The sequence below is a fragment of the Pseudomonas grimontii genome, assembly GCF_007858185.1.
Classification (GTDB): domain Bacteria; phylum Pseudomonadota; class Gammaproteobacteria; order Pseudomonadales; family Pseudomonadaceae; genus Aquipseudomonas; species Aquipseudomonas grimontii.
The window spans coordinates 1-57671 of record NZ_VFES01000018.1 but is presented as its reverse complement, the minus strand read 5'-3'; the positions used below and the strand labels follow the sequence as shown (position 1 = coordinate 57671).

47 protein-coding genes and 3 pseudogenes (1 of these 50 running past the window's edge) are annotated in these 57671 nt (G+C 59.7%); 27 read left to right on the top strand and 23 right to left on the bottom strand.

Annotated elements, in window-relative coordinates:
* Window positions 1–669 carry the 5' portion of a carbon-nitrogen hydrolase family protein gene (locus FIV39_RS24730; RefSeq protein WP_090402221.1) on the bottom strand. It extends 81 nt beyond the left edge of the window, so only the first 669 of its 750 coding nucleotides appear in the window; its start codon is at window positions 667–669; the stop codon falls past the left edge of the window.
* Between the two features lie 624 nt (window positions 670–1293).
* On the opposite strand from FIV39_RS24730, the gene FIV39_RS24725 reads away from it, so the two are divergent.
* Both FIV39_RS24725 and dkgB read left to right on the top strand, forming a co-directional pair.
* Complete coding sequence (locus FIV39_RS24725; RefSeq protein WP_146371628.1) at window positions 1294–2370, top strand: 3-deoxy-7-phosphoheptulonate synthase; 1077 nt, start codon at window positions 1294–1296, stop codon at window positions 2368–2370.
* Between the two features lie 171 nt (window positions 2371–2541).
* Complete coding sequence (gene dkgB, locus FIV39_RS24720; RefSeq protein WP_090402219.1) at window positions 2542–3360, top strand: 2,5-didehydrogluconate reductase DkgB; 819 nt, start codon at window positions 2542–2544, stop codon at window positions 3358–3360.
* Here dkgB and FIV39_RS24715 read toward each other — a convergent pair.
* The 6 genes from FIV39_RS24715 to FIV39_RS24690 form a co-directional block, all read right to left on the bottom strand.
* The gene (locus tag FIV39_RS24715) at window positions 3357–3779 is read right to left on the bottom strand and encodes an ANTAR domain-containing protein (RefSeq protein ID WP_090402218.1); all 423 of its coding nucleotides are present in this window, start codon (window positions 3777–3779) and stop codon (window positions 3357–3359) included. The two genes, dkgB and FIV39_RS24715, sit on opposite strands and share 4 nt — an antisense overlap.
* Before the next feature lie 134 nt (window positions 3780–3913).
* Window positions 3914–7531, bottom strand: a complete 3618-nt coding sequence (locus FIV39_RS24710; RefSeq protein ID WP_090402216.1) for a transporter substrate-binding domain-containing protein — start codon at window positions 7529–7531, stop codon at window positions 3914–3916.
* Between the two features lies 1 nt (window position 7532).
* Window positions 7533–8162 carry a response regulator transcription factor gene (locus FIV39_RS24705; protein WP_090402214.1) on the bottom strand — a complete coding sequence of 210 codons (630 nt, stop codon included), beginning with the start codon at window positions 8160–8162 and terminating at the stop codon, window positions 7533–7535.
* A gap of 281 nt (window positions 8163–8443) precedes the next feature.
* Window positions 8444–9160 (bottom strand): MgtC/SapB family protein, encoded by a 717-nt coding sequence (locus FIV39_RS24700; protein WP_090402212.1) that lies wholly within the window; start codon window positions 9158–9160, stop codon window positions 8444–8446.
* Between the two features lie 16 nt (window positions 9161–9176).
* Window positions 9177–11882 (bottom strand): magnesium-translocating P-type ATPase, encoded by a 2706-nt coding sequence (mgtA, locus tag FIV39_RS24695; RefSeq protein ID WP_090402210.1) that lies wholly within the window; start codon window positions 11880–11882, stop codon window positions 9177–9179.
* Between the two features lie 604 nt (window positions 11883–12486).
* Window positions 12487–12831 (bottom strand): FKBP-type peptidyl-prolyl cis-trans isomerase, encoded by a 345-nt coding sequence (locus FIV39_RS24690; RefSeq protein WP_090402208.1) that lies wholly within the window; start codon window positions 12829–12831, stop codon window positions 12487–12489.
* Window positions 12832–13040: 209 nt separating this feature from the next.
* Here FIV39_RS24690 and FIV39_RS24685 point away from each other — a divergent pair, with 209 nt between their 5' ends.
* The 3 genes from FIV39_RS24685 to FIV39_RS24675 all read left to right on the top strand — a co-directional run bounded on the left by FIV39_RS24685 (window position 13041) and on the right by FIV39_RS24675 (window position 17183).
* Window positions 13041–14990 carry a flavin monoamine oxidase family protein gene (locus FIV39_RS24685; RefSeq protein ID WP_090402206.1) on the top strand — a complete coding sequence of 650 codons (1950 nt, stop codon included), beginning with the start codon at window positions 13041–13043 and terminating at the stop codon, window positions 14988–14990.
* A 121-nt stretch (window positions 14991–15111) separates the two neighbouring features.
* A complete protein-coding gene (locus FIV39_RS24680; protein ID WP_090402204.1) occupies window positions 15112–15999 on the top strand; it encodes a nitrilase family protein in 888 nt (295 codons plus the stop codon).
* Between the two features lie 152 nt (window positions 16000–16151).
* Window positions 16152–17183, top strand: a complete 1032-nt coding sequence (locus FIV39_RS24675) for a hypothetical protein (protein WP_090402202.1) — start codon at window positions 16152–16154, stop codon at window positions 17181–17183.
* 49 nt (window positions 17184–17232) lie between these two features.
* On the opposite strand, the pseudogene FIV39_RS24670 reads toward FIV39_RS24675, so the two are convergent.
* Window positions 17233–18201, bottom strand: a pseudogene (locus tag FIV39_RS24670) (hypothetical protein).
* Between the two features lie 174 nt (window positions 18202–18375).
* Between FIV39_RS24670 and FIV39_RS24665 the strand changes: the two are divergent.
* Window positions 18376–19872 carry a helix-turn-helix transcriptional regulator gene (locus FIV39_RS24665; protein WP_090402200.1) on the top strand — a complete coding sequence of 499 codons (1497 nt, stop codon included), beginning with the start codon at window positions 18376–18378 and terminating at the stop codon, window positions 19870–19872.
* Between the two features lie 128 nt (window positions 19873–20000).
* Window positions 20001–20273, top strand: coding sequence for a DUF1652 domain-containing protein (locus FIV39_RS24660; protein ID WP_090402197.1), 273 nt, complete (start codon window positions 20001–20003; stop codon window positions 20271–20273).
* Here the strand turns inward: FIV39_RS24660 and FIV39_RS24655 are convergent.
* Together FIV39_RS24655 and FIV39_RS24650 are read right to left on the bottom strand one after the other, a co-directional pair.
* A complete protein-coding gene (locus FIV39_RS24655; RefSeq protein ID WP_090402195.1) occupies window positions 20236–21429 on the bottom strand; it encodes an MFS transporter in 1194 nt (397 codons plus the stop codon). The genes FIV39_RS24660 and FIV39_RS24655 overlap by 38 nt on opposite strands.
* A gap of 76 nt (window positions 21430–21505) precedes the next feature.
* Entirely contained in the window at window positions 21506–21814 is a 309-nt protein-coding gene (locus tag FIV39_RS24650; RefSeq protein WP_090402194.1) for an RcnB family protein, read from the bottom strand.
* 326 nt (window positions 21815–22140) lie between these two features.
* Between FIV39_RS24650 and FIV39_RS24645 the strand changes: the two genes are divergently transcribed.
* The 3 genes from FIV39_RS24645 to FIV39_RS24635 are packed head-to-tail and all read left to right on the top strand — an operon-like array spanning window position 22141 to window position 25168.
* Complete coding sequence (locus FIV39_RS24645) at window positions 22141–22698, top strand: helix-turn-helix domain-containing protein (protein ID WP_090402192.1); 558 nt, start codon at window positions 22141–22143, stop codon at window positions 22696–22698.
* An 11-nt stretch (window positions 22699–22709) separates the two neighbouring features.
* A complete protein-coding gene (locus FIV39_RS24640; protein ID WP_090402190.1) occupies window positions 22710–24056 on the top strand; it encodes a glutamine synthetase family protein in 1347 nt (448 codons plus the stop codon).
* 14 nt (window positions 24057–24070) lie between these two features.
* Window positions 24071–25168: a DNA alkylation repair protein gene (locus FIV39_RS24635; protein WP_090402188.1), complete on the top strand. Its 1098-nt coding sequence runs from the start codon at window positions 24071–24073 to the stop codon at window positions 25166–25168.
* Between the two features lie 42 nt (window positions 25169–25210).
* On the opposite strand, the gene FIV39_RS24630 is transcribed toward FIV39_RS24635, so the two are convergent.
* The gene (locus FIV39_RS24630) at window positions 25211–26104 is read right to left on the bottom strand and encodes a LysR family transcriptional regulator (RefSeq protein ID WP_146371626.1); all 894 of its coding nucleotides are present in this window, start codon (window positions 26102–26104) and stop codon (window positions 25211–25213) included.
* A 130-nt stretch (window positions 26105–26234) separates the two neighbouring features.
* Here FIV39_RS24630 and FIV39_RS24625 point away from each other — a divergent pair, with 130 nt between their 5' ends.
* The 6 genes from FIV39_RS24625 (at window position 26235) to FIV39_RS24600 (ending at window position 33961) form a co-directional block, all read left to right on the top strand.
* Window positions 26235–27881, top strand: a complete 1647-nt coding sequence (locus tag FIV39_RS24625; protein WP_090402186.1) for a GMC family oxidoreductase — start codon at window positions 26235–26237, stop codon at window positions 27879–27881.
* 65 nt (window positions 27882–27946) lie between these two features.
* Complete coding sequence (locus tag FIV39_RS24620; protein WP_090402184.1) at window positions 27947–29569, top strand: MFS transporter; 1623 nt, start codon at window positions 27947–27949, stop codon at window positions 29567–29569.
* Window positions 29570–29737: 168 nt separating this feature from the next.
* Window positions 29738–31687, top strand: a complete 1950-nt coding sequence (locus FIV39_RS24615) for a DNA topoisomerase III (protein ID WP_090402182.1) — start codon at window positions 29738–29740, stop codon at window positions 31685–31687.
* Between the two features lie 132 nt (window positions 31688–31819).
* Complete coding sequence (locus FIV39_RS24610; protein WP_090402180.1) at window positions 31820–32260, top strand: CBS domain-containing protein; 441 nt, start codon at window positions 31820–31822, stop codon at window positions 32258–32260.
* 8 nt (window positions 32261–32268) lie between these two features.
* A complete protein-coding gene (locus tag FIV39_RS24605) occupies window positions 32269–33117 on the top strand; it encodes an NAD-dependent protein deacetylase (protein WP_090402178.1) in 849 nt (282 codons plus the stop codon).
* A 514-nt stretch (window positions 33118–33631) separates the two neighbouring features.
* A complete protein-coding gene (locus FIV39_RS24600) occupies window positions 33632–33961 on the top strand; it encodes a hypothetical protein (RefSeq protein WP_025854475.1) in 330 nt (109 codons plus the stop codon).
* A gap of 75 nt (window positions 33962–34036) precedes the next feature.
* On the opposite strand, the gene FIV39_RS24595 is transcribed toward FIV39_RS24600, so the two are convergent.
* Window positions 34037–34942 carry a LysR family transcriptional regulator gene (locus tag FIV39_RS24595; RefSeq protein ID WP_090402176.1) on the bottom strand — a complete coding sequence of 302 codons (906 nt, stop codon included), beginning with the start codon at window positions 34940–34942 and terminating at the stop codon, window positions 34037–34039.
* 187 nt (window positions 34943–35129) lie between these two features.
* Here FIV39_RS24595 and FIV39_RS24590 point away from each other — a divergent pair, with 187 nt between their 5' ends.
* Genes FIV39_RS24590 through FIV39_RS24580 form a run of 3 tightly spaced genes read left to right on the top strand, consistent with a single transcriptional unit; the run spans window position 35130 to window position 37715 of the window.
* On the top strand, window positions 35130–35828 hold the full coding sequence (locus FIV39_RS24590; RefSeq protein WP_090402174.1) for a CoA transferase subunit A: 699 nt from the start codon (window positions 35130–35132) through the stop codon (window positions 35826–35828).
* Window positions 35829–35862: 34 nt separating this feature from the next.
* Window positions 35863–36522, top strand: coding sequence for a CoA transferase subunit B (locus FIV39_RS24585; RefSeq protein WP_032886654.1), 660 nt, complete (start codon window positions 35863–35865; stop codon window positions 36520–36522).
* Window positions 36523–36533: 11 nt separating this feature from the next.
* Window positions 36534–37715 carry an acetyl-CoA C-acetyltransferase gene (locus FIV39_RS24580; protein ID WP_090402173.1) on the top strand — a complete coding sequence of 394 codons (1182 nt, stop codon included), beginning with the start codon at window positions 36534–36536 and terminating at the stop codon, window positions 37713–37715.
* A gap of 94 nt (window positions 37716–37809) precedes the next feature.
* Here the strand turns inward: FIV39_RS24580 and FIV39_RS24575 are convergent, their stop codons facing one another.
* A complete protein-coding gene (locus FIV39_RS24575; RefSeq protein WP_090402171.1) occupies window positions 37810–38232 on the bottom strand; it encodes a PaaI family thioesterase in 423 nt (140 codons plus the stop codon).
* A gap of 116 nt (window positions 38233–38348) precedes the next feature.
* Between FIV39_RS24575 and FIV39_RS33600 the strand changes: the two are divergent.
* A pseudogene (locus FIV39_RS33600) lies at window positions 38349–38474 on the top strand (DUF4349 domain-containing protein); the annotation flags it as partial.
* On the opposite strand, the gene FIV39_RS24570 reads toward FIV39_RS33600, so the two are convergent.
* Complete coding sequence (locus FIV39_RS24570; protein ID WP_090402169.1) at window positions 38475–39560, bottom strand: DUF1615 domain-containing protein; 1086 nt, start codon at window positions 39558–39560, stop codon at window positions 38475–38477.
* A gap of 63 nt (window positions 39561–39623) precedes the next feature.
* Between FIV39_RS24570 and FIV39_RS24565 the strand changes: the two are divergent.
* From FIV39_RS24565 to FIV39_RS24555, 3 genes and pseudogenes are all read left to right on the top strand, one after another.
* Window positions 39624–39731: pseudogene (locus tag FIV39_RS24565) on the top strand (LysE family translocator); the annotation flags it as partial.
* A 212-nt stretch (window positions 39732–39943) separates the two neighbouring features.
* A complete protein-coding gene (locus tag FIV39_RS24560) occupies window positions 39944–44737 on the top strand; it encodes an RHS repeat-associated core domain-containing protein (RefSeq protein ID WP_146371638.1) in 4794 nt (1597 codons plus the stop codon).
* Between the two features lies 1 nt (window position 44738).
* Window positions 44739–45098 carry a hypothetical protein gene (locus FIV39_RS24555; RefSeq protein WP_090402167.1) on the top strand — a complete coding sequence of 120 codons (360 nt, stop codon included), beginning with the start codon at window positions 44739–44741 and terminating at the stop codon, window positions 45096–45098.
* A gap of 214 nt (window positions 45099–45312) precedes the next feature.
* Here FIV39_RS24555 and hemB read toward each other — a convergent pair whose 3' ends face one another.
* The 3 genes from hemB to FIV39_RS24540 all read right to left on the bottom strand — a co-directional run bounded on the left by hemB (window position 45313) and on the right by FIV39_RS24540 (window position 47950).
* Entirely contained in the window at window positions 45313–46287 is a 975-nt protein-coding gene (gene hemB, locus FIV39_RS24550; protein WP_090402165.1) for a porphobilinogen synthase, read from the bottom strand.
* Window positions 46288–46405: 118 nt separating this feature from the next.
* Window positions 46406–47248 carry a PhzF family phenazine biosynthesis protein gene (locus FIV39_RS24545; protein ID WP_090402163.1) on the bottom strand — a complete coding sequence of 281 codons (843 nt, stop codon included), beginning with the start codon at window positions 47246–47248 and terminating at the stop codon, window positions 46406–46408.
* A gap of 3 nt (window positions 47249–47251) precedes the next feature.
* Complete coding sequence (locus FIV39_RS24540; RefSeq protein ID WP_090402161.1) at window positions 47252–47950, bottom strand: glutathione S-transferase N-terminal domain-containing protein; 699 nt, start codon at window positions 47948–47950, stop codon at window positions 47252–47254.
* 258 nt (window positions 47951–48208) lie between these two features.
* Between FIV39_RS24540 and FIV39_RS24535 the strand changes: the two genes are divergently transcribed.
* Together FIV39_RS24535 and FIV39_RS24530 are read left to right on the top strand one after the other, a co-directional pair.
* The gene (locus FIV39_RS24535) at window positions 48209–48910 is read left to right on the top strand and encodes a histidine phosphatase family protein (RefSeq protein WP_090402159.1); all 702 of its coding nucleotides are present in this window, start codon (window positions 48209–48211) and stop codon (window positions 48908–48910) included.
* A gap of 44 nt (window positions 48911–48954) precedes the next feature.
* Complete coding sequence (locus tag FIV39_RS24530; protein WP_090402157.1) at window positions 48955–50010, top strand: permease; 1056 nt, start codon at window positions 48955–48957, stop codon at window positions 50008–50010.
* Here FIV39_RS24530 and mnmH read toward each other — a convergent pair.
* The 4 genes from mnmH to FIV39_RS24510 form a co-directional block, all read right to left on the bottom strand.
* Window positions 50000–51100, bottom strand: a complete 1101-nt coding sequence (gene mnmH, locus FIV39_RS24525; RefSeq protein WP_090402155.1) for a tRNA 2-selenouridine(34) synthase MnmH — start codon at window positions 51098–51100, stop codon at window positions 50000–50002. The genes FIV39_RS24530 and mnmH overlap by 11 nt on opposite strands.
* Complete coding sequence (gene selD, locus FIV39_RS24520) at window positions 51100–52134, bottom strand: selenide, water dikinase SelD (RefSeq protein ID WP_090402153.1); 1035 nt, start codon at window positions 52132–52134, stop codon at window positions 51100–51102. The genes mnmH and selD overlap by 1 nt, the downstream gene beginning before the upstream one ends.
* A gap of 94 nt (window positions 52135–52228) precedes the next feature.
* Window positions 52229–52978, bottom strand: coding sequence for a TerC family protein (locus tag FIV39_RS24515; protein WP_065926954.1), 750 nt, complete (start codon window positions 52976–52978; stop codon window positions 52229–52231).
* A gap of 28 nt (window positions 52979–53006) precedes the next feature.
* Window positions 53007–53258, bottom strand: a complete 252-nt coding sequence (locus tag FIV39_RS24510; RefSeq protein ID WP_027603160.1) for a hypothetical protein — start codon at window positions 53256–53258, stop codon at window positions 53007–53009.
* 134 nt (window positions 53259–53392) lie between these two features.
* On the opposite strand from FIV39_RS24510, the gene nhaR reads away from it, so the two are divergent.
* The gene (gene nhaR, locus FIV39_RS24505) at window positions 53393–54295 is read left to right on the top strand and encodes a transcriptional activator NhaR (protein WP_090402152.1); all 903 of its coding nucleotides are present in this window, start codon (window positions 53393–53395) and stop codon (window positions 54293–54295) included.
* Between the two features lie 4 nt (window positions 54296–54299).
* On the opposite strand, the gene FIV39_RS24500 is transcribed toward nhaR, so the two are convergent.
* Window positions 54300–55457, bottom strand: a complete 1158-nt coding sequence (locus FIV39_RS24500; protein ID WP_090402150.1) for an MFS transporter — start codon at window positions 55455–55457, stop codon at window positions 54300–54302.
* A 232-nt stretch (window positions 55458–55689) separates the two neighbouring features.
* Between FIV39_RS24500 and sstT the strand changes: the two genes are divergently transcribed.
* Window positions 55690–56910, top strand: a complete 1221-nt coding sequence (sstT, locus tag FIV39_RS24495; RefSeq protein WP_090402148.1) for a serine/threonine transporter SstT — start codon at window positions 55690–55692, stop codon at window positions 56908–56910.
* A gap of 64 nt (window positions 56911–56974) precedes the next feature.
* Here sstT and FIV39_RS24490 read toward each other — a convergent pair whose 3' ends face one another.
* Window positions 56975–57484: a DUF1993 domain-containing protein gene (locus FIV39_RS24490; RefSeq protein WP_090402146.1), complete on the bottom strand. Its 510-nt coding sequence runs from the start codon at window positions 57482–57484 to the stop codon at window positions 56975–56977.
* Window positions 57485–57671: the final 187 nt, after the last annotated feature.

Here is a 57671-nt window from a genome sequence, read left to right as displayed (position 1 = left end):
AGCAAGCAAACTGCCATCGGCGGCCCAGATCGCACTGCGACCGGCGCAGGCCCAGCCACCTGAAGGACCACCATGATTGGCCATCAACACCAGCAGGCCATGTTCAGCGGCATAGTCTTGGAGCAGCGCACTGTCCGTGGCGTAGCCGCCCTCACTGATCAATACTCCTGCGGCATACACCGTAGCGCCCGCTCGCGCCGCTGCACGGGGATGACTGGCATGGGAAAAGTCTGCGCACACCGCCAGCGCAATCCGCTCATCCCCCCACTCAAGGGCTGCACCGCCGTGCCCTGCGACAAACACAGCCTCTTCGCCAGCATGCAGATGCTGCTTGGTGTAGACCGCCAGGGAGCCGTCCGCTCCCAGCACCAGCGCACCGATCAACACACCCGCCTCCGGCGTCACTCGGATCGGCATCCCCACCACCGCCGTCAGTCGCAGTTCCCGCGCCATCTCACGCAGGGGTGTCAGCACCTTGTCCTCTGGCGCAATCGCCAATTCAGCGGCCAGCGACGGCTCATACCCCGTCAACGACAACTCGGGGAATACCAGTAATTGCACACCCTGTTCCGCCGCGGTGCGCATAAATGCGAGGTGCCGTTCAATATTGGCTGGGACATCGCCCGCGATGGAAATGGATTGAGCAGCAGCAAGGGTGAAGGCAGTCATGGTCGCGTCCAAGCAATCAGTATCAAAGTGCAAACAGCATATCGGCACTCACCCCATAGCCGTAAGTACCCCACCGCAATAGAAATTACTGATTGAATCTCCCTGCGTGCCTCGAGTAAGCTCCCCTCATAAATTTGGAGACACACCATGTTGCAACTCACCCACACTCAGGTTTGCCCTGCTGCCAGCGCCCAGCGCTCGGTATCGGCTACCCGTGTGAACGGTTCGAGCGCACTGGTCAGCTTTTATTTTGGGTATTGGTTTAGCCACTGGCGCGCCTGATACCTGAAATCGGCGCCCACTACTCAAGGGGTCGCCTACCAGAGAAATCTAACCCCCGGTCGGCTCCCCGACCGGGGGTTTTGTTTTTTCAGGTCTCCACAAACTTTTCAGCTTGATCAAGAACACTTAAAGGAATCACGACATGAACTATGCCACTTATTACCGCTACGACACGTGCACTGCATGGCGATTTAGCAAGCTCCGCTCGGGACAGCCTGCCGCCTCCGATCGGTCACCTATTGGTGGCAAACCAACACACGTAGCCGATACGGCGAATTGTCGAACACCCCAGTAGGCCAAGCGCGCGGGAATAGCCCGCCGCTTGCCCAGGAAGCCTTGAATATGAACTCCTCCGTCGCCGCTCTGCCCCTCTCAGCCTTGAACAGTGCCCTGACCAGCGCCAATGAAGCCCTGACCCAGCGCCTGCCCAGCTCACTTGAGCTCAAGCACCAGTTGCCCCTCAGCCCGTTCCTCAACGAACAGATCCACGCCCATCGCCAAGCCGTGCGCGCCATCCTCAATGGCGAAGATTCACGCTTGCTGGTCATTGTGGGGCCGTGCTCGATCCATGACCCGGAATCGGCCATGGAATACGCCCGCAACCTGAAGAAGCTGGCCCTCGAAGTCAGCGACCAGATGCTGCTGGTCATCCGCGCCTACGTCGAAAAACCACGCACGACTGTCGGCTGGAAAGGCCTGGCCTATGATCCCCGCCTGGATGGCAGCGATGACATGGCCGCCGGCCTGACTCTGTCCCGCGAGTTGATGCGCGAAATGCTGCGCCTGGGCCTCCCGGTTGCCACTGAGCTGCTGCAACCCATGGCCGCCGGCTACTTCGATGACCTGCTCAGTTGGGTAGCGATTGGCGCGCGTACCACGGAGTCGCAGATCCACCGTGAGATGGCCAGCGGCCTGGGCATGCCCGTGGGCTTCAAGAACGGCACCGATGGCGGCGTCGCGATTGCCTGTGACGCCATGCGCTCGGCGTCCCACCCGCACCGCCACTTCGGCGTCGACAGCCAAGGCCACCCGGCAATCATCCAGACTCCTGGCAACCTCGACACCCATCTGGTACTGCGTGGCGGTCACCGCGGGCCGAACTACGATGCGCAGAGCGTGGCGCGGGTAAAACACGACCTGGTCAAGTCCAAGGTCACCCCCCGGATCATGGTCGACTGCAGCCACGCCAACAGCGGCAAGGACCCGCTGCGCCAACCGGCCGTGTTCAACGACGTGCTGGAGCAACGCTTGCAGGGTGACACCTCGCTGATCGGCATGATGCTCGAAAGCCATCTGTTCGAAGGCTGTCAGCCGTTGAGTCCGTCGATGAAATACGGGGTGTCAGTGACCGACGGCTGCCTGGGCTGGACCGCCACCGAGCAGTTGTTGCGTGCGGCGGCCGAGCGCCTGCGCGCTTAAGACTGATTGATCAAGGCGCTGCTACCGCAGGTACAGCGCCTCATGACAGCGTCAAGCACACTGGCCATTCGTGACGTGCAGGCAAGAGTCCTTTTCGGGTTCGACGGTGTTTCCGAAGGAACGACGAGGGGATACTCAACTCCATTGCCTACAGCCCTATTGGAGTTACTGATGTCTACCCTCACGCCAAAAGTCCCCGCCTTCGGCCTCGGCACCTTTCGCCTGCAAGGCCAGGTGGTGATCGATTCCGTCAGCACCGGCCTGGAACTGGGCTACCGTGTCATCGACACCGCGCAGATCTACGAGAATGAAGCGGACGTCGGCCGGGCCATCGCCGACAGCGGCATCCCGCGGGATGAACTGTTTATCACCAGCAAGATCTGGATCGCCAACTTTGCTGAAGGCCAGCTGATCCCAAGCCTCAAGGAAAGCCTGCGCAAGCTCAAGACCGATTACCTGGACCTGACCCTGATCCACTGGCCATCACCTGAAGACCAGGTGCCCGTCGCCGAATTCATGGGGCAGTTGCTGGAAGCCAAACGCCTGGGCCTGACGCGCCAGATCGGTATTTCCAACTTCACCATCGCCCTGATGAAGCAGGCCATCGCAGCCGTGGGTGCCGAGCACATCGCCACCAACCAGATCGAATTGCACCCTTATCTGCAAAACCAGCAGGTTGTGGATTTCGCAACCGCCAACGGCATCCAGATCACCTCGTACATGACCCTGGCCTACGGTGAAGCACTCAAGGACCCGGTGATCCAGCAGATCGCCGAGCGCCATCAGGCTACCCCGGCGCAAGTGACCTTGGCCTGGGCCATGCAATTGGGTTATGCGGTCATCCCATCCTCAACCAAGCGTGCCAACCTGCAAAGCAACCTCAAGGCCCTGCAACTGACCTTGAGCGCTGCTGACATGGCACAAATTGCCGGGCTGGAACGGGGCCAGCGCTTGACCAGCCCCAAGGGCATTGCGCCGAAGTGGGACTAAGCCCCGCCCACCGATGCGCGGGATAACTCGCGCAGCCACGGCAATACCCGCAGGCCGGCAGTGGCCGCGGGTGGGTCGATAATGTCCATGAAGTGTTCGAGATTGACGTTGTCCGGCACACCGGGCAGCCGCACCAGCACCGCCGGGGTTACGCCGGGGGGTGCACCCAGATCCAGGTGATCGTAGACCAGAATATGGTTCACCTGGGGCTGGGGCCCACAGACGTGGGCCGTCAGCCCCGCATTGATGATCAGCACGTCGAAGGGGTCGGCGGGGATGGCGGTGAGTATCTGGACTTCCTCGAAGGTTTGTACCGGCACGATCCGGTGGTACCCCAACTGATTGAGCATTTTTTCGATGTACAACCGTTGCAGGTGTTGTTCATCAGCAATCAGGATGGTCAGTGCTTTGTTCGGCATGGCAAACCCCTGGGCAGGCAGCGCTCGTCAGTGAGCGAGGCCCATTTTCCAGACATATCCCGAAGACAAAATCAGGCATGTTCCCCCTTCATGTAGGAGTTCTCCCAAATCAACCGAATGGCCATCTCCGGCCGTCAAGCCTGATTGCCGTAACGCCTAATGCTGTGATGCAACTGTTCGATGGCCACGTCTATCGCCTCTACCGCAGCGCCCAATGCAACGCCGTCATGCTGTTCACACACGCTTTCCAATGTCTCGCAGCAAGTGATCAACACCTGAGCCTTGACCATGCGCGCGCCCCCTTTGACGCGATGAGCCAGGTCATGAAGCTTGGCGAAATCAGCCTGCGATTTCAGGCACGGCAACAGCCCACGGTCTTCTTCGAGGCTACTGAGTAACGGCGTCAACAGCCCGTTGAGGGCATCGTTATCTCCCTGCGTCAGCGTGATCAGTGAACTTAAATCAAACCCCACTTCCACTTCATCCACTAGCACGCCGGCGGTCCGTGATGCCAAAGCCAGGCGCAAGTCCTCAAGCCCGGTAGGCTTGAACAGGCAACCGTCCATGCCTGCTTGGCGGCAGCGTTCGGCTTCTTGCGGCAAGGCATTGGCGGTGAACCCGAGTAACAGGCACGGCGTCAGCCCCAACTGGCGCTCCTGTGCGCGAATATCACGCGCCAACGTGTAACCGTCCTTGAAAGGCATGTTGCAATCGGTGATCACGCCATCAAAATCTCCAGCCTGCCACAATGCAAATCCTTGGGCGCCATCCTCGGCCGAGGTGATGCGATGTCCCAGAAAACTCAGTTGTCGCGCCAGCAACAAACGGTTGGCCGGGTAGTCATCCACCACCAGAATGTTCAACCCGCGTACTGGCGGAATGTGCGGCACCGGGACACTGAGCGGCACGGCTGTGGTCAGTGCCAGCGCCAACGTCACATCCACCCGCGTGCCCTTGCCCAGCACACTGCTCAAATGCAATTGCCCACCCATCATCTCGCACAGGTTATGGCTGATCACCAACCCCAGGCCCGATCCGCTTCGCGCTGACTGCTCGTTATTGCTGCCTTGGATAAAGGGGTTGAACAAGCGCTGCTGATCTTCGGCGCTGATGCCAATCCCCGTGTCCTCCACCCACAACCGCAGGTTCAGTTGGTCGTTGACCAAGGCCGGCGCAGCCTGGGCGCCCAGAAGCACCTGGCCGGTGGCGGTGAACTTGATCGCGTTACCCAACACATTCGACACCACCTGCTTGAAGCGCAACGGGTCGACTAACACCGGCCGGTCGATCAATGGGTCGAGCTCCACCTGCAACACCAAGCCCTTGTCCCGCGCCAGCCCCTCGAACACACGTGCCACCGAGGCCAGCAGTTCGTGCAGATTGGCCGGCTCCAGGCTCAGGGACAGGTGGCCGGATTCGATCCGCGCAATGTCGAGAATATCGCCGATCAACTCCAGCATGCCCCGGGACGCCACTGATGCGACTTCCAGCGCATCGCGATCGGCCACGCCCTGTTCGGCGTTTTCCAGGGCCAGTTCGATCATGCCGATCACCGCGTTCATGGGGGTGCGGATCTCATGGCTCATGGTCGCCAGAAACGTGGTCTTGGCACGGTTAGCGGCGTCGGCCTCCTCCTTGGCTTCCTGCAACTGGCCCAACAAACGCTGGCGCTCGCTGACATCCACCCAGCCGGCAATCATGCCGACGACGCTGCCATTGCTATCGCGGTACGGGAGCATCCACTGGTAGATGGTCAACGCATCGCCACCGGGCACCTTGAGCACGCGGTCATGGATCTGCGGATCACCCATCTCCATCAAACGCAAATAATCGGCATGAAACGACTTGGCCTGGGGCGGGTTACCCGTGTCGGTTTCCACCACAGTCTTGCCGATCACGTCTTCCAACTTGAAGCCGAACACATCGAGATAGGCGTTATTGCAGGCCATCAGGCGACCCAGGCGATCGCGCACATAGATCGGGTGTGGCGTGCCATCGATCAGCACGCTCATGAAACGCATCTGGTCGCTCAAGGCCCGCTCGGCCTGGGCGCGTTTGCGAATCAGGTTACGCAGATAGAACACCCAGCCCAGGGTGACCAGCAGCAGCAGCGCAGCCAGGCCAAAGCCCTGGATGATCATATTGCGATGACGTTTCCAGTAGCTGTCTTCAATGATGATCTCGCTGCGCCAATGGTTGGTCAGCTCGTCCATTTCTTCAGGGGTTATGCTCAACAGCGCCTTGTCGAGGATCGAGTACAACTCCAGTTCGCTGCGGTTGACCCCAAAGGTAATGCGTGCGGGCTCACTCCCGACGGTGCTGGTGATGTGCAGGCGCTTACGGTAATTGCGCGCGATCATGTAGCGCGCGCTGATCAGCGAAACCGCAGTCGCATCGACAATGCCGTTGGCCACCAATTCCATGGCCTGCTCGGGGTTCTCCACGTCGACAAACCCGATGTTTGGATAGTCGTGGCTGATTTGCGCGGCCAGGCTGCTGCCGCGAATAATCGCCAGGCGTTTACCGGGCATATCTTCCAGGGTCACCAGATGCTCGTCGCTGGCGCGTACCACCAAGACATAGGGGTTGGATAGGTAAGGCCGGGTAAAACGGATCTTTTCGGACCGCTCGACACTCGGGGTGACGACCGCCAGCATGTCCACACGACCGGCACTGGCCTGCTCAATTTGCAGAGGCAGCGAACTGCCCCGCTCTACATCAAACTTCAAGCCTGTGCGCAAGCTGATGCGCGACAGTACCTCGGCACTCAAGCCTTCGAATTGCTCCTGTTCGTTGAAAAACGACAACGGCACGAATTTGTCGAGCACCGCCACCTTCACCCGTGGGTGCTTCTCCAGCCAGCGCTGCTCACTTTGACTCAAGCGCAGTTGATCCGCCTCGAGGAATCCGCTGCCGCCGGCACTCCAGCGGCGCAGGATTTCCAGCTGCTGGTTAGCCGGAATGGCGGCCAGCGCAGCGTTGATGATGCCCAACAGGCGCGTATTGCCCTGAGTGAATGCGAACCCGAAAGGGTTGACCTCCAAGGCGGAAAAATCCGCCATACGCACGTTATTCAGGTGGTTCTTGTTGATCAGATAGCGGGTGCTGATGGTGTCGCCCAAGTACACATCCGCCTGGCCGAACGCAACGGCACCAATGGCTTCGAAGGTCGAGGCAAACAAGAGCAACTGCGCATCGGGGTAAAAGGCCTGGACAGCATCGGGCTGCATGTAGTGGTAGAGCATCGCCAGGCGCTTGCCCGCAAGGTCGGCCTTCAGCGCCTGGCTCTCACCCGCGCGTGTTACCAGCACGGGCTGGTCATTGGCGTAGGAACGGGACAGTACCAACTCCGGGTCGGCTGCCTCAAACCCATTGGCCGACCCCACGAAATCCACTGCGCCGGCCTTGAGGGCATTGATCACCTCATCGCGGCTGCCATAACGCCTCACGTCAATCGTGATATTCAGCGCCCGGGCGACCAGCGCCGCATAATCGGCCGTAATGCCTTCAAGCTCGTCGTTGTTGCTGCTCAGGTCAAAGGGCGCGTAATCGGGGGCAGACACACCCATCGACAGCGTGCGCCGCTCGCGCAGCCAACGCCAGTCGGCTTCGTCCAGCACCACCGAAGGGTTTGCAAGGGTGGAGTGGCCCAGCAGTCTCAAAACGTGAGGTTCCTCCAAGGCCATCGCCGCCCAGGGCAACAGCCCCATCAGCAAGATGGCCGCGCGTTTCAACAGCCGGGAGGTGATCATTTCAGATCAGATGATTGCGCTGGGCAAACTTGGACAGATGCACCACCGACGACATGCGCAACTTCTCCTTGAGCCGCGTCTTGTAGGTACTGATGGTCTTGTGGCTTAACAGCATATCCTCGGCAATATCCTTGTTGCCCAGGCCCAGGGCCAGCTTTTGCAGCACGGTCAATTCGCGGTCAGACAGCGCCTCCACCAACTCCTGCTCGGTGGACTGCAGATCGTCGCGACGCACCGAACTGGTGGGTAGGCTGGGGAAGCAACTGTAGCCGGACCTGATCGCCCTGATCGCCTTTTGCAGCTCATCGAGTTCACCTGTCTTGGCGACAAACCCCATCGCTCCCGCGCGCATGCAGCGAGTGGAAAAGAACACCGCCAGATACGAGGTCAGCACCAGGATCCGGCAGGGCAGCTCCAGCGCCTTGATCCGGCTGATCACCTCCAACCCACCGAGCTTGGGCATCGCCAGGTCGAGAATGACCAGGTCCGGACGTTCTTCGCGAGCAATCTGCATGGCGTCGGCGCCGTTACCCGCTTCGTAGATGGTATCGAAACCTTCCTTCCTCAACAGGTACCTGACGGTGGCGCGTATAAAAGGGTGATCATCCACGATTAAAGCTTTGTTGCTCATAAGACTCCCCTGGGAAGATCAGTACGCTTACATATCACGCGAGACCCCACTACCTGTGAAAAGTAACAGTTCCGACAAGCGGTACTGATTACTCCGTACGACACCTTAGGCAGTACAGGCCCCTCCTTTTGAAAAACACAGTAAACATGTGAAGCCACGCCTTGATTCCTGGACAGGCGCAAGCGCGCAACCTTAGCAACCGGGTGTTTTTTCCAATGAAGGGATAATCTCGACTAAATGTAGGACTTTTCCTCGGAGCGGCAAGGCCAGGCCTCCAGGATCTATTCGGTGGTGCTGGGACTCCAGAAGGCCTGCACTATCAGGGTCGAGTTGGAAATTCGCGCCACCAGGGCGTCCAACTCGTCACCGTCTACCGAGGTCGCCGCCAGTGTGGCTTCGATTTCAACTTCCTCGGTGCCGAACGGTCGCACATCGACATCGCTGGCCGGATAGTTACAACGCGCCAGTTCGGCTTCCAGCAACGCCAATACAGCGGTTTGCTGGGTGCGCCGGGCAATCACATACAGGACGTTGGTGACCTCCGCCGACACCACATCCAGCGGCTGGCGATTGATGTTATTGACGATTGGCCGCAGCAGGGTATTGGCCGCCAGCACAAACAGCGTGCCCAGCAACGCTTCGAGGACCAGGTCGGCACCGGCGCATGCCCCCACCGCCGCCGACGCCCAGAGCGTGGCGGCGGTGTTGAGACCGCGGACGTTGCCTTCTTCACGCATGATCACGCCGGCTCCCAGAAAGCCGATGCCCGACACCACATACGCCACCACCCGGACGGCGCCTTCCGCACCGCCGAGGCGGTTGGCCATGTCGACGAAAATCGCCGCTCCCACCGCCACCAGTACGTTGGTGCGCAGGCCGGCCGTGCGTTGGCGGTACTGGCGCTCGAAGCCGATCAGGCCACCGAGGATAAACGCGGCGGTCAGGCTGACCAGGGTGTCGATCAGGGAGTTGAGGTTGATGTTGTTGATTGCTTGCATGGGTCATCGTCCCTGTTCATTGCCAGCCAAACTTACGGATGTAGTAGCCCTTCACCGCCTGGGTCAGTGCCATATACGCCAGCAAAATCAGCGGCAGGAACACAAAGTACAGCGACGGCAGCGCCTGCAATTTGAAGTAATGCGCCAGCGGCCCCATCGGCAGGAAAATCCCCACGGCCATGATCACGCCGGTCATCACCATCAACGGCATCGCCGCGCGGCTTTGCAGGAACGGGATTTTCGGGGTGCGGATCATGTGCACGATCAGCGTCTGGGTCAGCAGCCCCACCACGAACCAGCCGGACTGGAACAGCGTCTGGTGGTCAGGGGTGTTGGCGTCGAAGACATACCACATGAGTGCGAACGTGGTGATGTCAAAGATCGAACTGATCGGCCCGAAAAACAACATGAAACGGCCCACATCTCCTGGCTGCCAACGTTGTGGTTTGGCAAGCATTTCCTCGTCGACGTGATCGAACGGAATCGCGATCTGCGAAATGTCATACAGCAGGTTTTGCACCAGCAGGTGCATCGGCAGCATCGGCAGGAACGGGATAAACGCACTGGCCACCAACACCGAGAACACGTTGCCGAAGTTGGAGCTGGCCGTCATCTTGATGTACTTGAGCATGTTGGCGAAGGTGCGCCGGCCTTCCAGCACGCCCTCTTCCAGGATCATCAGGCTCTTCTCCAAGAGGATGATGTCGGCGGCTTCCTTGGCGATGTCCACCGCGCTGTCCACCGAGATACCAATGTCTGCCGTGCGCAGCGCCGGCGCGTCGTTGATGCCGTCGCCCATAAAGCCCACCACATGTCCGTTGGCCTTGAGCAGGCGCACGATGCGTTCCTTGTGGCTTGGCGTCAGGCGGGCGAACACATTGGTGGTTTCCACGGCCTTGGCCAGCTCGGCGTCGGTCATGTCCTCGATGTCGTTGCCCATCAACAGGCCCTGTTGCTCCAGGCCCACTTCGCGGCAGATTTTGGCGGTGACCAGTTCGTTGTCGCCGGTCAGCACTTTGACCGCCACACCATGGGCTTTCAGTGCCTTGAGGGCCGGCGCGGTGCTTTCCTTGGGCGGGTCGAGGAACGCGACGTAGCCGATCAGCGTGAGGTTGTTTTCATCCGCCAGGCTGTAAGTGTCACGCCCCGGCGCCATCGGTTGCGCGGCCACGGCCACTACCCGCAGGCCTTCTTCGTTGAACGCGGCAGTGACCTGGCGAATGCGCGCCAGCAGGTCTTCGGTCAGCGCTTCATTAACATCGCCATGGCGCACGCTGTTGCACACCGAGAGGATCTCCTCCACCGCGCCTTTGCAGATCAGCAGATGCGGTTGGCCCTGCTCGGCCACCACCACCGACATGCGGCGGCGGTTGAAGTCGAACGGAATTTCATCCACCTTTTGGAACGCGGTGCCGACCTTCAGCTCGCGATGCACCTCCACATGCTCCAGCACCGCCACGTCCAGCAGGTTTTTCAGGCCGGTCTGGTAGTAGCTGTTGAGGTAGGCCATCTCCAGCACATCGTCGGACTCCTCGCCCCACACATCCACATGGCGCGCCAGGAAAATCTTGTCCTGGGTCAGGGTGCCGGTCTTGTCGGTGCACAGCACATCCATCGCGCCAAAGTTCTGGATCGCATCCAGGCGCTTGACGATGACCTTTTTACGCGACAGGAACACCGCGCCCTTGGCCAGCGTGGACGTGACAATCATCGGCAGCATTTCCGGGGTCAGGCCCACGGCAATCGACAGCGCGAACAGCAGTGCTTCGGTCCAGTCGCCCTTGGTGAACCCGTTGATGAACAGCACCAGCGGCGCCATCACGAACATAAAGCGGATCAACAACCAGCTGACCTTGTTGACGCCATGCTGGAACGACGTGGTCGCGCGGTCGGTGGCGGTTACGCGTTGGGCCAGCGCACCGAAATAGGTGCTGTTGCCGGTGGCCAGAATCACCGCCGTCGCCGCACCGGACACCACGTTGGTGCCCATGAACAGGATGTTTTCCAGGTCCAACGGGTTGCGGGTGTTGGCGTCCTGCTGCAGCGCAAACTTCTCCACCGGCATCGATTCACCGGTCATCGCCGCCTGGCTGACGAACAGATCCTTGGCGCCGAGCACGCGGCAGTCGGCGGGAATCATGTCCCCGGCCGACAACACGATCAGGTCGCCGGGCACCAACTGTTTGATCGGCAACTCGATGCGTTTGGCATCATCCCGACGCAGCACAGTGGCGGTGTTGCTCACCATGGCTTTCAAGGCATCGGCAGCCTTGTTGGACTTGGCCTCCTGCCAAAAACGCAACAAGGTCGAGAGCACCACCATGGAGAAAATCACCGTGGCGGCCTTCATGTCTTCGGTCAGCCAGGAGATCACCGCCAGCAACGTCAACAGCAGGTTGAACGGGTTTTTGTAGCAGTGCCATAAGTGCACCCACCACGGCAGCGGCTGCTCGTGCTCGACTTCATTGAGGCCGTATTGCACGCGCAGCGCATCGGCTTCCTGGGTGTTCAAGCCTTCGGCATGGCTGCCCAGCGTACCCAGCAATTGCACGCCACTGCTGTTGGCCGCGGCCACCAGGGTCTGCGCCAGGGTGGGCGGTACTTCGCGGCTGACGCTGGCGTCGGTGACGGTTTCGAGCATCGCCAGACGGCGGAAATGCCGGGCGATATGCCGGGTCCGCAAGAAGCCGGCGAAGAACTCTTTCAACAGAGTGAGGTTCATGGTGTGTTACTCCTGCGCGAGGAAAAAACCGTCGTGCAGGTACTGCCTGTCTCACCGCGCCCGTTTCAAAGGCACAGTCAGCTCGGCCCGCCCGCCGTAAAAGGCAGGCGCGTCCGTAGCATCCCGAGTTAAACCGGGTGCTGGTCAGCGTCGATGAGAGGGATCGGACAGGCGCCAGGACTGGCCGCTGCCGGGATGCCGCTTCTCGCTAGGTGGCGAGACAACGGCATCGAAAAAAATGCGCGTTATCTTGCCAAGTCTGTGCCGGTTACCGAGACCGGCCGACAACTGTCACTCGAACAAGTACCCACTGAGGGTCTCCGCTATTGATGAAAACGCGCGAAGCTTACGCCCCGGTGTAAGGAGAGTAAACCGTAGGAAAGTTTCCGCATGGTGAATAAGAAGATTCTTCAGGGAGGGTTCAGGAACCCCATTCTTGGAGCCGCCGAAGCTCGAATGTGAGGTGGCAGGTTCGCCAAATCCCGTAGCAGCTGCCGAGCGCAAGCGAGGCTGCGTCAGCGGTTCGTCTGACACACCGCGAACGCAGCCTCGCTTGCGCTCGGCAGCTGCTACGTACGAGGTGGTGGGCCAGGTTTTTGCGAAATTAATCATCCCGCGTCAGCACTTCCAGCAACTCAATCTCAAAGCACAGATTGCTGTTGGGCTTGATATGCGCGCCCATCGACCGTTCGCCATACGCCAGGTGCGCCGGCACAAACAACGTGCGCACCCCACCGACCTGCATGCCCATCAAACCCTGGTCCCAGCCCTTGATCACCCGCCCGGTGCCGATCACACACTGGAACGGCTTGCCGCGCGCCCATGATGAGTCGAAGACCGTGCCGTCTTCCAGGGTGCCGGTGTATTGGGTGGTGATCAGTGCGCCCTTGACCACGGCTTTGCCGGTGCCTGGGCGGGTGTCGGTGATTTGGAGTTCGTTGTTGTTCATGGGACGCTCGTGGAAGGCTTACTAAAGGGTGGGTTTTCTCAGAACTGTGTGGGATTGGCAAGTTTCGCGACAGCCGAGCCCGTGACTTCCCCTCCACCTACAAAAAAACACGACATGCCCTAGCCCGAATTCACACCCTGCTTATTTTCGCACTCAATGGCTACGTTGAATCTATTAAGGGACAACTACCCCAAGCAGGAAACATAAGAATGACCATCGGCTCCAACTTCAACTACCCCGCAGACATCGGCCAGCAGCATCGCCGAGAAAAACGCTCTACGAGTAACAAATGGAGAGCTAGATTCCCTAATCCTCCAGATCTGTGCTTTGACTATCGTGCTTTGGTAGAACAAGACGGTGGTATCGCCCAAGCGACTGACACTGAACATAAAATCTGCATTATTGGTGCCGGTATTACAGGGTTAACCACTGCACGTGAATTGCATAGATGCGGCTTCACAAATATTACATTAATTGAAAAATCAAAACGCATTGGTGGAAGGCACCTGACAGCTCTTGGGAGCAATAATACCAGCACTATCGGCCGCCCCCCTTTTGAAATGGGTGCAATGAGAATGCCTTTCTTCAACCTATCAGGCGAGCAACCAAAAGATGGCCACTCATTGATGGCTTATTACGCGAGCACATTTTCACTGACCCACTCAGACTTCCCCAACCCCGGCAGCCCCGCTGTTCATTCAACTGGAATATACCTACGAGAAGGAAGCATAGACAGTGGTAATGAACCAACCATGCTTATCTGGAAAAATGCCGATGAAAAAACAGCGCCACCCGGTAAAACATTAGCCTCCGTCTTCGCGAAGTGGAAAGTATTCTCCGAACGCATGACACTGCACGTCTCCGAGCACTACGGCTCGGAAAGCTGGGAGGCTATGTGGGCTTCTATAGTAAAACAATACGAAGGAACTTCATTTCGAGACTTGGTGAAGATGCCTGCTATAGATCGATGGCACCAAAATGACCCTGGCAATTTCGGTGGAATGGGAATGACCTCACAGGAGTCCGCTATTTTCTACTCCATCGGGATTGGTGATGGTAGCTGGGGAGCATTTTATGATATCTGCTCGATTTACCCGATACGCACAGCGATATTTGGTTTCAGTAGCCATTTGCAATTAATCCACGGACGCTTAGATTCCGAGGGCGTCCCCTTGGCATCACCTTATTTGAATTCTACAGACCCTATTGATTCGAGAGGACTACGCTTCAATAAACCAAACTACATCGGGCTTGGTGCTCTTGCCGAGTCCCTACTTTTCATAAAGCCAGACGAGACCCAGGAGTCGTTATACGAACATTTAATCAAACGCGCCTCAGGTTTACTGACCAACAGCTCAGTCACAAAACTGAGAAAACTTGAAAATGGAAAAATAAGAGTTTTCTACGATTGGAACGCCGCACCTCCAGAAATGACAGAAAAGAATTTTATTGACGCTGACTCCGTTGTAATGACGCTCCCCTCCTGGTTGATAGAAACACAAGTCCTACTTGAGGACTTCAGTCAAGAAATACTTCCACATGAAACGATTGCGGCCTACAAAACAGCCCATTGGGAAACCAGTTGCAAAGTATATGCACCGCTCAAGAAGTCCTTCCTATCACAGAACAAAATAATACCTCAAGCCATCGTAACCGACAGCTTCATACATGACGTTTACACCTATAGCTACAACAACAACCACACCTACGACTGCATACTATTAAGTTATACATGGGAAGACGACGCAACAAAGCTCTCCATATTCAGCGACAAAGAGCTTGTCGATAAATGCATAACAGAGTTAGACAGAATCCTTTTAAAGTCAACGAACATCAATAAGCGTATTTCTCCTTACATAGGGCGCGAGCAAGCAATCGTTCAACGCTGGATGAATGACAAACATTCCCTTGGCTGCGCAAAGCTTTATCGCCCAGGCACGTACTACGAATCTGTCGGTTTGATGAAGTACAACAGGGACTTCTCTCACAAATCTGGACTATATCTTTGTGGTGAGTCGTTCTCTGTAGACGCCGGCTGGACGGAGCCTTGCTTCAGAGGAGCTATCGACACAGCGATTAACATCTGCCACAAAACCCACGCGAACTTCAATGGTGGCTTTAGCCTGCGGGACTATCCAGAGTACAAATTGGAAGATTAATTTAGCTTTGGAGAAATCAACTACAGCACAATAGGAATCATCTGACTTTTATTTAAACACTCTATCGCCTCTTATAAACATCCAACCAACCCTGGTTGCATAACAATAAGAGGTCACCCCCATGAGCGAACCAACCAGCCCTGCCCGCGTCGCCGTCATTCAGTTCAATCCACAGGTCGGTATAGCCAACCGAAGCGACAACCTGCATCAAAGCCTGGTACTGGCGACTGAAGCAGCAAAGGGTGGCGCCAACCTGATCGTGCTGCCGGAGCTTTCCAACTGCGGCTATTTCTTCAGCAGCCGCCAGGATGCGTTTGATCATGCAGAGGCGGTGCCGAGCGGACCGAGTGTGCGGGAATGGATTGATTTTGCCTGCAAGCACCAGGTGTATCTGGTGGCTGGCCTTAGCGAAATCGACGGTATGCAGCTGTTCAACACAGCCGTGTTGCTGGGCCCCAACGGGTTCATAGGCAAATACCGCAAAGCCCATTTATGGAACCTGGAAAAGCTCTGGTTTACCCCGGGGGATACTGGCTTTCCAGTGTTTGAAACGCCGATCGGTCGTATCGGCATGCTGATCTGCTGGGACATCTGGTTCCCGGAGGTGCCGCGCATTTTGAGCCAGCAAGGCGCCGATATCATTTGCAGCGTGAACAATTGGGTGTGGACACCCCCACCGTTGTTCGATGAGGCAGGAAAGTGCATGGCGTCTTACCTGACGATGACAGCTGCACATGTGAACAACGTATTTATCGCGGCCGCAAGCCGCATTGGTGAAGAGCGAGACGCCCGCTATCTCGGATGCTCCCTAATTGCAGGGACAAATGGCTGGCCAATCGGCGCCGTGGCTTCGGCCAATCGCCAGGAGATCCTGTTCGCCGACATTGACATCACCAGCGCCCGCAGTGCGCCGATCTGGAACAGCCTCAATGATCTGCAGCGGGACCGTCGCAATGATCTTTATGATCAGATGCTCGGGTATTCCCAACACCCTGCCCTGCCTCGCTGAGAGGAGGGCAAATTATGGAAAGGTTATTTACCAAGAAAACACCAATCTGCTCACGGGTGGATATCACAGTGGTTGCACTGGGACTGGTCGCAACCTTGCTCGCGGTCTGGGTTGTATCCAGTCATCGTGGTTCGTGGCCAGGATACAGTGAGATGGTGACGGCCCTACCCCACCCCGCCGCCTGGTTGCGGTGGGTAGTGGGAGATATCAGCGAAGTTGCCTTCTACAAGCATGAACTCGCGTCACTGGGCCTATTGAGTGGTGCCTATCTGGCTTGGTGGGCGAGCAAGCGCGGCAAAGCCTGGCAGGGCTTTTCCATTTGCTATGGCACCGGATTGTGGCCTTGGGTGGTGACCAGTTCGTTGATCGGGCTGTTGCTGAGCAACCTGCTGTGGGGTTGGAGCGTTACCGCCGAAACCTGGCAGCCTACGTTTGCGGCGTTTGTTTCATTACCAGCAGCGATAGTGCTCATGTTTGGCAGCGGTTGGAAGGTCGCCCTCAATGGTGCAGTGCTGGGGGCTTTGCTGGTGACTCCACTGTGCTTGTTGATCGTCAATCTGGTGTGTGTTCCGCTGGGTTTACCCGCCGTGATCGGTAACGTGCTGGGCATGGCTATCGGAAGTGTCATCGCATTTGCACTGTGCCGTCGGGTGCCCTCGCTGGTGCGTTCGGACGCTATCGCTCCAGCTCGGCCAATACCTGTTACCCCGCCCCGTTACGGCGTGTTCTGGAGCCTGCGCCGAGTGCTGGCGGACTTTTCCGAAGCGCCGTTTTTCGGCAATGAGCTGGCCAGTCTCGGGCTGTTGGCAGGCGTGTTGCTCGCCTATGCCCTCAACCCCATGAGCCCGGCTTATGGCTCCGGCCTACTCTTGCACATGGTGGGAGCGCAGGCGCTGACGTCGGCTTTTGGCGTAGTGATCTGGCGTCATCAATGGATAAAACGGGGTTGGTATCCTACCTATGTACCGTTGGTATCGGTGGTACCGGCAGCGGTGTTGACCCACGGTGGCAGTTGGATGGTGATGACTTCAAGTGCATTGCTGGGTGCACTGATCGCACCGCCGTTGGCCTGTGCAATTGCGGCGAAACTGCCCGCTCATTTTCATCCCTACATTGGCAATGTAGTTTCAATGGCCTTGAGTACGTTGATGATTGTGCCAATCGTAGGTTGGCTGGCGAATTAAAAGGTGTGGTTAGGGGGAGCCCCTAACCACCTTTGAACACAACCATCGATCAAGCCAACGGCACCCGACGCGTCGTCAGTGCCATACGGCCCACAAAGAAGCTCAACGCCGCCCCCAGCAGCAACATCGCCAACGTACTCCACGCCGCACGCGACAGCTGCTTAGCCGCCACTTCACCCGCTTCACGGGCTTTCTGCTCGGCCTGTTGCTTCAGCTCATCGACCTTCTGCATCGCCTGCTGATAAGCCTGGGCGTAGTTGTCGACGATCTGGGTCGCTTCCTCTTTGCTCTTGCCGGTACGGGCGGCAACGATGTTGACCAGCGCGTCTTTATCCGTCGCGTTCAACGCAGGTTCACCGGAGGCTTTCACACGGTCGAACCATTGTTTCAGCGCGTCGCCCGCTTGAGCAGGGTTGGTCGCTGCGTCAGTCGCCGATTGCTTGCCGTCGGCAGCGGCCTGGTCGGTTTTCTGCTCGACGTTGGACGGGTCCAGTTCAGGCTTGCCGCTTTGCTTGAGCAAGGTATCGAGTTGGCCTTGCAGGCTGTTCCAATCCAGGTGGATGCCCTACTCGTCGAGTTGCTGCTTGACGCTATCGCTGATCCCGGGTGCCACAGCGGCGATACCGCTACCGGCAGCCGACAGGCCTTTGCCTACCACATTGCCCGCCGTGCCGACGACACTGGAAGCCAACGCCGCCAGCAGCCAGGTGGTGAACAGCGTGGTGAGGGTCCAGGTCAGTACACCGTGCAGGCCACCGCGATCCGGTGCGGTGCGCCCGGCGACGAAGGCACCGACGGCGATCGCCAGCAGCGTGGAGACAAACAGCCAGATACCGGCGCCCGTGCCAAAGCCGCGCAACGGGTTGCCTGACTCCATGGGGTTGACGGCGCTGGCGCCGATGGCGGTGCCGAGCACGCTGAGCACCAGGTAAGTCACCAGGGCAATTGCACTGCCAGCCAGCACAGAGCTACGGGACACGCGAAACGGCGAACGGTTAGTTTCGTAGACAGTGGTCATGAGCGATCCTTTTACAGTGATTGACCGTCTCAGTCTGGCGAGCCAAACACCCGCTCGTTCTCGCGCAAATGCACCAGGCCATCTGGTGCATTCGCACCCCATGCCGCGCAACTGCTCTGCACTATCCTGACACCGGGGTGTCGTACTTTCATGCGTCTAAAACCCGGAGAAATCATGACCCAGGATGTCCTAGCCAAAGAAACCAACCGCCGCCAGCTGCAGCAGATCATCTCCGGGCTGTCCGACGGGATCATCCTCGCAGAGGTCGACCAGACTATCCTCTGGGCCAATGAAGCCGCGCTGAACATGCACGGTGTGGACGACGTTGCGGCACTGGGCGCCAACACCCAGGAGTACGCCGAACGCTTTGCGCTGCGTTATCGCAACAACCATCCCGTATTGCTGGAGAGCTACCCCCTGGCCCGCGCTGCGGCGGGCGATGAGTTCAGCGACGTGGTGGTCGAAGTCAGCCCCACCGCAGACGAAGAAAAGACTTGGGTCCATCGCCTGCGCAGCCTGGTGATCAACGACTCACACGGCGAACCGGAGTTGCTGGTGCTGATCCTCAGCGACGCTACCGAATGGGCCAGCGCCGAACAGCGCTTCGAAAAAACCTTCAACGCCAACCCGGCGCCGGCGGTGATCTGCCGCCTGAGCGACCTGCGCTATATCAAGGTGAACCAGGGCTTCCTGGAAATGACCGGCTACAACCGTGACCAGGTGATCGGCCGCTCAGTGTATGAGCTGGACGTGCTGGAACATGCCGAGCGCAGGGACCTGGCCGTTCAGCGCCTGGGGGAAGGCGCGACCATCCCACAGATGCAAGCCGAGCTGAAACTGCCCGGAGGCGGCAGCAAACTGGTGATCGTCGCCGGCCAGCCGCTGGACATGAACGAAGAAGACTGCATGCTGTTTTCCTTCACCGACCTGGAGCCACGCCGCAAAGCCGAAATCGCCTTGCGCCAGAGTGAAGAGCGCTTCGCCAAGTCGTTTAGACTGACGCCGGTACCGACATTGGTGTGCAGCGCCAGCAACCGGCAGGTGGTGGATATCAACGAAGCGTTCATGAGCATTACCGGGTACACCAGTGAAGAGCTGATCGGTAAGTCCATCGAAGACATCAACTTCATCGACAGCCAGCAGGCGGCCGCCCAGTTGTTCGCTACATTGGAGAAAGCCGGCAACCTCGATGGCCAGGACCTCAAGGTGCGCAAGAAAGGCAATGAGGTGATCGACTGCGTGGTCTCGGCCGATACGGTGATCATTCAGGATGTGCCCTGCTACCTGCTGGTGATGATGAACATCACCGAACGCAAGCGCTCGGAACTGGAGCTGGTGGCGGCCATCGAGGAAGTGATGCAGGACGCGTCCTGGTTCAGCCAGACCCTGATCGAGAAACTGGCCAACGCCAAGAGCGTCAACAGCCCCAACCTGCCGAACGTGGCCTTCACCGACCTGACCGCCCGTGAGCGCGATGTGCTCGGCTTGATCTGCGAAGGCCTGGCCGACAAGGAGATCGCCTCGCGCCTGGAACTGGCACCCAACACCGTGCGTAACCATGTGGCTACGGTGTATTCCAAGCTGGGGGTGCACAGCCGCAGCGCGGCAATCGTCTGGGCCCGTGAACGCGGGCTGTTTGCCGGGGAATTACGGGTCAAGAGCAAAAAATAAAGTGCAAATGCACTAGTGAAGCTAGTGCGAATTCGCCTTATTGCGCAGCAGGGTAATCCCTAACCTTTCAGGGTGGGCACAGGACTTGAATCTGTGCCGTCGCGAAACGACACCCTGAAGGAACCCACATGTTTACCCTCTCTCAACTGCGAAATTGCATCGAAGAAGGCCTGGCGCCACTGACCTGCGAATTCACACTGTGCCGCGACGCATCACTGACCCTCAAGGTCTACGACGCCGAAACCGGCCGGGTCGACCTGGTCGTCACCGGGATCAGCACCAACCGGTTGCAGACCGCGCAAGACGTGGAAAAAATGGTCGAAGAACTGCGCTACGAGCTGCAGAGCAACAACATGGGCAAGCTCACGCTGGACGAGTTGCCTTCAACGACGAACCAATGAAATAGAACACGCCACCCGCGACGATGAACGCCCCCAGCATAAAGAACATGTAGTGGGCCGGCAGGCTGGCCAGTACCAACCCGCACAACACCGGCCCCAACGCAGCCCCCAGGTTGGACAGGTTCTGCGCCCCGTAGTACATGCCTCGCAGGTGGTCCGGGGCGATCCGGTCGATAAACATGTACTCGGCCGGGAACACGATGATTTCCCCCACGGTAAACACCGCCATCGCCAGCACCCACCACAACACGTTGGTGGACAGTGCAAAACCGATCAAGCCCAGCATGAACATGCCTAAGCCTGCGATCAGCCATTGGCTGAGGTAACGGTGGGAAATACGTCGACCAATCACGTACTGCAAGGCGATCACCAGCACGGCATTGGTGGTGAGCACGGCACTGATGACGGTGTAGGTGTATTCAGCGCTGGTGGTGGTCACCAGGTACTGCGACAGGTAGGCAGTGAACTGGCCAAACACCACAGCGCTGAGCACACCACCGAGGGTGAAGCACACCAGGCGATGGTCACGCAGCAGCACGCGGCCGACAGCCAGGAACGGCACCGGCTTTTGCGTGACATCGATTGTTGCCAGGGTGCGATCGCCCCAACGCCAGTACAGCAGGAAAAACCCCACCCCCAACAGCGCCGACAAGATGAACGGCAGGCTGATGTCCAGCTTGGCTACCATCGCCCCAAAGAACGGCCCCACGGCATAGCCGATGTTGGTCAGCGTGTACTTGATGGAAAACACTTCGCTGCGTGCTTCTTCCGGCAGCAAGCTGGCGAAACCGGCCTTTACCGCAATATCGATGACCGCGTAGGCCAGGTTGATCAGGATCAGGCAGCTGTAGAACGCCCAGATATTCTGCGCCAGCACTGTGCCGATAAACCCCAACACAAACAGCACGCTCAACCCCAGCAACAGCCGATAACTGTTGATGCGGTCGACCAGGAAACCGCCATACACGCTGAGCAGCGAGCCGACGATCAACGAGCTGCCGATCACCAGCCCAACCTGGGTGATGTCGAGGGCAAAGTGGTGGGTGAGGTAGATCACCAGGTAAGGAAAGGTGATCGCCTTGGCCAACGTCAGCAGCAACGTGGCGGACAACAACAGGTTCACGGCGCGGGGGTAGTTTCTTATTGTGGCAAGCATCCTGCTCTCTTTCGTCTAAGGTAACGCGGTCTTTATGGCCGGTTACCTTAACGCAAGAACCAGGAAAAAAGTTGCATCATTTCTTGACGGGCGTGATCTCGAGAATGGTGCCATTAGTGGTTTTGAGCAGCACGAACTTGTCGCCCACCCGTGACCATTGGCTGTCGGCTTCAGGCTGCTTGAGACCGCGTTTCTTCCAGTCGCTGACCGCCGACTCCTTACGCATCAGGATGTCGGGGGCGCGGTCGCCTTCTTTCAAATCACGGGTATTGATGTTCGAAGGCTGCACGGTTTCCTGCGGGGTATCGCCGGCCTGCACGACAACGCTGGCGGTGGACAGGCTGGCGGCGACCAGAACACAGGCGGCTAGGGTTTTGGACTTCATGGGTGCTCCTTCAATGAATGATGCGTACCCAGCTTCGGACCGCAGGCGCACAAAATCATTCAGACTGCTGAACCTTGCCCCCTGTGATGAGGGAGGCCCCACTACCTCTGTGGCGAGCGGGCTTGTCCCGCGTTGGGGTGCGAAGCAGCCCCAAAACCAGCCGCTACAAAGTGTCTGATACACCGCGTTCTTCTTTAATAGGGCTGCTGCGCAGCCCAACGCGGGACAAGCCCGCTCGCTACAGGACATTCACTGGCTTACACGCGCCCATTGCCCTCGTGAAATTAATCCTGTAATTTTTCATGAAATTATTAGATATAAATTTCATGAACCAGCAAGAAGAACTCGACGCCCTGGCGATCCTGATCCACGACCTGCGCAAGTACAAGAAGCTTACCCTCGCCCAACTCGCACAGAAGATCGAGCGTTCGGTGGGCTTCCTGTCCCAGGTCGAACGCAGCTTGTCGCGTCCGACCGTGGCGGATCTCACCGCCATCAGCCATGCCCTCGACGTGCCCACCACCTATTTCTACAGCTTGTCCAAACCCAAGGCCGTGAGTTGGGTCACTCGCCCTAACGAACGCCGCACGGTGTATTACGCCAACGGCATCACCGACATCCTGGTCTCCCCCAGCATGAAGGGTGCCTTCTCGATGCTCGACAGCCTGCTGGCCCCCGGCGCCAACAGCGGCGAACAGACCATGAGCGACCGCGCCGAGCAGGCCGGATTTGTACTGGAAGGAGAATTGACGCTGTGGGTAGAGGGCGAGGCCGATTCGGTCACCCTCGGCCCCGGTGACAGCTTCCACTTGGCCAGTTTCGCCCACTGCCGCTACGCCAACCTGACCGACCTGCCCGCCCGCGTGCTGTGGGTTTACAACTAGGAGCAACACCCGTGAAAAGCCAAGCCTCCACGTTACTGGCCGAAGTACGGACCTTTCGCCAGAACCATCCCGACGTGCGTTATGTCGACCTGATCGCCCTGGACATCCCCGGGCATTTCTACGGCAAGCGCTACCCCATCGAGATGCTGGAAAAGGTCGCCGCCGGCAGCCCTTTGAAGCTGCCGCAAAACGCCGTGCTGCTGGGGGTTCAGGGCGGGCTGTTCAAGATCGGCGACTACTGCTTCCACGATGGTGACCCGGATGCCAACCGCCGCCTGGTGCCCGGCACACTCAAGCCGGTGAGCTGGGAGTCGCAGCCGTTGGGGCAGATGTTGATCACCTCGGACGGCACCGAAGCGCCGATCGAATTCGAACCTCGCGAAGTCTTGGCCAACGTGCTGGAGCGCCTGCACCACAAAGGCATTCACCCGGTGGTGGCCTTCGAGCTGGAGTTCTACCTGTTCGACAAAAAACTCGACAACGGCCTGCCGCAATTCGCTCGCGACCCGCTGAGCGATGACACCGACGACCAGCCCAACCTGCATATCGAACGGCTGTCGCGCTTCAGCGAGGTGCTGGACGATATGGCGCAGACCGCCAAGGACCAAGGCATCGACATCACGGTGATCACCGCCGAACTCGGTCCCGGCCAGTTCGAGATCAATTTCGGTCACCTCGACGACGGCCTGCGCGCCGCCGACTGGGCGGCCTTGTTCTGCCGTAGCACCCGTGCCGTGGCCCTGAAACACGGCTACCGCGCCAGCTTCATGGCCAAGCCTTACCTGCAATTCCCCGGCAGCGGCATGCACGTGCATGTCAGCCTGTATGACGGCGCGGGCAACAATGTGCTCGCGGCGCACCAGCAGCAACCGCTGCGCCATGCCGTGGCCGGTTGCCTGGAGTTGCTGCCCCACTGCATGCCGATCTTCTCGCCCAACCACAACGCCTTCCGCCGCCTGGGCGGTACGGTTAACGCGGCGACCCGCGCCAGTTGGGGGTTTGAAGACCGCGACGCATGCGTGCGCATCCCCGACTCCGACCCGCGCAACCTGCGCATCGAACATCGCCTGGCGAGTGCCGACGCCAACCCGTATCTGGTGCTGGCGGCGATCCTGGTCGGCCTTGAGCATGGCCTTGAAGCCAAGCGCGAACCCATCGCGCCACTGAACGAGGACCGCGGCAGCGGCACCGACTTCCCCGTGGAAATGCTCGATGCCGTGCGCGCCATGCAGCATCAGCCGGTATTGCGCGATAAGCTCGGTGCTGAATTTATCGACGTGTACTGCGAGAACAAACGCCAGGATCACCTGGCCTTTCAACAAGAGATCAACGCGCGGGAATACCGCTGGTTTCTTTAACCCTGGAATAACCGATGACCGACCAAAGCGCCCCGGCCCTCAAGGAAATTTTCAACCTCGAACGCCTGCAACACATCGCCAGCGAAATGACGGCGGTGTACCCGGCGTTCGACGCCAAGGGCTTTCTCAGGCATGCCAAGGCCGGGCTGGCCGAGTTGTCGGTGATGCAGCGGATGGCGCGGGTCAGCGAAAGCCTGCACGCGGTGATCCCGCTGGACTATGCACAGAGCCTCAAACTGCTTTACGCCCTGGCCCCGCGCCTGAACAGCGGATTTGTCTGCCTGTTCCTACCGCACTACGTGGCAAGTTATGGCCTGGGCGACTTCAAGCGCTCCATGGCCGCGCTCAAATACTTCACCACCTTTGGTTCGGCTGAGTTCGCCATAAGACACTTCTTGCTCCACGACTTCGAACGCACCTTGGCGATCATGCAAACGTGGTCGCTGGATGACAACGAACACGTGCGCCGCCTCGCCAGCGAAGGCTCGCGCCCCCGGCTGCCGTGGTCGTTTCGCCTGGCCGCGGTGCAGGCCAACCCTGAGCTGTGCGCATCGATCCTCGACAACCTCAAGGCCGACAGCAGCCTCTACGTACGCAAATCCGTGGCCAACCACCTCAACGACATCACCAAGGACCACCCGGATTGGGTACTCAGCCTGATCGAAGGCTGGGACCTGGACAACCCGCACACTGCCTGGATCGCCCGCCATGCGCTGCGCAGCCTGATCAAGCAGGGCAACACCCGCGCGCTGACGATCATGGGCGCAGGCGCCAAGGCCGAGGTGAAGCTCCATCACCTGAGCGTGACACCGGCGGTGATCACCCTGGGCGAGCGGATCAACCTGTCGTTCAGCCTGGAATCCACCGCCGCCACTGCGCAAAAACTGGTGGTGGACTACGCCATCGACTACGTCAAAAGCGCCGGGCACAGCGCGGCCAAGGTGTTCAAGCTCAAGGCGTTTACGCTGGGCGCGGGTGAACAGCACAGCCTGCGCCGCGAGCAGCATATTCGCGAGTTGACGACGCGCAAGCACTATCCCGGCAGGCATGCGGTGCATGTCTTGGTGAATGGAGAGCGATTGGGCAGTGCTGAATTCGAATTGCGCGATTAACCCGCTGTCACCCACACCACAGATCACTGTGGGAGGGTTTCATCAGCTGGATTCGCCGAGCAGCAGTGGCTGCTCACGCGCGCACAACTCCACCACGTAATCCCACAACACCCGCAACCGCACCGACTTGTGCAACTCCCGGCGCGAGCTGATCCAGTAGCTGCGCTGGATCCCCTCACCCGGCAGCAACGGCACCAGCTCCGGGTCGCCCGACGCCATGAAGCACGGCAACACCGCAATCCCCAAACCGGAGCGTGCGGCCTGGTGCTGGGCGATGACGCTGGTGCTATGGAACACCACCTTGGGGTTGCGGCAGAAGCTGTTGAGAAATTTCAGTTCCTGGCTGAACAGCAGATCGTCGACGTAATCGATCCATGAATGGGCAGCGAGGTCTTCGCGCCTTTCAATCGGTGGGGTGCGCGCCAGGTAGGCGCGGCTGGCGTAGAGCGCCAGGCGGTAATCGGTGAGCTTGCGCGTGACCAGTTGATCGACGCTGGGGCGTTCGAGGTGGATGCTGATCTCCGCTTCGCGGTTGAGGATGCTGACGAAGCGCGGCACGGCGAGCAGTTCCACTTCCAGGCCGGGATAACGTTCGAACAGCCCGCCCATGCGGCCGGCGAGGAACATCACCCCCAAGCCTTCGGCCACCCCGAGGCGGATCTTGCCCAGGGGCGCAGCGGAGTGGGTCAGTTCGTCCTCGGCCAGCAACGCGACGTTTTCCATGGCTTCGGCGTGTTTGAGCAGGGCTTCGCCAGCGGGGGTCAGCTCGTAGCCCTGGGCGTGCTGCACGAACAGCGCGGTGCCGAGGCTCTTCTCGATGGCTTCGATATGCCGGGCCACGGTGGCGTGCGTGGTTTTCAGGCGCTGCGCGGCGGTGAGCAGGCGGCCGCTGCGCTGCAACTCCAGAAAATACCGCAGGTCATTCCAGTCGAACATGTCGCCTCCATTGCATGCGCCCCAGGCAGCGCTGTTTAAAAACGCACAGCAGCTGGGTAAAAACTAACATTTTTAAGACGAAAACTAACAACTAGGATGGAGCCAATAAGAAAAACAAGCGAGACCTCAGATGCCCATTGCAACTGCTGAATACGATTATGTGGTGGTAGGCGCCGGCCCCGCAGGCTGCCTGCTCGCCAATCGACTGTCCGCCAACCCCGCCCACCGCGTGCTGCTGCTCGAAGCCGGCGGCCGCGACAACTACCCCTGGATCCATATCCCTGTCGGCTACCTGTTCTGCATCGGTAACCCACGCACCGACTGGTGCTTCAAGACCGAAGCCCAGGAAGGCCTGCAAGGCCGTGCGCTGAGTTACCCACGGGGCAAGGTGCTCGGTGGCTGCTCCTCAATCAACGGCATGATCTACATGCGCGGCCAGGCCCAGGACTACGATGGCTGGGCGGCCGCAGGCAACCCGGGCTGGGCCTGGAAGGACGTGCTGCCACTGTTCAAGCAGAGCGAAAACCACTTTGCGGGCGGCTCGGAATTCCACAGCGACGGCGGCGAATGGCGGGTTGAGCAGCAGCGGCTGTCGTGGCCGATCCTCGATGCGTTTCGTGAGGCGGCGGCGCAAAGCGGCATCGCAAACATCAGCGACTTCAACCAGGGCGATAACGAGGGGTGCGGCTACTTCCAGGTCAACCAGAAGGCCGGGGTGCGCTGGAACGCGGCCAAGGCGTTTCTCAAGCCGATCCGCCAGCGGCCCAATCTGACGGTGCTGACCGAAGTCGAGGTGGACCGCGTGGTGCTGGAAAACGGCCGCGCTTCGGCCGTGCTCGGGCGTCAAAACGGCCAGCAAATGAGCTGGAAGGCCCGCAAGGAAATCGTGCTGTGCGCCGGCTCCGTGGGCTCGCCGGGGATCCTGCAACGCTCGGGGATCGGCCCGTCCAGCGTGCTCAAGCCACTGGGCATTGATGTACTGCATGAACTGCCGGGTGTCGGCGGCAACTTGCAGGATCATCTGCAACTGCGGCTGATCTACAAGCTGGAAAACGCCCGCACCCTGAACCAGATCGCGGGCACCGTATGGGGCAAGATGGGCATGGGCCTGCGCTACCTGTATGACCGCAGCGGCCCGCTGTCGATGGCGCCCAGCCAACTCGGCGCATTTGCCCGCTCGGGCCCGGAACAGACCTCGGCCAACCTTGAATACCACGTGCAGCCGCTGTCCCTGGAGCGCTTTGGCGAACCGCTGCACGGGTTCCCGGCGTTTACCGCCTCGGTCTGCGACCTGCGCCCGCAAAGCCGTGGCCGCATCGATATCCGCTCGGCCAGCCCGGCGGATGCGCCGCTGATCCGGCCCAACTACCTCAGCCATCCGGAAGACTTGCGGGTGGCCGCCGACGCGATTCGCCTGACCCGACGTATCGTCGCCGCACCAGCCCTCAGCCAGTTCAAACCGGTGGAATACCTGCCCGGCGACGCACTGCAAACCGAAGAGCAACTGCATGAAGCCGCCGCGCGTATCGGCACGACGATCTTCCATCCGGTCGGCACCTGCCGCATGGGCAGCGATAAAGACGCGGTGGTCGACGCCCAACTGCGCGTGCATGGCGTGCCCGGCCTGCGCATCGCCGATGCGTCAATCATGCCGCGCATTACGTCCGGCAATACCTGTTCACCCACACTGATGATCGCGGAAAAAGCCGCGCAGTTGATCCTTTCGCCGAACACAAGGAGTCTCGCCCCGGAGAAAGAACTGGTTCATGCAATCTGAATAGCGGCGCCAAACCTGGCGCCGACAGTGGAACAACAATAAATAATCACTGTGAGGACTTCCCAATGTCAGAACATGCTCAACCCCTGGGCTCGGCGACCAACGCGAGCATCGGTAGCGAATCAAGAAAAGTCATCTTCGCCTCGTCCCTGGGGACGGTGTTCGAGTGGTATGACTTTTTCCTCTACGGCGCCCTGGCGGCGGTGATCAGCAAGCAGTTCTTTGCCGGGGTCAACGACACCACGGCGTTTATCTTTGCCTTGATGGCCTTTGCGGCCGGTTTTGTGGTGCGCCCGTTCGGTGCGCTGGTGTTCGGCCGCCTGGGCGACATGATCGGGCGCAAGTACACCTTTCTGGTAACCATCATTTTGATGGGTGTGGCGACTTTCTGCGTCGGGCTGCTGCCGACCTACGCCAGCATCGGCATCGCCGCGCCGATCATCCTGATCGTGCTGCGCATGCTGCAAGGCCTGGCCTTGGGCGGTGAATACGGCGGCGCAGCCACTTATGTGGCCGAGCATGCGCCGGCCGGCAAACGCGGCCTCAACACCAGCTGGATACAATCCACCGCGACCCTTGGTTTGCTGCTGTCGTTGCTGGTGGTGCTGGCGTGCCGGTACTTTACCGGCGATCAGTTCGAAGTCTGGGGCTGGCGTATTCCGTTCCTGTTTTCCATTGTGCTGCTGGGTATTTCGACCTGGATCCGCATGAGCCTGCATGAGTCGCCGGCATTCCTGAAAATGAAAGAGGAAGGCAAGGCCAGCAAGGCGCCGATCCGTGAGTCCTTCGGTAAATGGGAAAACCTCAAGGTGGTGCTGATCGCGCTGTTCAGCATCAACGGCGGGCAAGCGGTGACGTTCTATGCGTCGCAGTTCTATGTGCTGTTTTTCCTCACGCAGTTCCTGAAGATGGACCCGGCCCTGGCCAATATGCTGCTGATCATCAGCGTGGTGATTGGCGCGCCGTTCTTTGTCTTCTTTGGCTGGCTGTCGGACAAGGTCGGGCGCAAGCCGGTGCTGATGCTCGGCCTGCTGCTGGCGACCGCGCTGTACTTCCCGATCTTCAAGGGCCTGGCGCACTACACCAACCCGGCGATGGACCAGGCCAGCCGCCAGGCACCGATCACCGTGCTGGCCGACCCGGCCACCTGTACCTTCCAGTTCGATCCGGTAGGCAAGGCGAAATTTGACAGCCCGTGCGACAAGGTCAAGACCTTCCTGGTCAAGCAAGGCCTGCCCTACAGCAGCGCCGCCGCCCCGGCGGGCAGCCCGGTGCAGGTCAGCGTGGGTGAAGTGCGTATCGATGGCTTCGACGAGGCAGCGCTGCGCGGTGCGGTGACCCTGGCCGGCTATCCGACTTCGGCGGATGTGGCCCAGGTCAACAAAGTCATGGTGGTAGTGCTGATCGTGGTGCTGATCCTGATCGCCGCCATGTGCTATGGCCCGCTTGCGGCGCTGATGGTGGAGCTGTTTCCGACACGTATTCGCTACACCTCGATGTCCCTGCCCTACCACATCGGTAACGGCTGGTTTGGCGGGTTCCTGCCGACCGTGTCGTTTGCGCTGGTGGTGTACACCGGCGACATCTTCTATGGCTTGTGGTACCCGGTGGCGGTGACGGGGGTGAGCCTGATCGTGGGGATGTTCTGCCTCAAGGAAACGCGGCATGTGGACATCGATAACAACTGAATAAGCTTCAAGGGGCAAGCTGCAAGCGCCAAGTAAAAGCCAATCGGCTCTTTCTTGAAGCTTGCAGCTTGAAACTTTCAGCTGTACATCCATACAGATAATGGTTGCTCAATTTCCTTCTTTTGCCCATCCTGCTCCCCATTCAACTGTGTAACGAATGGGCTGACCATGCGGCTGTACCTCTGTGAAAAACCCTCCCAGGCCAAGGATATTGCGGCCGTGCTCGGTGCCAGTCGCCGCGGCGACGGTTGCTGGGTGGGCAATGGGGTCACCGTCACCTGGTGCATCGGTCACCTGCTGGAAACCGCCCCGCCCGACGCCTATGACGCCAAATACAAACGCTGGGTACTGGCCGACCTGCCGATCGTCCCGGAAAAATGGAAGATGCTGGTCAAGCCCAAGACCGCCAGCCAGTTCAAGGCCGTCAAGCGTTTGCTGGGGGAAGCCCAGGAACTGGTGATCGCCACCGACGCCGACCGTGAAGGCGAGATGATCGCCCGCGAACTGGTCGAGCATTGCCGCTATCGCGGGCCGATCCAGCGGCTATGGCTGTCGGCGCTGGACGATGCCTCCATCCGCAAGGCCCTGGCGGCGCTCAAGCCAGGCGCCGAAACGTTCAGCCTGTATCACTCGGCCCTGGGCCGCTCCCGCGCCGACTGGCTGATCGGCATGAACATGAGTCGCCTGTTTACCCTGCTGGGGCGCCAGTCCGGCTATCAGGGCGTGCTGCCAGTGGGCCGGGTGCAAACGCCGACCCTGCGCCTGGTGGTGGACCGCGACCGCAGCATCGCCGACTTCGTGCCCGTGGCTTACTGGGCCATTGATGTGGACCTGCGCCACGAATCCATGACCTTTACCGCCCAATGGCGTGCCGCCGAAGATGCCTGTGACGACCAGGGCCGCTGCCTTAATCCGCAATTGGCCCGCGACGCTGCCGACGCCATGACCAACGCCGCCAGCGCCCGGCTGATCAAGCTGCGTACCGAACGCATGCGCGAAGTGGCGCCCCTGCCCTTCGACCTCGGCACCCTGCAGGAAATCTGCTCGAAGAAGCTCGGCCTCGGCGCCCAGGAAACCCTGGATATCGCCCAATCCCTGTACGAAACCCACAAGGTCATCACCTACCCGCGCAGTGACTGCGGCTACCTTCCATTGAGCCAGCACAGCGAGGCGCCGAAGATCCTCGCCGCACTGGGCCGTGCGGATGCGGCAGTGAATGAGTTGATGCCGCATATCGATCCCCAGCGCCGATCGCGGGCCTGGAACGATGCCAAGGTCAGCGCGCACCACGGCATCATTCCCACCGGCGCCGGCAAGGACGTTGGCCAACTCACCGGCAAGCACCGTGCGGTCTACACCCTGATTCGCGCGCGCTACCTGGCGCAGTTCCTGCCCAACCATGAATACGATCGCACCCAGGCGGATTTCGACTGTGCGGGCCAGGCATTGCGCGCAGTGGGCAAAGTGGTAATCGAGCCGGGCTGGAAACGCGCCTTGCCCGAAGCCCTCGCACCGGCAAAGGGGCGCGAAGCACCGGCACCGCAGGCCTTGCCGACATTGGTGCAAGGCCAGGATTACGCGGTGACCAAGGTCAACCTCAAGGACCTGTGGACCCAACCGCCCAAGCCCTTTACCGAAGGAGACCTGATCAAGGCGATGAAAAACGTCGCCAAGCTGGTGGAAGACCCACTGCTCAAGCAAAAACTCAAGGACACCACCGGCATCGGCACTGAAGCCACCCGCGCGGGCATTATCCAAGGGTTGCTCGACCGGGGTTATCTGGTGAAGAACGGCAAGGCACTGTCGGCGACCCCGGCAGCCTTCAGCCTGATCGACGCGGTGCCCCGTGCCATCGCCGACCCCGGCACCACAGCAATCTGGGAGCAGGCGCTGGACATGGTGCAAAGCGGCGAGATGAGCCTGGAAGAATTCGTCGCCAAGCAGGCGGCATGGATGAGCAAGCAAGTGGCGCGTTGCAACAGCATGCGCATGACCATCACGGGGCCCGCCAGCCCGGCGGGCCAAAGTGCTGCACCGTGGAAAAAGAAGCGCAAGGCGGCACTCCGCAAGGCAGCCGGCACGACCAAACGCGCCAAAAAGCCGGCGAATGCGGGATGAAAGGTGAAAAAAACCGGCGAATGACGTTTTTCGACGGGTTTAACGCCGCTTTGGTCCTTGCAGCGACGTAGCCCGTCTAGGATTCTGTAGGGAACTCGCTGACTTCCTAACAACAACACCGGAGTGGCCGCCATGAAGACCGTTGCACAATTGCTGAAAGCCAAGGACCAGAAAAACCAGGACGTTCACACCATCCAATGGGATCACACCGTGTTTGAAGCGCTGGTCCGGATGTCGGAGAAAAACGTCGGGGCCTTGCCCGTGGTCAAGGAAGGCGCGGTCGTGGGGATCATCAGCGAGCGCGATTACGCACGCAAAATCATGCTCAAGGGGCTGTCGTCGGTCACCACAAAGGTCCACGAGGTGATGAGTTCCCCAGTTATCACCGTCGATACCCATAAACGTGTCGAAGAGTGCATGAACATCATGACCGACAGCCACCTGCGCCACCTGCCCGTGGTCGAAGACGGCAAGCTGCTGGGCCTGCTTTCCATCGGTGACCTGGTCAAGGAAGCCATTGCCGAACAGGCTGACCTGATCAAGCAGTTGGAGCAATACATCCGCGGCGAATAGGAGACCCCATGCTCGACACGCTGGAACATCAGGAAGACCACCTCGACACCCTGCACCGCGCCATGGCCGAACGGCGCTTCCTGGTGTTGACCGGTGCAGGCATCAGCACGTCGTCGGGGATCCCCGACTACCGCGACAGCGAAGGCGTGCGCCGGGGCAAAGCGCCGATGATGTACCAGGAGTTCCTCGCTACCGCGCAGGCGCGACGCCGCTACTGGGCGCGGGCGATGCTGGGCTGGCCGAGGGTACGTATCGCCCAGCCGAACAACGCTCACCGGGCATTGGCGGCCCTGCAACAGCGCCAGCACATCACCGGCCTGATCACGCAGAACGTCGACACCTTGCATGACCAGGCCGGCAGCCATGACGTGACCGAATTGCACGGCAGCCTGCACCGGGTACTGTGCCTGGATTGCCAACTGCACAGCACACGCGACGTGATCCAGCGACAGATGGAGGTCGATAACCCATACCTGGCGCAGGTCCATGCGGTACAGGCGCCTGATGGCGACACCTTGCTCGACCCCGCGTTTGAAGAGCACTTCCAGGTCCCCCGCTGCCCCCATTGCGAGGGTGAGCGACTCAAGCCGGACGTGGTGTTTTTTGGCGAGAACGTCGCGCCGGCGACGGCGGCCAGGGCGATGGCGGCGGTAACGCATGCCGAGGGGTTGCTGGTGGTAGGTTCGTCGCTGATGGCTTACTCCGCATTTCGCCTGTGCAAGGCGATGGTCGAACAGGGCAAGCCGGTGATCGCCATCAACTTGGGCAAGACCCGAGGGGATGAGCTGTTGCAGGTGAAGATCGAAGCCTCTTGCGAGCGGTTGTTGCCGTTGCTGGCCGAGCGGCTGGGGCCATAAAAAACCGCCCCTCCCACAATGCTTAAGCGCGGAATCGACCACTGGCGCCTGCGACTAATCAGCACAAAAAATGACGCCCAAGTCACCTTCTCCCGCATCCCCCCGTCCCCACGACGATTTATGTAGTGAATAAAAATAATCACTACATAACCGTTGACGTAACCTTTTTGTCCTTGCATGATCTAGACGTCTCCCGGATCGGGAGCGTTGGTAACAAGCGTTTTGAACAAGCTCGTCTGACCGCCGAGCTGTTTTTTCCGGATGTGCACTGCTCACAAGGCAGATTGATGAAGCTGACCGACCCGTAAGGATCGGTACAAGGAGCTCAAACGCTGCTTGTCTTCGTTATGAAACCATTGCGTAGCAGTTCATCAGCAAGACTACATGCATCAGGCTCAAGACCCTGCCCGTATTCGGCAGACAGTCACTGACGCCCGGTTTTCGAAGCCGGAGACAACTAAGCAGTTTTAACGGAATCAACTGATAGATCGCCAACTGGTCAAGGGGCTTACACATGAATCTGAACAACCAACCAACTATCGATGAATTGGCTGAGATGTTCGCAGCGCAGAAAGACACACTCGACGACCATATCCTGTGGATTGGCAAATCGGGCGAAGTGCAAATTGACTGCCTGGCGCCCCACACCGAAGAAGCCGAGTTCGACCGCAATAACCGTGAACTGGCGGCGCGCCTGAAGATGTACCGCCGTGGCCAGGGTTATGTCGGCAAGAAAGCCGCGGCCGATCGCAACTTTATCGAGCAAGTGTTCCATACACTTAATACCGAATGGCAGAACCTCAAAGGCCAATCGCAAGTTAAAGTGATTGATAGATACTGCTGATAACGGTGCAACTTTAAATTTAAGCCCGCTCGTTTACTCGAGCGGGCTTTTTAATACCTGTTTTATAACCCTGCTTTATAACAACGCCGGAAACCTACCCTTCCCCGCTTCGTCCCGAAAAATATCAAACAACACCTGCGCCGCCGCCGACAGTTCATGCCCTGGCTTGGTCAGCACACCAATCGGCCGTTCGATCACCGGATCGGTCAAGGTGATGCAATGCGCCCCCGCCTCCAGCATCTGCTGCGCACACAAGGCTGGTACGGCGCTGACGCCCAGCCCGCTGGCGACCATCTTGCCCACGGTTGCCAATTGATGGCTTTCCAACGCCACCGGCAACTTCGTCTTCAAAGCCCCCAGATGCTCTTCCAGCATCACCCGCACCGTGGAAGGCCGCTGCAACGTGATGAACGGGTGCTCCAGCAAGGTTTTCCAGTCGACCTCGGCACACTGGGCCAGCAATGAATCACCGGGCACCACCGCAATAAAGCGGTCCAGGTACAGCGGTGTAAAGGCCAGCGACGAGCCTTCCGAGGGTTCAAACGCCACGCCCAGTTCCACATGGCGGTCGCGAACCATCTCCAGCACCTGCTCATTGATCAAGTCATGCACCGTCACGTTCACCTGGGGGTAACGCGCGCGGAATATCTTCAGGATCGGCGGCAGCAGGTTGCCGGCAAACGACGGCATCGCCGCCACGGTGACCCGCCCGCGTTGCAGGGTGAACAACTGACGCAGTTCATCCTCGGCATTGTCCCAATCGGCCATCAGCCGACGTGCCAGGGGCAACAGGGATTCACCTTCGGGCGTGAGGGCCACGTTGCGCGTATTACGACTGAACAAGCGCCCACCCAGCCCTTCTTCCAAGCCCTTGATGGTCAGGCTCAGCGCCGATTGGGAGAGGTGCAGACGCTCGCAGGCGGCGGCAAAACTCAGGCTTTGGGCCACGGCAAGAAAGGCACGCATCTGTTTAACGGTCATTGGAAGCTCCAAGCTACAAGTTGAAGGCACAAGTAAAAGCAGCCGTTGCTTCTCCTTGAAGCTTGCGGCTTGAAGCTGATTATGCTGTTTTCCAAACCAATCAACCTTAAAAAACAACTTAACAAATCAATCCGTCGGCGCAACACTCGATTCATTGGCTGGCCCACAAACAATAAAAGAGGTGCATATGGCAGGTTTCGATAAACGCGTGGCGTCCTACGAGGAAGCACTGGCAGGCCTGGAAGACGGCATGACCGTGCTCGCCGGTGGTTTTGGCCTGTGTGGCATTCCGGAAAACCTCATCGCCGAGATCAAGCGCAAAGGCACCCGCGACCTCACCGTGGTTTCCAACAACTGCGGCGTCGACGGTTTTGGCCTGGGCGTACTGCTGGAAGAAAAGCAGATCCGCAAGGTGATCGCGTCCTACGTCGGTGAAAACGCCCTGTTCGAGAAGCAATTGCTCAGCGGCGAAATCGAAGTGGTCCTCACCCCCCAAGGCACCCTGGCGGAAAAAATGCGCGCAGGCGGCGCCGGTATCCCCGCCTTCTTCACCGCCACCGGCGTCGGCACCCCGGTCGCAGAAGGCAAGGAAACCCGCGAATTCAACGGTCGCCCGTACCTGATGGAAGAGTCCATCACCGGTGACTTCGCCATCGTCAAAGGCTGGAAAGCCGACCACTTCGGCAACGTCATCTATCGCCACACCGCCCAGAACTTCAACCCGCTGGCCGCCACCGCCGGCAAGATCACCGTGGTCGAGGTCGAGGAAATCGTCGAACCGGGCGAGCTGGACCCGGCGCAGATCCACACCCCTGGCATCTACGTCGACCGGATCATCTGCGGCACGTTCGAGAAGCGCATCGAACAGCGCACCGTGCGCAAATAATCCGCCCCCAGCCCGAACAATAAGGACTCATAAAATGGCTCTTACCCGCGAACAAATGGCTCAACGCGTCGCCCGCGAAATGCAGGACGGTTTCTACGTCAACCTGGGCATCGGCATTCCGACCCTGGTGGCCAACTACATCCCCGAAGGCATGGAAGTGATGCTGCAGTCGGAAAACGGCCTGCTGGGCATGGGCCCGTTTCCTACCGAAGAAACCATCGATGCCGACATGATCAACGCCGGCAAACAGACTGTGACGGCGCGCATCGGCGCCTCGATCTTCTCCTCTGCCGAATCCTTCGCGATGATTCGTGGCGGCCACGTCGACCTCACCGTGCTCGGCGCGTTTGAAGTGGACGTACATGGCAACATCGCCTCGTGGATGATCCCCGGCAAACTGGTCAAGGGCATGGGCGGCGCCATGGACCTGGTGGCCGGTGCGGAAAACATCATCGTGATCATGACCCACGCCTCCAAGGACGGCGAGTCCAAGTTGCTCAGCCAATGCAGCCTGCCGCTGACCGGTGCCAACTGCATCAAGCGTGTGCTGACAGACCTCGCGTACCTGGAAATCGAAAATGGCGCTTTTGTCCTCAAGGAACGCGCACCTGGCGTCAGCGTTGAAGAGATTGTGAGCAAGACCGCCGGTAAACTGATCGTCCCGGACCACGTTCCAGAAATGCACTTCCAGTGAGGACAGATTCCATGCAAGACGTCGTGATTGTTGCTGCTACCCGCACCGCCGTGGGCAGCTTTCAAGGTTCGCTGGCAAGCATTCCGGCACCGGAGCTGGGCGCCGCCGTGATCCGTCGCCTGCTGGAGCAGACCGGCCTGGACCCGGCCCAAGTAGATGAAGTCATCCTCGGCCAGGTACTCACTGCCGGCAGCGGCCAGAACCCCGCACGCCAAGCCTCGATCCTCGCCGGCCTGCCCCACGCCGTGCCGAGCCTGACCCTGAACAAGGTCTGCGGCTCAGGCCTGAAAGCCCTGCACCTGGGCGCCCAGGCCATCCGTTGCGGTGACGCCGAGGTCATCATCGCCGGCGGCATGGAGAACATGAGCCTGGCACCGTACGTACTGCCTGCTGCACGCACGGGTTTGCGCATGGGCCACGCCAAGATGATCGACAGCATGATCACTGACGGCCTGTGGGATGCGTTCAACGACTACCACATGGGCATCACCGCCGAGAACCTGGTGGACAAATACGGCATCAGCCGTGAAGCCCAGGATGCTTTCGCCGCTGCGTCCCAGCAAAAAGCCACTGCCGCCATCGAGGCCGGGCGTTTTGTCGATGAGATCACGCCGATCCTGATCCCCCAGCGCAAGGGCGACCCGGTTGCCTTCGCCGTGGATGAGCAGCCTCGCGCCGGTACCACCGCCGAGTCCCTGGCCAAGCTCAAGCCGGCGTTCAAGAAAGACGGTAGCGTCACCGCCGGCAACGCCTCCAGCCTCAATGACGGTGCCGCCGCGGTGCTGCTGATGAGTGCCGCCAAGGCCAAGGCCCTCGGCTTGCCGGTATTGGCGCGCATCGCCAGCTACGCCAACGCGGGCGTTGACCCGGCGATCATGGGCATCGGCCCGGTCTCGGCCACCCGCCGCTGCCTGGACAAAGCCGGTTGGAGCCTGGACGATCTGGACCTGATCGAAGCCAATGAAGCCTTTGCCGCGCAATCCCTGGCGGTAGCTAAAGAGCTGGAGTGGGATGCGGACAAGGTCAACGTCAACGGTGGTGCCATCGCCATCGGCCACCCGATCGGCGCGTCAGGCTGCCGCGTGCTGGTTACCCTGCTGCACGAAATGATCAAGCGCGATGCCAAGAAAGGCCTGGCGACACTGTGCATCGGTGGCGGCCAAGGCGTAGCCCTGGCCCTCGAACGCAGCTGATAAAAGAGCAACACCGAAAAGGCCCGGCTCCACGAAAAGCCAGGCCTTTTCTTTACGCGGTTTCCCTGAAAATACAGCACCCCACATTAGATCTTCATTGCCTGTCAGATTGAGGCACGGCAAACACCGCGTTCGCCCGCGCCACCACCTTCTCCCCCACCTGCAGGCTCACCGTGGCAAACGCCATTTGCCGCCCTCGCTTGTGATGTTCCAAGCGCACGGTAATCCACTCCCCCACCTGCACCGCCCCCAGGTAATCCACGGTCATGCTCGCTGTAATCAACGGCAACGGCGGCTCACTGGAAAACGCCATGGCATAGCCCATGCCGACATCCGCCAGGGTCGCCAACACCCCACCGTGCACAGTCCCACGCCCATTGGCATGACGATTGTCGGCGCGCAGGCCGATCTCCAGTTGCAGGCCGTCACCTCGGCAATACGCCGGGCCGAGCAAATCCAGCAACGGGCTGCTGCGTGGCAGCGGGACAAAACCTTCGGGCACAGCGTGAGCAATCATGGCGAGTCTTCCTTGGGGTCGGATTTGAGATGTACGCCACATGCCCAACGGCAGCCATCACCATCAGCCCTGCAAATCTTGCACGATGCTTTGCGTTAATTCGCCGAACCCGCTTTATGGTGGACGGCACCGCAGACGCCCTGGCACGCGCCAGCTATGTGCTGCCGTTCATGATCCTGGCGTTTCCGGTAGTGTGGTTGTGGGTGTGGCTGTGGCGCAAATTTGTCAGGCGCCATAGCTGATCAGCGCTTCATGCAACGTTGGTACCGCTCATCCACGCGCTTGGCAAACCACGCCGTGGTCAGGTTGCGGGTGATCTTCGGGCTTTTGAGCACGATGCCCGGCAGGATCGCGCGCGGCATCGGCTTGCCGGCGGCCTGGTCGGCCAGGGCAAACACGCGCTTGTAGAGGGTGGTATCTTCAAAATCCAGCTGTTCGCCCTGTTCCAGCTGGCTGCGGATGCTGGGGTTGCGCATGTCCAGCTTCGCGCCCAATGAGCGCACCGCCAGTTCGGTGGTGCCGGGCAACAATGAGCCGTAGCGAATCAAATCCCCATCCAGCGCCAACTCAGTGCCCGACACGCGGCTGACCGCCGCCTGGAACGCCGCATTACGGCTGGCGTACCAACCCGCATTGAAGTCGGCAAAGCGGTACAGCGGCTGGTCATAGCTCACCGGATAACCGAGCAAATGGGCGATACCGAAGTACATGCCGCCCCGCCGGGTGAAGACTTCCCGACGAATCGTGCCATCCACCGTGTAGGGATAGCCTCGCGCCTGTTTCTGCGCGAAGTCGATACTGACTTGCATGGGGCCTGCGGTGTGCACCGGGTTGAAGCCGCCAAACAGCGTGTTGCCCAAGGGCACCATGCTGATGAAGTCATCGAAGATGCCACTCAGGTCCTTCTCCGTGCGCGCGGCATTCAAGCGCTCGGCATAGGACTTGCCGGTGGGCGAGCGCAGTTGCAGGGCGCTGCGCACCACAAAGGCCGGCACATGCACCTTGCCGGCACGGCGCAGGATTTCATCCTGGGCGATCTTGCCCATGCCGGGCACGGGCGGGTCGACCTGATAGGTGGATTCCTGCTCGGTCACCGCCAATACGGCACAGATATTCTCGGTACTGGGGTAGATCTTCTGAGTGTCAAAAGCGGTATAGATGTCCTGGGCCCAGCCGTCGCGGTCTGCGACTTTAGCCGGAAGCAGGCGCACGATCTGCGCCTTCACCTCGGCTTCGCTGCGCTCTGGTTGCTGCGGGCCGCGTGACGTGGAGCAGCCGGCCAGCACCAGCAAAGTAGTGAGGCACAAGATCAGGCGGCTTGGGTACATAAGGCTTCCTTGGATAACGACGGGCCGGGGCATTGCTGATATCGACAGGTAAGTCTAACCGGGTTTCGCCGCGCGGTGATCGAATCGCCACGGGTGCAGAACTGGCTGCGCCGCAGTTTTGCGGCGGTGTTTGTGGGGCTGGGGCTGAACCTGGCATTTGCGCAGCGTTGAAGGCTTTTGATACGCAGCCAAAAAGGGACGATAGCCCCTGAAAGATCCCACGTAACGGCAAGATAAGCTCTACAGCCCCAGCCTGAAAACCGCTGCAAAGTCCCTCGCCTGAATACACAGTGCAAGGGATTGCAGATGGTTGTTTTCGTTAAGGCCCTGGTTGAAGGGGCTGCGTCTTGAACCCGGCCATTGGCAGGCTGGCCCTGACCCCGATGGATGTGAAGACGGTCGACGTTGAAAGCGTCTTCCGTGACTTTCGCGAATGCCTGAATACGTTCGATGACTGGGCACATAGCTTCTGGAGCTTCTCGGCGCTGGATGTCGAACAGGTCTTCAAGGTTGGCGATGAGGTCGCGCTGGTCGCGCCGATCAATCGCTCAGTCATCCCCAGCAGCACCGTCGCCACGTGCCCGGCCAATGGCACCCTGACGCTGGTGCATATGTTCCAGAGCACGCGGTCCGTGCCCATCGGCAACACGCCGGTGATGCTGCAGCGCGTCGATCCCAATGGCGGACCGTTGGGCGAGCCGATCCACAAGACCATCGGCCCCAGCGGCATCCTCGAAATCACCGAGTGTGATCGCAACCAGCAGTACCGAATCAGCTTCTACCCCAACGTTTCCAAGGATCACGTCAAGGCGCTGTATGCGTCTTATCAGTCGGTGATCTCGGGGTTGGAGGCTCGCCTGCGTGAAGAGTGGGCCGGCACTTTCCAGGATCAGTGGAAAGACTATGCCGAAGCCAAGCCCCTCGATCGGCGCCGAATGCTGGAAGCAGCGTTTGTCAGCGGCCTTGGAAAAGCCCTCTTCAATTTGTGGGACAACGTTACGCAGCTGTATGACCTGTTGGCGGATCTCAAGCCCAACAGCGAGAAGCTGTTGGCCTACCTCTCCCAGGCCGAACTCGATGAACTGTTGAAGTTCGGCAAAGACACGATTGCCAACGGTTTGCTGGTGCTCAGCGATGAGCCGCTGCTGTTTATCTACGTGTCGGCGATGGTCAGTTGGATGCGCATGCTGCCGCCGCAGGAGATGAATGAACTGTGGGGGGAGATCACTGGCGAGGTGCTGATCAATCTGCTGTTGATTCGTGTGTTGGGTGCGATGGGGGTGGCGGCGCGGCTGGGGGCTCAAGTGCTGAGCGCTATCAAATCCAAGCGCGCGCGAGAGTTGTTGGAGTTGTTGGCCAAGCAGCTTGTAGAGCCTGGGTTGGAGTCGCATGTCGAGGCGGTGAAGCCTTTGCTGCTCAGTGGCCCGGCGACAGCGATCAAGACTGTACCGGTTGCGCCGTTGAAGGCTGGGGAGCATGTGGTTTCGAACCCGGTGCCGGCGGTTCGTAACAAGACACAGAAGACGGTGTTGGTCAGGCAGGAGCCTGTCGATGATATGCCTGTTTCGGGGAAGAACCTGAATGGGGATGCGGCGGCCCCTTCGGATAAGACGGTCACCAACGGCTGCCCGGTGTCGATGGTTACCGGGGAGGAGTTGCTCACTCTCACCGATGGCACGTTGGATGGGATCTTGCCGTTTGAGTGGACCCGGTTGTATCGCACCAGTGCGGTGGAAGTGGATGGCGGGTTGGGGTTTGGCTGGAGTCATTCGCTGGCGCATCGGCTGGTGGTGTCGGGCGATTCCGTCGTGTGGACGGACCATGAGAATCGCATGACTTCGTTCCCGATGCCGACTGTTGCTCGGCCTGCAATCACCAACAGCTTGGCCGAAGCAGCGATCTATTTGGGCGCATCGCCAGATGAATTAGTGCTGGCCCAGGCATCGCGGTTTTATCACTTTCGCGACGGTGTGCTGGTCTCGATCAGTGATGCGTACGACAACCGGCTGCGGATTTCTCGGGATTTTCTGGGGCGCATCGAGCGGCTGGATAACGGTGCGGGTTGTGCGCTGCTCTTGCGCTATGCGTCGGGTCGCATCGTGGCGGTGGACTACCAGGTGCAGCGGGCCGAAGGCCGTGGTCCGTATGCCTGGATTACTGAGCAGACCGTCGTTTCCTACACCTATGACGATGCGGGCCGACTGGTCTCGGCGACCAATGCGGTAGGTGAAAGCGAGGTTTATCGCTACGACGAGCAGCACGTGATTCTTGAACGTGGGCTGGCCGGTGGGGCGAGTTTCTTTTGGGAATGGGAACGGGCTGGCAAGGCCGCGCGGCGTGTGCGGCATTGGGCCAGTTTTTCGCAGATGGATACGCGGTATGCCTGGGGGGACGACGGCCGCGTCACGGTGCACAACGCCGATGGCAGACAGGAAGTGTATGTCCATGACGACCGGGCGCGACTGGTGCAGCGGATTGATCCGGACGGTGCGCAGCACTTCAAATCCTATGACGACAAGGGTCGGCTGACGGTTGAGCAGGATCCTCTGGGCGCCGTGACGGCGTATCAGTACGACGAAGCCGGACGGTTGGTGGCGTTGTTTCCGGGGGATGATGAGCCGACGTCCTACGAGCATGACAACGGGTTCGTACGGGTTGTAAGGCGGGGTCTGGCGGTCTGGAAGTACGAGCGTAATGACCAGGGCGATGTCATTCGAAAGATTGATCCCGACGGCCATGTTACGGATTACAGCTACGACAAATACGGGCAACTGGTCGGGGTTTGGTACCCCGATCACAGTTGTCAGCGGCTGGTGTGGAATGAACGCGGTCAGCTCATTGAGGAGCAACTGCCCAACGGCGGGATAAAGCGTTATCGCTACGACGATCTGGGTCGCCAGATTGCCCGCGAGGATGAACATGGCGCGCTGACCCAGTATCAGTGGGACGGCATCGGTCGGTTAATTCGTGTCGTTTTACCAGGCGGTGCGTGTCGGGAATACAGCTACAACCCCTACGGAAAAATCACCGCCGAGCGCGATGAATTGGGGCGCGTCACCCGCTACGAATATGCCGACGGTTTGCACCTGATCAGCCGGCGCATCAACGCCGATGGCACCCAGGTCACCTACCGCTACGACAACGTGCGGTTATTGCTGACCGAGATCGAAAACGAGGTTGGCGAGACCTACCGACTTGCCTACCGCCCCAATGGTCTGATCCAGCAGGAAGTCGGGTTTGATGGGCAGCGTACGGCTTATGCCTACGACCTCAACGGCAATCTGCGGGAAAAGACCGAATACGGCGACGATGGCAGTCAGCTCGTTACTCGTTATGAGCGAGACCATGCCGGCCGTCTCGTCAGAAAAACCCTGCCCGACGGCAATAAGGTCGATTACGCCTACGACCGCCAAGGCAACCTCCTCAGCGTCGACGACGGCCACTGGGCGCTGGCCTACGAATACGATAGCCAAAACCGCCTCACCGCCGAACACCAAGGCTGGGGCAGCTTGCGCTACGGCTACGACGCCTGCGGCCAGCTTCAACACCTGCGCCTGCCCGATAACAACCGGCTGGTCTTTAATCATGCGAAAGGCGGCCACCTCGCCACCGTAGAGTTAAACGGCGCACCGCTGACCTCTCATTTGTTCAAAGCCGGCCAAGAACACCAACGCCAACAAGGCCACCTCCTCAGCCACTACCACTACGACGACCAGCACCGCCTGCATGCCCACGCGATCACCCAGCAACAAGACCATCTCTACCAACGTCAATACAACTACGACAAAACCGGCAACCTCACCCGCCTGCTCGACACCCGCAAAGGCGAACACCACTACCACTACGACCCACTAGGCCGCCTCACCCGCGCCGACCACTCCCAAGACCTGCAGGAACGCTTCGGCCACACCCCCGCCGGCAACCTGCTCATGCACGACCGCCCCGGCCCCGACATCGTCGCCGGCAACCGCCTGATGATCCAGGGTGACCGTCACTACGACTATGACGCCTTCGGCAACCTGATCCGCGAACGCCGTGGCAAAGGCCATCAACTCATTACCGAATACCGCTACGACTGCCAACACCGTCTGATCGGCATTACGCAGCCCAATGGCCAAACCGCCAGCTATCGCTACGACCCGTTTGGGCGGCGCATCAGCAAAACCGTGGACGGCATCACGACGGAGTTTTTCTGGCAAGGCGACAAGCTGATTGCCGAACACCATGCGGACCGCCATCGCAGCTATCTCTACGAACCGGATAGCTTTCGTCCGTTAGCCTTATTGGAAGGCTTCGGTCCAAAAGATACCAAGCCCTACCACTACCAACTCGACCACCTCGGCACGCCCCAGGAGCTGACCGCCCCCGACGGCGAAATCATGTGGTCCGCCCACTACCGCGCCTACGGCCAGATCAGCCGACTCGACAAAGGCAAAATCGACAACCCGCTACGGTTTCAGGGTCAGTACTTTGATCAGGAAAGCGGGCTGCACTACAACCGTCATCGCTACTACAATCCGGATATTGGCTGCTACCTGACACCCGACCCAGTGAAGTTGACGGGAGGGATCAACGCGTACCAGTACGTGCCCAATCCAACGGGATGGGTGGATCCGTTAGGCTTGAGCACATGTCCAGGTGGGGATGGATGTAAGCCAAGCACGAGCGTTCCGACGGCCACGGAAAGTGTCAATCATGGAGAACCCGCTTTACCGCAACTGACACGTGTGGAGCGACAGGCAAGAATTGATGAGCTTGCAGAGGCAAACGCCCACAGACGTTTGAGTGAGATTGAGCAGGCATTCCCAAGGGCACACTTTTTAGAGAAACATGGGGCGCAGACAACTCTTCAATCCCAACTTGAAAGGGTACAGACAGGCAAAAACCCAACCACCGGAGTAATTGAGAGATACGCTGGAGGCACTATGAGCGGGCAGCCAAAGATACCTAGTGCGGCTACTCGATACCTTAGTCATAGGGACCAACTCAACGCCATCTATCGTGCCAAGTTAATATTCAGACGGACCAACCTCGCAACATCTCGCGAGCCCACGGACATGGGAAAAACAATCGGAGAGGGCTATAAAAAAGACACACTTGAATATGGAACACAAAGAAAAGCAACAGTAATACTAGATACAGACGGAAACCCAATCACCGCCTATACGGACTACTAACATGAAATATCAACCTAAACTTTCAATCCTCCGCAGCCTATTATTCACCTACAACATCGAAAACCTTGACGACTCCGAAAGAGAGATCTTCATTGCATCAAAAAACATAAATGATGACAAAGAACTCATCGAGTTACTTGACAAACTTACCAAACCTGAATTCATAAAATACAAGAGAGATGAAAGAGAATGGCACATCAACACCCTCCAACACTTCTTAAATACAGACGAAAACTTCGAGTCCGTATTTTATCTTTTTGACACTTACTTCAATGACGAAATAACTGACAAAAGGCAATTTATGAAAGTCCTGCTTGATTGCCTTGGCAAATACAACGCAGAAGCTATCAACAACGAATAAAACCAACAATAAAGCTAGAAAAAATATATAAAATTCAGACCAGCGATTGAAAAGAATTTTCTTCGTCCAAACACACAATTCAATCTTCACAGATTGCAGTTAGTCAGGGAGATGAAGTATTTAAGGTAGATCGTGGGGGTGGGGCTGCTACGCAGCCCAACGCGAGCAAGCTCGCTCGCCACAAGTGTTCGCTCACCAAGGGTTTACGCTGCCCTTAGATCCCAGCCAACGCCAAGTCCATCGCGAAGTAGGTAAAGATCAAATCCGCACCCGCGCGCTTGATCGAGCCCAAGGTTTCACGCACGACCCGATCCTCATCAATCGCCCCCGCCTGGGCGCCGAATTTGATCATCGCGTATTCGCCGCTGACTTGGTACGCCGCCACCGGCAGGCGCGAGGCTTCGCGGATGTCGCGGATGATGTCGAGGTAGGCACCGGCCGGCTTGACCATCAGTGCGTCCGCGCCTTCCTGTTCGTCCAGCAGCGATTCGCGCACGGCTTCGCGGCGGTTCATCGGGTTCATCTGGTAGCTTTTGCGATCGCCCTTGAGCGCGCTGCCGCCAGCTTCGCGGAATGGGCCGTAGAGGGCCGAGGCGAATTTGGTCGAGTAGGCCATGATCGGGATATGGGTGAAGCCGGCGTCATCCAACGCGCGGCGGATGGCCTGGACCTGACCGTCCATGGCGGCCGAGGGGGCGATCACGTCGGCACCGGCGCGGGCGGCGGCAACGGCTTGCTTGCCGAGGTTGACCAGGGTCGCGTCGTTGTCGACGTGGGCACCGTGTATCACGCCGCAGTGGCCGTGGTCGGTGTATTCGCAGAAGCAAGTGTCGGACATCACGATCATCTCCGGCACCGCGTCCTTGATGATCGAGGACATGCGCGAGACCAGGCCGCGCTCTTTCCAGGTGTCACTGCCGTTGGCGTCCAGGTGGTGGGACACGCCGAAGGTCATCACCGACTTGATACCGGCGCGGGCATAGCGCTCGATCTCAGCCGCCAGCTTCTTTTCCGGGATGCGTCGAACGCCAGGCATGCTGGTGATCGGCACAAAGTCGTCGATTTCTTCTTCGACGAAAATCGGCAGCACCAGGTCGTTGAGGGTGAACTCGGTTTCCTGGAACAAGCCACGCAGCTCCGGGGAGCGGCGCAGGCGACGGGGGCGGGCTTGGGGGAACTGGCTGGTCATGGCTGTCCTGAAAAAGTGGCTGGAAATCTTTGGGGCGAAAGCTTATGCCCCAAGGCCCCGGCAGTACAAACGCCAAGGGGCCAACAGTGTATTGCGGGGGCGGTAATAATTTATTGATCTAGAGCTGTAGACGCCCTTCGATGCACACCGCGACGACGCCACCGATCCAGATTTCATCGCCCTGGCGTTCGACGCGAATACGCCCCGCACGCCCCATGGCCGTGCCCTGGCTGACCACGTAGCACTCAGGCGCGAGCCCTTCGCTGAGCAGCCATTGCGCAACGCCGGCATTCAGGCTGCCGGTGGCCGGGTCTTCCTGGGCTCCGTCACCTGCGACAAAGGCACGCACCTCAAACTGCGCATCCACGTCGTCGTCAGCCGGGTTGCAAGGTGCAATCACGCCGACGGCCAGTCCCTGCAGTTGCGAATAGTCCGGCTGTAAAGCCAGGACTTGATCACGCTCAGCCAACATCACCGCGAGCCACCCCGCGCCATTGTCGACCCACTGACTGCGCACGATGGCCCCCGGCGCCAGGCCCAATCCCAGGCGAACACGCTCCAACAACGTGGAGTCCACAGCGCCGGAGCGCATCAACGGCGGCGCAATAAACGCCAGTTCATCGCCTTGACGACGGATACGCACCAGGCCGATTTCACACTCCTGGATAATCTCGTCGCCTTTGGGCATGCCTCCAGCCTTGAGCCACGCATGGCAACTGCCCAGCGTCGGATGCCCGGCGAACGGCAACTCCTGCAAGGTCGTAAAGATCCTCACCCGGTAGTCAGCCCGAGGATCGCGCGGTGTCAGCAAAAACGTGGTTTCACTGAGGTTTGTCCACTTGGCGAAGTCGGCCATCTGCTGGTCGCCGAGGCTGTCGGCCCCCAGGACGACGGCCAGCGGGTTGCCCTTGAGCGACACGCTGCTGAATACATCCAGTTGTTTAAAATCGAAAGTCGGCATACGTCAGCTCGGAATACTCAGGCCACGGATGACCGCCGGCCGGGCGACAAAGCCGTCCAGCGCGCGCAGTACGTTAGGGAAGTCGGCAATGCCGACCAGATCGCCCGATTCATAGAAACCGATCAGGTTGCGAATCCAGGGGAAGGTGGCGATGTCGGCGATGCTGTAGTCATCACCCATGATCCAGGTGCGGCCGAGCAGGCGCTTTTCCAGCACCTCCAGCAAGCGCCGGGATTCGGCGGCATAACGGTCGCGGGGGCGCTTGTCTTCGTAGGCCTTGCCGGCAAATTTGTTGAAGAACCCCAGCTGGCCAAACATAGGCCCGATACCGCCCATCTGGAACATCAGCCATTGAATCGTTTCATAACGTGTCGCCGGATCTTCGGAGAGCAACTGGCTGGTTTTTTCTGCCAGGTAGATCAGGATCGCGCCGGACTCGAACAGCGCCAGCGGCTGGCCGGCCGGGCCGTCGGGGTCGATGATCGCGGGGATTTTGTTGTTGGGATTCAGGGACAGGAACTCGGGAGAAAACTGGTCCTGGGTCTCGAAACTGACCTTGTGCGCCTCATAAGGCAGGCCCAGCTCTTCAAGCATGATCGAGACTTTTACCCCGTTGGGCGTGGGCAACGAGTACAGTTGCAGGCGCTCAGGGTGCTGGGCGGGCCACTTACTGTTGATCGGGAACGCGGCGAGTGGGTTCATCAGGAAATCCCTGGCTAGGCAGAAAGTCCCCATCATAGTCATCTGCCCGGTGTCCTGCATGGGTCATCAATGCGCAACATCAGCGGGCTATTATCCCGCGTGGGCGAACCAATACGCCCGCGCGCACTCTTAAGTGCGCTCAAACGGTGAATGGAGGCGCCTCGCTATACCCGACACGGAACACCGCAGGACGCCTCCAGGCGTCACTGGGGCCAGGCTTGTCCGCCTTAACGTGACGCACGAAGACTCGAACCTATAATGAAGATCAAGCCTCTGCGCCTTGTGCAACGACTCAAACGCTACTCATACATCATGTTGCCACTGCTGCTGGTGAGCGGCGCCATGGTTGCCGCCCTTGATGCCCGTGAAAGCCGCGCCCAACCGGTGGATGGCGTGCAAACCCTGGTATTCCTGCGCCACGCCGAAAAACCTGCCGGCGGCCTGGGCCAGCTCAATTGCCAAGGTTTGAACCGCGCAATGAACCTGGCCACCCTGCTGCCGGAAAAATTCGGCAAGGCCAACTTCGTGTTCGCCGCCAACCCGACGCGCAATGTCGAGGAAGGCGAACTGGACAACTCCTACAGTTATATTCGCCCGTTAATGACCATCAGCCCCAGCGCCATCAAGCTGGGCCTGCCGGTGAACATCAAGTTCTCGGCCAATGACACCAGCGACCTGGCCGACGAGCTGGTGGAAGACAAGTACCACAATGCCACCATCTACACCGCCTGGTCCCACGGCTACCTGCCGGAGCTGATCAACAAGGTGGCGAGTGAAGCCTCCGGCGAAAAACACACGATTACCGACGACTGGTCCGGCAGCGACTACGACACGTTGTACGTGCTGACGCTGACCTGGCATAACGGCAAAGCCTCGCTGCTTAGCCGCAACTACAAGCAGGGCTTGAACGACGGTGAGGAATCCTGCCCGCAACCGACGCAGGTGAGTGCCGACAGCTGAGAGCGTATGATGCGTCGCAATTGACTCATCAGCGGATCCTCACCATGCCTAACCTCTCCTCCACCCAGCCCGTCCGGGGCTGGTCGTTCTGGTGGAAACCTGCACTATTCCTATTGGTAGCCTGCGTAGGCCTCTACTACGTGAAGTGGTCGCCCTACTACTTCAAGGCGTTTGTCGCCGCTGATAACCACAGCATCGGCGCCTCGATCCTCAACGATCAACAAAGCTCACCCCTGGCAGCGGCGCTGGCCTACGCCCAGGTGTATTTCCTGGCGATCTGGAAAGCCGCCGTGCTGGCGGTGATCCTCGGCTCGTTGCTGCAAGTGCTGATCCCCCGCGACTGGTTGCTGCGCCTGTTTGGCCGTGCCGGCCTGGGCTCGACCTTGCGCGGAGGGCTGTTCGCCCTGCCGGGGATGATGTGCAGTTGCTGCGCGGCCCCTGTCGCGGCGGGCATGCGCCGCCAGCAGGTGTCGGTGGGCGCGGCGCTGGCCTTTTGGATTGCCAACCCGGTGCTGAACCCGGCGACGCTGGTGTTCATGGGCTTTGTACTAGGCTGGGGCTTTACCGCGTTGAGGCTGGTGGCGGGCATTGTGCTGGTGGTGGGTGTGTCACTGGTGGCACAGCGCATCGCGCGGCCGGAGCAGGTGCCGGAAGTCGCGCTGGACGCGGTGGCCGAGGCCAGCCAGGTCGACGCGCAACCTTTCCTCAGTCGGTGGCTGCGTACCCTGTGGCAGCTGTTCTGGAGCACGATACCGATCTATATCCTGGCGGTGCTGGTGCTAGGCGCCGCGCGGGTCTGGCTGTTCCCCCATGTGGACGGCGCCATGACCAACAGCCTGGTGTGGCTGGTGCCGCTGGCGATTGTCGGCACACTGTTTGTGATTCCTACAGCGGCAGAGATCCCCATCGTACAAACCATGATGACCCTGGGCATGGGCACCGGCCCGGCAGTGGCCCTGCTGATGACCCTGCCCAGCGTGAGCCTGCCGTCGCTATTGATGCTGCGCAAGGATTTCGATGCGCGGGTCCTGGTGACGGTGGCCGGGCTGACCATGCTGGTAGGCGTGGTGTGTGGGTTGATCGGCGCGTTTATCCTCTAAGGGCGCGCTCGCGCAGATAGGCCGTGACGGCGCCCTGCTCTCCCGCAAACTCGATCCGTGCGCCTTTGCTTTCACGCTGGAAGGCGTACATCGGGTCGTAATATTCGCGCAACAGCCCTTCAATCCAGGCGCGATGCAGGTCCACGGCGCCGCTGCGCAGCTGTTCCGCCAGGGCATCCTGCATGATCGCCTGCAACCGCTGGAAGCGCTCGCCGCCCAGGCGCTTGTGGATATTGGCCAGGCTCTGGGTCAGGCGCTCGGCAAACAACGCCTGGCCCTGCTCACCAAACACCGCGATGAACTCCGCGCACAGGTCAACGACGTAGTCGCGCAGGATGCGCTCGACGCGGCCTTCGACGCTGTCTTCCAGCCACACCATCGGAAAGGTCTGCATGCCCTTGTGCAACGGCAACGGCAGCGCGCAGCTGCCGATCATGCGGCTTTCATCCTCGACCACGAACTGCTCGATGCCAGCCGCGCGTTTTTTCAGCAGGTCCACCGCCAGGCGGTTTTCGAAATCGATGTTGGAGGGTTGCGCCGTGGCGCGCTTGCCGAAGCTGGAACCGCGGTGGTTGGCATGGCCTTCCAGGTCCAGGGCGTTGCGCAACTGGCCCAGGACCTCGGTCTTGCCGGTGCCGGTCATGCCGCCCAGCAGCACGAAATCACAGTGGGCTGCCGCCTGATCAAGGGTATCCAGCAGGAAGGTACGCATGGCCTTGTAGCCACCGCCGACCCGTGGATACTCGATACCGGCTTCGGTTTTCAACCATTGCTGCACGATCTGCGAGCGCAGCCCACCACGGAAGCAGTACAAGAAACCGTCAGGATTGGCCTGGGCAAACCGTGCCCATTGTTCGATACGGTCGGTCTTGATCGCCCCCGACACCAGCTCATGCCCCAGCACAATGGCGGCTTGCTGGCCCTGCTGCTTGTAGCAGGTGCCGACGCGTTGCCGCTCGTCATCGGTCATCAGCGGCAGATTGATCACGCCTGGGAACGCGCCCTTGGCGAATTCGACCGGCGCGCGGGTATCCATCATCGGCCGGTCGTTGAGGAAAATGTCGCGGTAATCGGTGATGTCAGTTGCCATCAAAACACCTCTACCGCGTGGGTCTGTCGCTCAACCAATTGGCCGATCGGCTCAAGGCTCAAGCCCAATTCAGCCGCCGTCGCGTGGAACTCGGCGTCGCCTTCAGGGGTGACCGCGATCAGCAGGCCGCCACTGGTCTGCGGGTCGCACAGCACGCGCTTGTGCAGCTCCTGCAGGCGCCCGAGTTTGCTTGAGTAGCTGTCGAAGTTACGCAAGGTGCCGCCAGGCATGCAGCCCTGGTCCAGGTAGTCCTCGATCCCCTGCAGGCGTGGGACTTTGTCGTATTCGATGCGTGCGGTCACAGCGCTGCCGTCCGCCATTTCCACCAAGTGGCCCAACAGACCGAAACCGGTGACATCCGTCATTGCCGTCACACCGGCCAGCTTGCCGAAACGGCTGCCGGGCTTGTTCAGGGTGCACATCCAGTCACGGGCCAGGCCGATATCCGCTTCACGCAACTTGCCCTTCTTTTCGGCGGTGGTGAGGATGCCGATGCCCAACGGTTTGGTCAGATACAGGCGGCAGCCGACGGTGGCGGTGTCGTTGCGCTTCATATGGCGTTTTTGCACGATGCCGGTGACGGCCAGGCCGAAGATCGGCTCGGGGGCGTCGATGGAGTGCCCACCCGCCAGGGGAATGCCGGCTTCGTCGCACACCGAGCGGCCGCCGCGGATCACTTCACGGGCGATCTCCGGCGCCAGCACGTTCACCGGCCAGCCAAGAATGGCGATGGCCATCAACGGGTCGCCGCCCATGGCGTAGATGTCACTGATTGCGTTGGTGGCGGCGATGCGGCCGAAGTCGAAGGGGTCATCGACAATCGGCATGAAAAAGTCAGTGGTGGAGACCACGCCGCGCTCGTCGTCGATGGCGTACACCGCCGCGTCATCGCGAGAGGCGTTGCCCACCCACAAGTTGGGGTCGAGGTTCTGCGCGCCGCTGCCAGCCAGGATCACTTCCAGCACCTGGGGCGAAATCTTGCAGCCACAACCCGCGCCATGGCTGTACTGAGTAAGGCGAATCGGCTCGTTCATGGTGGACCTCAAGCTATCAAGTGGGCGGATTCTAGCAGACAGCAAAAGGCCGGCTGGGCTCTTGTGAGCACAGCCGGCCTTTGGGGTTGCAGCGTTACTGCCGGGCAGCGAGCAGACGCTTGTGGCGGTTGCGCCGAGCGATGTTCAGGCACTCGATGGCCGCCGAGAAGGCCATGGCCGCGTAGACGTAGCCTTTAGGCACATGGGCACCGAAGCCTTCGGCGATCAGCGTCATGCCGATCATGATCAGGAAGCCCAGGGCCAGCATCACCACGGTCGGGTTGTCGTTGATGAACTTGGCCAACGGCTCGGCCGCCACCAGCATCACAATCACCGAGGTCACCACGGCAATGATCATGATCGGCAAGTGCTCGGTCATGCCCACCGCCGTAATGATGCTGTCGATGGAGAACACCAGGTCGAGCAAGAGGATCTGCCCGATGGCCGCAGCAAAGCCGATGGCCACGACATTACCGGTGCTGGTCTTCTCTTCAGGCTCCGGGTCCATGCTGTGATGGATCTCGGTGGTGGCCTTCCAGACCAGGAACAGGCCACCGGCGATCAGGATCATGTCCTTCCACGAGAATGCCTGGCCGAGCACTTCGAACACCGGGGTAGTCAATTGCACGATAAACGCAATGGTGCTCAACAGGCCCAGGCGCAACACCAACGCCATGCTGATACCGATGCGCCGCGCCTTGGCCCGGTGCTTCTCGGGCAATTTGTTGGTGAGGATCGAGATAAAGATCAGGTTATCGATGCCCAGCACGATTTCCATCACGATCAAGGTGGCCAGGGCGATCCAGGCGGTGGGGCTGGCGGCCAGTTGTAAAAGGTAATCCATAGGTCAGTCCTGACGTTGTACTGGGAGATTAGGTTTCTTTGGTGTTCGATTCAGACTCGTTTTCTTCCTGATCGTCCTTTTTTTGTGGATTGATCAGGCCGTTTGTCGCTTCACTCAATGCCTGCTCGGCAGCCTTCTGGGTGTCATCGATGGCTTGCTTGGCCGACTCGGTGGCCTTGCCCATGACCTGTTGCGCGCTTTTTTCGACCTGATCGCAACCGCTGATCATCACCAATGAAAGCGCAAGCAACGATGCCGCGCCCAGGGAATTGAGTTTCATGATGTCTTCCTCGTTAGAACCATTGGGTCCAAATAGTGGCCCCGCGATAGCGAGGCATTCTATGCAGGCAAACAGTTCAGGAAAATTCGTATTTTTCTCGCATATACTTCGGTTTTTACGAAGTGATAGCCATCATGCTTAATTACCGACAGTTGCATTACTTCTGGGTGGTGGCCAAGACCGGCAGCATCGTGCGCGCCTGCGAGCAGCTGAACCTCACGCCCCAGACCATCAGCGGGCAGATCAGCCTGCTGGAGCAAACCTATGGGATTGCGCTGTTTCAACGGGTAGGCCGCCAGCTTGAACTCACCGAGGCCGGGCGCCAGGCCCTGCCCTATGCCGAACAGATGTTCCAGACCGGCAATGAACTGGAGGCAATGCTGCGCGCGCAGCCCAATGAGCAACAGATTGTGTTCCGCGTCGGGGTGGCGGATGTGGTGCCCAAGTCCATCGTGTACCGGTTGATCGCGCCGACCATGGAATTGAGCGAGCCACTGCGCATCACCTGCCGTGAAGATAAACTGGAGCGTTTATTGGCCGATCTGGCGATCCAGCGTCTGGACCTGGTGATCTCCGACAGCCCCATGCCCTCTCACCTGGACATCAAGGGCTACAGCCAGAAACTGGGGGAATGTGGCATCAGTTTTTTCGCCACCCAGACATTGGCTGACAGGTATGCCGGTGATTTCCCACAGTGCCTGCATGGCGCCCCCCTATTGATTCCCGGCGCGGAAACCGTGGTACGCAGCCGCTTGCAGCGTTGGTTTGCCGAGCAGCAGATCCAACCCAGGATCATCGGCGAGTTCGATGACAGCGCCTTGATGCAGGCGTTTGGTCAATCCGGCAGCGGGATTTTCATCGCACCCAGCGTGATCGCCGATGAGGTGGTGCGCCAGTACGGCGTGGCGTTGATTGGCCAGACCGATGCCGTCACCGAGTCGTTCTACGCGATTTCGGTGGAGCGCAAGGTCAAGCACCCCGGCATCGTGGCGATTACCGAAGGTGCACGGCGAGAGTTGTTTACCGCCCTGCCCTGAGCGTTCAGGCGTTGGACGCGACCGCTTGCTTGGCGGTCATCAGCCACAGCGCCAGCAGGATCGACACCAGGATAAACCCGGAAGCGGCAAAGCCCAGGCTGCCCAGGCCGAGGGTGTCGATCACATGCCCGCCGACCATCGCCCCCAGGCCGATCCCCAGGTTGGCCCCGGCGATATTCAACGACGCCGCGAACGCCGGCGCATGGGGTGCGGCCTTCATCAACCGCACATGGCTGACCAGGAACATCGCCGCCTGGGTCACGCCCCACACCGCCATCGCCGCCGCCAGGCCGATCGTGGAGTGAATCGCCGGTACCAGCGCGACCATGCCGGCGATCATGAAACCGCAGAACACCATGGAGGCGATCAGCGGGTGACGGTCCACCGCACGCCCGCCCAAGGCGTTGCCAATCAGCCCGACCGCGCCAAAGCCCATCAGGCACCAACCCACCAGTGTGCCGTCGAAACCGGCCAGACGCTCAAGGATGTCCGCCAGGTAGGTATAAGCCGTGAACATGCCGCTGAACACCAGGATCGACAGCAGGATATGGCCCTGCATCAGCGGGTTGCGCAGGATCTTGAATTGCGAGCGCAACGACACCTGGTCGTTCTTCGGCTGGGTCACCGGCAGGTAGATAAACAGCAGCAAGGCCTTGGCCAGCGCGACCACGGCGAGGATCGCAAACGCGGAACGCCAGCCGAACATATCGGAAATCAGCGTGCCTACCGGAATCCCGAACACCGTGGCGCAGACGATGCCGAAGCCGATCTTCTCGATGGCGCGTCCGGCGTATTCGGGGCCGACAATATCCACCGCCGTTTCACTCGCCAGGGCCCAGAACACTGGCAGGCCCAGGGCCGGGATCAAGCGCGCCAACGCCATCACCCAGATATTCGGCGCCAATGCGGCCACGGTATTGGCCACGCCGAACAGGATCAGGATGCTGATAAACAGACGCTTTCGTGGGAAACGGGCGCAGTACGCCGTCAGAAACGGACCAAAGGCCGCCACGGTAAACGCGAACAAGGTCACCAGCAGCCCGGCCTGGGACACGCTGACGTTGAGGTCCCGGGCGATGGACGGCAACAGGCCGACGATAACGAATTCTGTGGTCAGCACGGTAAAGCCGGCGGCCGACAGCAGCAGGATGGGAAACAACATGAAAACTCCAGAAACGACGACATCAACGACAGCCCGAAGGGCCCGCTGACGGATAGGAAAGGTGAGAGGGATGAATCTTAACAGAGTATGTCCGGCTTTTGCGAAGCCCCGGCGACCCAATGCCGCAGCAAGCGGGACAGGTCCAGCAGCATGCTAGACTTCGCGACCTGCTTCCTACAGCCCTTTCCGCCTGCATTGCTGCGCCCTTAAAAAAACTAGAGACAACCTTTATATGACTGCTGCCCCTTCTCTTTTCCAACGACTGGCTCGTATCAGCTTGGTCACGCAAATCGTCATCGGCTTGATCGCCGGCATCCTGCTGGCCTTGCTGTTGCCCGAGGCGGCCAAGGCCACCGGGTTTATCGGCAAGGTATTTGTTACCGCGCTCAAGGCCGTGGCGCCGATCCTGGTGTTTGTGCTGGTGATGGCGTCGATCGCCAACCATAAACACGGCCAGGAAACCCATATCCGGCCGATTCTGTTCCTGTATTTGCTGGGTACCTTTGCGGCTGCCGTGGTGGCGGTGATTGCCAGCATGTGGTTTCCCTCATCGCTGGTGCTTGCCACCCACGACGCAACCGTGAGCGCCCCCGGCGGCATCGGCGAGGTTCTGCAAAGCCTGCTGTTGAGCGTGGTGGACAACCCCGTCAGCGCGTTGATAAACGCCAACTTCATCGGCATCCTGGCCTGGGCCATCGGCATGGGCATTGCCATTCGCCATGCCAGCGCAACCACCCGCACGGTGCTCGATGACCTGTCCAACGGTGTGACCTTGATCGTGCGCGTGGTGATCCGCTTCGCCCCGCTGGGTATCTTCGGCCTGGTGGCTTCGACACTGGCCACCTCGGGCTTCGGCGCCCTGCTCGGCTACGCCCACCTGCTGGTGGTGCTGATCGGCTGCATGCTGTTCGTGGCACTGGTGGTCAACCCGGCCATCGTGTTCTGGAAACTGCGTCGCAACCCCTACCCGTTGGTGTTGATGTGCCTGCGCGAAAGCGGCATCACCGCGTTTTTCACCCGCAGCTCGGCAGCGAATATCCCCGTGAACCTGGCCTTGAGCAAACGCCTGGGCCTGCATGAAGACACCTACTCGGTGTCGATTCCACTGGGTGCCACGATCAACATGGCCGGTGCTGCGATCACCATCACCGTGCTGACCCTGGCGGCCGTGCACACCCTCGGCATTGCCGTGGACCTGCCGACCGCCGTGCTGCTCAGCGTGGTCGCGGCGGTCTGTGCCTGTGGCGCGTCGGGTGTGGCCGGTGGCTCGCTGCTGCTGATTCCCCTGGCGTGCAGCCTGTTCGGTATTCCCAGCGAGATCGCCATGCAGGTCGTGGCCGTAGGCTTCATCATCGGTGTGCTGCAGGATTCGGCGGAAACCGCGCTCAATTCATCCACCGATGTGCTGTTTACAGCAGCCGCCTGTCTGGGCAAGGAAGAGCAGCCGGCTTAAACGCCAGGCGTAAAAAAGCCCGGGGCGGTTCATGCTTGAACCACCCCGGGCTTTTTTTGGGTGCTTAGAAAGCGCCCATGTAGTCACGCTTGCCCACTTCCACACCGTTATGACGCAACAAGGCGTACGCGGTGGTGACGTGGAAGAAGAACTGCGGCAGGCCGTAGGTCAACAGGTAGGACTGGCCGCTGAAGCGCTTCTCTTTCGGCGTGCCTGGGCGAGTGATGATCTCGATGCCTTCCTTGCCGTCGATCTGTTCCGGCTTGATGGTGTCGACAAACGCCAGCACCTTGGCAATCAGTGCTTGCAGGTCGGCGAAGGTCACTTCGGTGTCTTCGTATTTCGGCACTTCGATCTCGGCCAGGCGCGCGGAAACGCCCTTGGCGAAGTCGACAGCGATCTGCACCTGGCGTACCAGTTGGAACATGTCCGGGAACAGCCGCGCTTGCAGCAAGGCGTTAGGGTCGATGTTCTTGGCCGTGGCGTGGGCTTCGGCTTTGTTCAGCACATCGCTCAGGGCGGTGAGCATTTGCTTGAAGACCGGGATGGAAGCAGCGTACAGGGAAATAGTCATGGCAGTCTCATGGGTAATGGCAGGGTTGGAACCAGCGGCGATTATAGACACGCCAGGCGCTTAATGCCGGTCAGTTAAGGAGGAACCCTGTAACTGTGGCGAGCGGGCTTGCCCCGCGCTGGGCTGCGAAGCAGCCCCAAAGCACAGCTCCGGACCTGCCTGGCACACTGCAGCGCTCTTATTGGGG

Excerpts from the sequence above, each read along its gene's own strand:
- FIV39_RS24645 (WP_090402192.1), top strand. The coding sequence starts at position 22,141 with ATGAACCAGCAAGAAGAACTCGACGCCCTGGCGATCCTGATCCACGAC.
- FIV39_RS24665 (WP_090402200.1), top strand. The coding sequence starts at position 18,376 with ATGACCCAGGATGTCCTAGCCAAAGAAACCAACCGCCGCCAGCTGCAG.
- sstT (WP_090402148.1), top strand. The coding sequence starts at position 55,690 with ATGACTGCTGCCCCTTCTCTTTTCCAACGACTGGCTCGTATCAGCTTG.
- FIV39_RS24575 (WP_090402171.1), bottom strand. The coding sequence starts at position 38,232 with ATGATTGCTCACGCTGTGCCCGAAGGTTTTGTCCCGCTGCCACGCAGC.
- FIV39_RS24580 (WP_090402173.1), top strand. The coding sequence starts at position 36,534 with ATGCAAGACGTCGTGATTGTTGCTGCTACCCGCACCGCCGTGGGCAGC.
- FIV39_RS24555 (WP_090402167.1), top strand. The coding sequence starts at position 44,739 with ATGAAATATCAACCTAAACTTTCAATCCTCCGCAGCCTATTATTCACC.
- FIV39_RS24685 (WP_090402206.1), top strand. The coding sequence starts at position 13,041 with ATGACCATCGGCTCCAACTTCAACTACCCCGCAGACATCGGCCAGCAG.
- FIV39_RS24620 (WP_090402184.1), top strand. The coding sequence starts at position 27,947 with ATGTCAGAACATGCTCAACCCCTGGGCTCGGCGACCAACGCGAGCATC.
- FIV39_RS24690 (WP_090402208.1), bottom strand. The coding sequence starts at position 12,831 with ATGAACAACAACGAACTCCAAATCACCGACACCCGCCCAGGCACCGGC.
- FIV39_RS24535 (WP_090402159.1), top strand. The coding sequence starts at position 48,209 with ATGAAGATCAAGCCTCTGCGCCTTGTGCAACGACTCAAACGCTACTCA.
- FIV39_RS24500 (WP_090402150.1), bottom strand. The coding sequence starts at position 55,457 with ATGTTGTTTCCCATCCTGCTGCTGTCGGCCGCCGGCTTTACCGTGCTG.
- FIV39_RS24650 (WP_090402194.1), bottom strand. The coding sequence starts at position 21,814 with ATGAAGTCCAAAACCCTAGCCGCCTGTGTTCTGGTCGCCGCCAGCCTG.
- FIV39_RS24545 (WP_090402163.1), bottom strand. The coding sequence starts at position 47,248 with ATGCCGACTTTCGATTTTAAACAACTGGATGTATTCAGCAGCGTGTCG.
- FIV39_RS24560 (WP_146371638.1), top strand. The coding sequence starts at position 39,944 with ATGGATGTGAAGACGGTCGACGTTGAAAGCGTCTTCCGTGACTTTCGC.
- FIV39_RS24625 (WP_090402186.1), top strand. The coding sequence starts at position 26,235 with ATGCCCATTGCAACTGCTGAATACGATTATGTGGTGGTAGGCGCCGGC.
- FIV39_RS24655 (WP_090402195.1), bottom strand. The coding sequence starts at position 21,429 with ATGCTTGCCACAATAAGAAACTACCCCCGCGCCGTGAACCTGTTGTTG.
- FIV39_RS24595 (WP_090402176.1), bottom strand. The coding sequence starts at position 34,942 with ATGACCGTTAAACAGATGCGTGCCTTTCTTGCCGTGGCCCAAAGCCTG.
- FIV39_RS24675 (WP_090402202.1), top strand. The coding sequence starts at position 16,152 with ATGGTGACGGCCCTACCCCACCCCGCCGCCTGGTTGCGGTGGGTAGTG.
- FIV39_RS24590 (WP_090402174.1), top strand. The coding sequence starts at position 35,130 with ATGGCAGGTTTCGATAAACGCGTGGCGTCCTACGAGGAAGCACTGGCA.
- FIV39_RS24540 (WP_090402161.1), bottom strand. The coding sequence starts at position 47,950 with ATGAACCCACTCGCCGCGTTCCCGATCAACAGTAAGTGGCCCGCCCAG.
- FIV39_RS24490 (WP_090402146.1), bottom strand. The coding sequence starts at position 57,484 with ATGACTATTTCCCTGTACGCTGCTTCCATCCCGGTCTTCAAGCAAATG.
- FIV39_RS24725 (WP_146371628.1), top strand. The coding sequence starts at position 1,294 with ATGAACTCCTCCGTCGCCGCTCTGCCCCTCTCAGCCTTGAACAGTGCC.
- FIV39_RS24715 (WP_090402218.1), bottom strand. The coding sequence starts at position 3,779 with ATGCCGAACAAAGCACTGACCATCCTGATTGCTGATGAACAACACCTG.
- nhaR (WP_090402152.1), top strand. The coding sequence starts at position 53,393 with ATGCTTAATTACCGACAGTTGCATTACTTCTGGGTGGTGGCCAAGACC.
- FIV39_RS24680 (WP_090402204.1), top strand. The coding sequence starts at position 15,112 with ATGAGCGAACCAACCAGCCCTGCCCGCGTCGCCGTCATTCAGTTCAAT.
- FIV39_RS24515 (WP_065926954.1), bottom strand. The coding sequence starts at position 52,978 with ATGGATTACCTTTTACAACTGGCCGCCAGCCCCACCGCCTGGATCGCC.
- mnmH (WP_090402155.1), bottom strand. The coding sequence starts at position 51,100 with ATGGCAACTGACATCACCGATTACCGCGACATTTTCCTCAACGACCGG.
- FIV39_RS24510 (WP_027603160.1), bottom strand. The coding sequence starts at position 53,258 with ATGAAACTCAATTCCCTGGGCGCGGCATCGTTGCTTGCGCTTTCATTG.
- FIV39_RS24585 (WP_032886654.1), top strand. The coding sequence starts at position 35,863 with ATGGCTCTTACCCGCGAACAAATGGCTCAACGCGTCGCCCGCGAAATG.
- hemB (WP_090402165.1), bottom strand. The coding sequence starts at position 46,287 with ATGACCAGCCAGTTCCCCCAAGCCCGCCCCCGTCGCCTGCGCCGCTCC.
- FIV39_RS24605 (WP_090402178.1), top strand. The coding sequence starts at position 32,269 with ATGCTCGACACGCTGGAACATCAGGAAGACCACCTCGACACCCTGCAC.
- selD (WP_090402153.1), bottom strand. The coding sequence starts at position 52,134 with ATGAACGAGCCGATTCGCCTTACTCAGTACAGCCATGGCGCGGGTTGT.
- FIV39_RS24630 (WP_146371626.1), bottom strand. The coding sequence starts at position 26,104 with ATGTTCGACTGGAATGACCTGCGGTATTTTCTGGAGTTGCAGCGCAGC.
- FIV39_RS24660 (WP_090402197.1), top strand. The coding sequence starts at position 20,001 with ATGTTTACCCTCTCTCAACTGCGAAATTGCATCGAAGAAGGCCTGGCG.
- mgtA (WP_090402210.1), bottom strand. The coding sequence starts at position 11,882 with ATGAACCTCACTCTGTTGAAAGAGTTCTTCGCCGGCTTCTTGCGGACC.
- FIV39_RS24705 (WP_090402214.1), bottom strand. The coding sequence starts at position 8,162 with ATGAGCAACAAAGCTTTAATCGTGGATGATCACCCTTTTATACGCGCC.
- FIV39_RS24600 (WP_025854475.1), top strand. The coding sequence starts at position 33,632 with ATGAATCTGAACAACCAACCAACTATCGATGAATTGGCTGAGATGTTC.
- FIV39_RS24570 (WP_090402169.1), bottom strand. The coding sequence starts at position 39,560 with ATGTACCCAAGCCGCCTGATCTTGTGCCTCACTACTTTGCTGGTGCTG.
- FIV39_RS24530 (WP_090402157.1), top strand. The coding sequence starts at position 48,955 with ATGCCTAACCTCTCCTCCACCCAGCCCGTCCGGGGCTGGTCGTTCTGG.
- FIV39_RS24635 (WP_090402188.1), top strand. The coding sequence starts at position 24,071 with ATGACCGACCAAAGCGCCCCGGCCCTCAAGGAAATTTTCAACCTCGAA.
- FIV39_RS24610 (WP_090402180.1), top strand. The coding sequence starts at position 31,820 with ATGAAGACCGTTGCACAATTGCTGAAAGCCAAGGACCAGAAAAACCAG.
- FIV39_RS24700 (WP_090402212.1), bottom strand. The coding sequence starts at position 9,160 with ATGCAAGCAATCAACAACATCAACCTCAACTCCCTGATCGACACCCTG.
- FIV39_RS24615 (WP_090402182.1), top strand. The coding sequence starts at position 29,738 with ATGCGGCTGTACCTCTGTGAAAAACCCTCCCAGGCCAAGGATATTGCG.
- dkgB (WP_090402219.1), top strand. The coding sequence starts at position 2,542 with ATGTCTACCCTCACGCCAAAAGTCCCCGCCTTCGGCCTCGGCACCTTT.
- FIV39_RS24710 (WP_090402216.1), bottom strand. The coding sequence starts at position 7,531 with ATGATCACCTCCCGGCTGTTGAAACGCGCGGCCATCTTGCTGATGGGG.